This is a genomic window from Streptomyces sp. HPF1205 (genome assembly GCF_020400825.1).
Taxonomy (GTDB): domain Bacteria; phylum Actinomycetota; class Actinomycetes; order Streptomycetales; family Streptomycetaceae; genus Actinacidiphila.
Genome location: NZ_JAINVH010000035.1, coordinates 1 through 57,671 on the forward strand (window position 1 = coordinate 1; position 57,671 = coordinate 57,671).

Annotated in this window: 40 protein-coding genes (1 of these 40 running past the window's edge); 20 read left to right on the forward strand and 20 right to left on the reverse strand. The window is 72.0% G+C overall.

The genetic code is table 11. The features are described 5' to 3' along the window. From K7G61_RS29310 to K7G61_RS29320, 3 genes are all read left to right on the forward strand, one after another. A partial coding sequence (locus K7G61_RS29310; protein WP_225850058.1) for a cellulose binding domain-containing protein occupies positions 1–445 on the forward strand: 445 nt, incomplete at its 5' end. Positions 446–1,403: 958 nt separating this feature from the next. Further along, positions 1,404–3,872, forward strand: coding sequence for a cellulose binding domain-containing protein (locus K7G61_RS29315; protein WP_225850059.1), 2,469 nt, complete (start codon positions 1,404–1,406; stop codon positions 3,870–3,872). 238 nt (positions 3,873–4,110) lie between these two features. Then, on the forward strand, positions 4,111–5,913 hold the full coding sequence (locus K7G61_RS29320) for a VCBS repeat-containing protein (protein WP_225850060.1): 1,803 nt from the start codon (positions 4,111–4,113) through the stop codon (positions 5,911–5,913). 286 nt (positions 5,914–6,199) lie between these two features. Here the strand turns inward: K7G61_RS29320 and K7G61_RS29325 are convergent, their stop codons facing one another. Together K7G61_RS29325 and K7G61_RS29330 are read right to left on the reverse strand one after the other, a co-directional pair. Beyond that, positions 6,200–7,108, reverse strand: a complete 909-nt coding sequence (locus tag K7G61_RS29325) for an NADP-dependent oxidoreductase (RefSeq protein ID WP_225850061.1) — start codon at positions 7,106–7,108, stop codon at positions 6,200–6,202. 31 nt (positions 7,109–7,139) lie between these two features. Beyond that, a complete protein-coding gene (locus tag K7G61_RS29330) occupies positions 7,140–8,993 on the reverse strand; it encodes an MFS transporter (RefSeq protein ID WP_225850062.1) in 1,854 nt (617 codons plus the stop codon). Positions 8,994–9,233: 240 nt separating this feature from the next. Here K7G61_RS29330 and K7G61_RS29335 point away from each other — a divergent pair, with 240 nt between their 5' ends. Next, positions 9,234–10,013 (forward strand): TetR/AcrR family transcriptional regulator, encoded by a 780-nt coding sequence (locus K7G61_RS29335; RefSeq protein ID WP_225850063.1) that lies wholly within the window; start codon positions 9,234–9,236, stop codon positions 10,011–10,013. 86 nt (positions 10,014–10,099) lie between these two features. On the opposite strand, the gene K7G61_RS29340 is transcribed toward K7G61_RS29335, so the two are convergent. Continuing rightward, positions 10,100–11,380, reverse strand: coding sequence for an RNA polymerase sigma factor (locus K7G61_RS29340; protein ID WP_225850064.1), 1,281 nt, complete (start codon positions 11,378–11,380; stop codon positions 10,100–10,102). Beyond that, positions 11,377–11,712 (reverse strand): YciI family protein, encoded by a 336-nt coding sequence (locus K7G61_RS29345; RefSeq protein WP_225850065.1) that lies wholly within the window; start codon positions 11,710–11,712, stop codon positions 11,377–11,379. Before K7G61_RS29345 ends, K7G61_RS29340 begins: the two co-directional genes overlap by 4 nt. 284 nt (positions 11,713–11,996) lie before the next feature. Here K7G61_RS29345 and K7G61_RS29350 point away from each other — a divergent pair, with 284 nt between their 5' ends. Continuing rightward, a complete protein-coding gene (locus K7G61_RS29350) occupies positions 11,997–12,572 on the forward strand; it encodes a dihydrofolate reductase family protein (RefSeq protein WP_225850066.1) in 576 nt (191 codons plus the stop codon). 371 nt (positions 12,573–12,943) lie between these two features. Then, complete coding sequence (locus tag K7G61_RS29355) at positions 12,944–13,399, forward strand: hypothetical protein (protein WP_225850067.1); 456 nt, start codon at positions 12,944–12,946, stop codon at positions 13,397–13,399. 353 nt (positions 13,400–13,752) lie between these two features. On the opposite strand, the gene K7G61_RS29360 is transcribed toward K7G61_RS29355, so the two are convergent. Continuing rightward, complete coding sequence (locus K7G61_RS29360; RefSeq protein ID WP_225850068.1) at positions 13,753–14,721, reverse strand: hypothetical protein; 969 nt, start codon at positions 14,719–14,721, stop codon at positions 13,753–13,755. Between the two features lie 218 nt (positions 14,722–14,939). Between K7G61_RS29360 and K7G61_RS29365 the strand changes: the two genes are divergently transcribed. Then, positions 14,940–15,923, forward strand: coding sequence for a DUF1702 family protein (locus K7G61_RS29365; RefSeq protein ID WP_225850069.1), 984 nt, complete (start codon positions 14,940–14,942; stop codon positions 15,921–15,923). A gap of 221 nt (positions 15,924–16,144) precedes the next feature. Here the strand turns inward: K7G61_RS29365 and K7G61_RS29370 are convergent, their stop codons facing one another. The 4 genes from K7G61_RS29370 to K7G61_RS29385 are packed head-to-tail and all read right to left on the reverse strand — an operon-like array spanning position 16,145 to position 25,762. Then, positions 16,145–16,648, reverse strand: a complete 504-nt coding sequence (locus K7G61_RS29370) for a thioesterase family protein (RefSeq protein ID WP_225850136.1) — start codon at positions 16,646–16,648, stop codon at positions 16,145–16,147. A 2-nt stretch (positions 16,649–16,650) separates the two neighbouring features. Continuing rightward, the gene (locus K7G61_RS29375; protein WP_225850070.1) at positions 16,651–22,839 is read right to left on the reverse strand and encodes a type I polyketide synthase; all 6,189 of its coding nucleotides are present in this window, start codon (positions 22,837–22,839) and stop codon (positions 16,651–16,653) included. Further along, positions 22,836–23,813: an enediyne biosynthesis protein gene (locus K7G61_RS29380; RefSeq protein WP_225850071.1), complete on the reverse strand. Its 978-nt coding sequence runs from the start codon at positions 23,811–23,813 to the stop codon at positions 22,836–22,838. Before K7G61_RS29380 ends, K7G61_RS29375 begins: the two co-directional genes overlap by 4 nt. Beyond that, the gene (locus K7G61_RS29385; protein ID WP_225850137.1) at positions 23,810–25,762 is read right to left on the reverse strand and encodes a CRTAC1 family protein; all 1,953 of its coding nucleotides are present in this window, start codon (positions 25,760–25,762) and stop codon (positions 23,810–23,812) included. Before K7G61_RS29385 ends, K7G61_RS29380 begins: the two co-directional genes overlap by 4 nt. A gap of 574 nt (positions 25,763–26,336) precedes the next feature. Here K7G61_RS29385 and K7G61_RS29390 point away from each other — a divergent pair. Then, a complete protein-coding gene (locus K7G61_RS29390; RefSeq protein WP_225850072.1) occupies positions 26,337–27,224 on the forward strand; it encodes a helix-turn-helix transcriptional regulator in 888 nt (295 codons plus the stop codon). Positions 27,225–27,306: 82 nt separating this feature from the next. Here K7G61_RS29390 and K7G61_RS29395 read toward each other — a convergent pair whose 3' ends face one another. From K7G61_RS29395 to K7G61_RS29420, 6 genes are all read right to left on the reverse strand, one after another. Continuing rightward, positions 27,307–28,938: an MFS transporter gene (locus K7G61_RS29395; protein ID WP_225850073.1), complete on the reverse strand. Its 1,632-nt coding sequence runs from the start codon at positions 28,936–28,938 to the stop codon at positions 27,307–27,309. Positions 28,939–29,114: 176 nt separating this feature from the next. Beyond that, on the reverse strand, positions 29,115–29,759 hold the full coding sequence (locus tag K7G61_RS29400) for a winged helix-turn-helix transcriptional regulator (protein WP_225850074.1): 645 nt from the start codon (positions 29,757–29,759) through the stop codon (positions 29,115–29,117). Positions 29,760–29,968: 209 nt separating this feature from the next. Continuing rightward, positions 29,969–30,619: a DUF6073 family protein gene (locus K7G61_RS29405; RefSeq protein WP_225850075.1), complete on the reverse strand. Its 651-nt coding sequence runs from the start codon at positions 30,617–30,619 to the stop codon at positions 29,969–29,971. A 22-nt stretch (positions 30,620–30,641) separates the two neighbouring features. Continuing rightward, the gene (locus K7G61_RS29410) at positions 30,642–31,964 is read right to left on the reverse strand and encodes a HEAT repeat domain-containing protein (protein WP_225850076.1); all 1,323 of its coding nucleotides are present in this window, start codon (positions 31,962–31,964) and stop codon (positions 30,642–30,644) included. Between the two features lie 184 nt (positions 31,965–32,148). After that, positions 32,149–33,471, reverse strand: coding sequence for a KR domain-containing protein (locus K7G61_RS29415; protein WP_225850077.1), 1,323 nt, complete (start codon positions 33,469–33,471; stop codon positions 32,149–32,151). A gap of 46 nt (positions 33,472–33,517) precedes the next feature. Beyond that, positions 33,518–34,828 (reverse strand): AarF/ABC1/UbiB kinase family protein, encoded by a 1,311-nt coding sequence (locus K7G61_RS29420; protein ID WP_225850078.1) that lies wholly within the window; start codon positions 34,826–34,828, stop codon positions 33,518–33,520. A 107-nt stretch (positions 34,829–34,935) separates the two neighbouring features. Between K7G61_RS29420 and K7G61_RS29425 the strand changes: the two genes are divergently transcribed. From K7G61_RS29425 to K7G61_RS29470, 9 genes are all read left to right on the forward strand, one after another. Next, positions 34,936–35,805: an SRPBCC domain-containing protein gene (locus tag K7G61_RS29425; protein ID WP_225850079.1), complete on the forward strand. Its 870-nt coding sequence runs from the start codon at positions 34,936–34,938 to the stop codon at positions 35,803–35,805. Further along, positions 35,802–36,623 (forward strand): helix-turn-helix transcriptional regulator, encoded by an 822-nt coding sequence (locus tag K7G61_RS29430; protein WP_225850080.1) that lies wholly within the window; start codon positions 35,802–35,804, stop codon positions 36,621–36,623. Before K7G61_RS29425 ends, K7G61_RS29430 begins: the two co-directional genes overlap by 4 nt. Positions 36,624–36,764: 141 nt before the next feature. After that, entirely contained in the window at positions 36,765–37,235 is a 471-nt protein-coding gene (locus K7G61_RS36660) for a YdeI/OmpD-associated family protein (protein ID WP_263985017.1), read from the forward strand. Between the two features lie 238 nt (positions 37,236–37,473). Then, entirely contained in the window at positions 37,474–38,514 is a 1,041-nt protein-coding gene (locus K7G61_RS29445; protein WP_225850081.1) for an SRPBCC domain-containing protein, read from the forward strand. 38 nt (positions 38,515–38,552) lie between these two features. Next, positions 38,553–39,833 (forward strand): cytochrome P450, encoded by a 1,281-nt coding sequence (locus K7G61_RS29450; protein ID WP_225850082.1) that lies wholly within the window; start codon positions 38,553–38,555, stop codon positions 39,831–39,833. Positions 39,834–39,888: 55 nt separating this feature from the next. Beyond that, positions 39,889–40,920 (forward strand): ATP-binding cassette domain-containing protein, encoded by a 1,032-nt coding sequence (locus K7G61_RS29455; RefSeq protein ID WP_225850083.1) that lies wholly within the window; start codon positions 39,889–39,891, stop codon positions 40,918–40,920. Then, on the forward strand, positions 40,917–41,747 hold the full coding sequence (locus K7G61_RS29460) for an ABC transporter permease (RefSeq protein ID WP_225850085.1): 831 nt from the start codon (positions 40,917–40,919) through the stop codon (positions 41,745–41,747). Before K7G61_RS29455 ends, K7G61_RS29460 begins: the two co-directional genes overlap by 4 nt. A gap of 28 nt (positions 41,748–41,775) precedes the next feature. After that, the gene (locus K7G61_RS29465) at positions 41,776–42,504 is read left to right on the forward strand and encodes a sulfotransferase family protein (protein WP_225850087.1); all 729 of its coding nucleotides are present in this window, start codon (positions 41,776–41,778) and stop codon (positions 42,502–42,504) included. A gap of 17 nt (positions 42,505–42,521) precedes the next feature. Continuing rightward, complete coding sequence (locus tag K7G61_RS29470) at positions 42,522–43,835, forward strand: alkyl sulfatase dimerization domain-containing protein (protein WP_225850089.1); 1,314 nt, start codon at positions 42,522–42,524, stop codon at positions 43,833–43,835. Between the two features lie 90 nt (positions 43,836–43,925). On the opposite strand, the gene K7G61_RS29475 is transcribed toward K7G61_RS29470, so the two are convergent. Together K7G61_RS29475 and K7G61_RS29480 are read right to left on the reverse strand one after the other, a co-directional pair. Then, complete coding sequence (locus K7G61_RS29475) at positions 43,926–44,321, reverse strand: VOC family protein (RefSeq protein WP_225850091.1); 396 nt, start codon at positions 44,319–44,321, stop codon at positions 43,926–43,928. Positions 44,322–44,532: 211 nt separating this feature from the next. Next, positions 44,533–45,228, reverse strand: coding sequence for a hypothetical protein (locus K7G61_RS29480; protein WP_225850093.1), 696 nt, complete (start codon positions 45,226–45,228; stop codon positions 44,533–44,535). 194 nt (positions 45,229–45,422) lie between these two features. On the opposite strand from K7G61_RS29480, the gene K7G61_RS29485 reads away from it, so the two are divergent. The 3 genes from K7G61_RS29485 to K7G61_RS29495 all read left to right on the forward strand — a co-directional run bounded on the left by K7G61_RS29485 (position 45,423) and on the right by K7G61_RS29495 (position 48,406). Next, the gene (locus K7G61_RS29485; protein WP_225850095.1) at positions 45,423–46,319 is read left to right on the forward strand and encodes a class I SAM-dependent methyltransferase; all 897 of its coding nucleotides are present in this window, start codon (positions 45,423–45,425) and stop codon (positions 46,317–46,319) included. Between the two features lie 135 nt (positions 46,320–46,454). Continuing rightward, positions 46,455–47,786, forward strand: coding sequence for a cytochrome P450 (locus K7G61_RS29490; protein ID WP_225850097.1), 1,332 nt, complete (start codon positions 46,455–46,457; stop codon positions 47,784–47,786). 110 nt (positions 47,787–47,896) lie between these two features. Further along, positions 47,897–48,406, forward strand: a complete 510-nt coding sequence (locus tag K7G61_RS29495; protein ID WP_374204283.1) for a flavin reductase family protein — start codon at positions 47,897–47,899, stop codon at positions 48,404–48,406. A 476-nt stretch (positions 48,407–48,882) separates the two neighbouring features. Here K7G61_RS29495 and K7G61_RS29500 read toward each other — a convergent pair whose 3' ends face one another. The 3 genes in view from K7G61_RS29500 to K7G61_RS29510 are tightly spaced (at most 34 nt apart) and all read right to left on the reverse strand, a layout consistent with a single transcriptional unit that may run on beyond the window. After that, complete coding sequence (locus K7G61_RS29500; protein WP_225850101.1) at positions 48,883–50,166, reverse strand: Dyp-type peroxidase; 1,284 nt, start codon at positions 50,164–50,166, stop codon at positions 48,883–48,885. Next, positions 50,163–50,984, reverse strand: coding sequence for a hypothetical protein (locus K7G61_RS29505; RefSeq protein WP_225850103.1), 822 nt, complete (start codon positions 50,982–50,984; stop codon positions 50,163–50,165). Before K7G61_RS29505 ends, K7G61_RS29500 begins: the two co-directional genes overlap by 4 nt. A gap of 34 nt (positions 50,985–51,018) precedes the next feature. Continuing rightward, positions 51,019–57,671, reverse strand: partial view of an RHS repeat-associated core domain-containing protein gene (locus tag K7G61_RS29510; RefSeq protein WP_225850105.1) — the 3' portion only. 1,240 nt of this gene lie beyond the right edge of the window; the window shows 6,653 of its 7,893 coding nt (coding positions 1,241–7,893); the start codon falls outside the window, past its right edge — the gene reads right to left on this strand; its stop codon occupies positions 51,019–51,021.

The window sequence follows — 57,671 nt, forward strand, 5'->3', positions numbered from 1 at the left end:
CGTCGGCTACGGCTTGACCGGCGGCACCACCACGGGCGGCACGACCACCGGTGGGACCACCACCGGCGGCACCACCACTGGCGGCACCACCACCGGCGGCACCACGACCGGCGGTACGACGACGGGTGGTACGACGACTGGTGGCACCGGCAACGGCGCGTGCTCGGCCACGTACTCCACCACCAACTCCTGGTCCGGCGGCTTCCAGGGCCAGGTCACGGTGACGGCCGGCAGCGCCGCGATCAGCAGTTGGACCGTCAAGTGGACCCTGGCCAGCGGGCAGACGATCACCCAGGTGTGGAACGGCACGCTGACCACCAGCGGATCGACCGCGACGGTCACCAACGCCTCCTACAACGGCTCCCTGGCCGCAGGAGGCTCCACCACCTTCGGATTCCTCGCCAACGGCAGCCCGAGCACACCCACCCTCACCTGCACGGCGTGACCTGCGGACGGCCCACCCGGGCCGACCGCGTGTGACGGTACGGAGAAACCGGCGGCCGGCCGGCTCCCGTCCGAGGCGGGCACCATCAGGTGCACCACCGAGGACGGGGGCCGGCCGGCCTTTCGGTTGCCGCGTGGTCCGTGGCAACGGCGCCCGCCTGGCCGGGTCCGGTCGAGGGTCTGTTCTCCGCACCGGAACCGCCGGCGCCACCATCCCCCGGATCGTCCTGGATCTCCCGCAGCAACACCCGTACGAAGAGATCGGATGTATGACGGTGCGTACGGACAAGCCAGGCATGCCTATGTGCGCTGTGAAGAGAGACGGAGTCCTACTGTCACGAGCTGTCCAGCACCTGCGCACAGTGACGATGACCGCCATCCGCCGACGCGGTTCTTCGTCGGCCCCACAGCGGGGCCACGCCCATTCACCAGGGACATTTCCCATGGCCACTTGGACCGAGAGGTGGATCGACGCCAGCCGCGGAACACCGGACCGAGCGCTCGCCGAGCGCGCTGATCAGGCGCTGGAGGCATCCGGCCACGCGGGGAAGCGGCCGGGAGCCATGCGATGCGGCACAAATGATTCATACTGTTGCCCACCAAGCTCCGCGATGAGTCGGACTGTTGACGCCCATACATCGCAGCCCTAGCATCCTGACGAACCAGATTGCGTGAACCTGCTCCCCAGCAGCGCACGACCACAGGTCGCGGGACCGGGAGCGGGGCTCTGCCCAGCAGCACGAACTCCGCGATCGCTCTGCCTCACCTCACACACGCGTCGCCCGGCGTGACGCACGCACCGTCCCGGCCCCCCACGTCAGTCGAATAAGCCTTCGCAGTCACCCACGGCAGTGGTTGCGGGGGCGGTGCGGACGGTCGCCCGCACGCGCCCGAGCGCCGATACCAGCTCGGGGCCGCCTCGTCGTGGCACGCGCAACGTCAACCAGAAAGGAACGACCATGCTGTCGTACCCTCCCCCACGGGGCGGCCGCGGCCTACCGGTGAAATCGGCGCTGACCGCAGTGGCACTGGCGTTGGGCGGCATGGCCGCCGCGCCGGTCGTCTCGCACGCGGCGACCATGACGACTCTGTACGCCTCCCCGACCGGAAGCGGAACTGCCTGCTCTTCCTCCGCGCCCTGTTCACTGACGCAGGCGAAGTCCTCGGTCGAGGCGATCGACGGGAACATGAGCGGCGACATCGTGGTGCAGCTGGCCGGCGGCACCTACCGGCTGTCCGCGCCGCTGGTGTTCGGCAACTCGGACTCGGGCACCAACGGTCACAACATCATCTGGCAGGCAGCCTCCGGCGCGACGCCGGTGATCTCCGGCGGCCAGCAGGTGACCGGTTGGACGCTGCACGACGCGGGCAACAACGTCTACGCCGCCTCCGTGCCGACCGGCACGGACTCCCGGCAGCTCTACGTCGACGGCGCGCTGGCCCCGCGCGCCGCGGTCCAGATCAGCAAGAACGACGTGTCGTTCACGTCCAGCGGGATGACGATCAAGAACTCCTCGCTGAACTACCTGGCCTCGCTCCCGGAGCAGAACCGGATCGAACTGGAGACCCAGGACTCGTTCACCGACCGGTACGCGCCCGTGCAGAGCATCAGCGGCACGGCGATCACCATGCAGCAGCCGGCGTGGAACAACAACAACTGGGGCTACGACACCATGTCCGCGGCCTACCAGGTCTACCTGGAGAACTCCTACTCCTTCCTGAAGAACGCTGGACAGTGGTACCTGGACCCGCAGGCCGGGCAGCTGTACTACAAGGCGCCGGCCGGCTGGAACCCGGCGAGCCACGACGTCGAACTGCCCCGGCTGACCTCACTGGTACAGATCTCCGGCAGCAGCGTGGACACCCCGGCCCACAACATGGCCTTCCAGGGCCTGGCCTTCCAGCACTCGACCTGGCTGAAGCCGAGCACGAACGTCGGCTACGCGGACCAGCAGTCGGGTGCGTTCCTGCAGCAGACCTATCAGCAGCCCTCGAACTTCCTCACTTCCTGCCAGTCCGGCTGCACGCAGTTCGAGGCGACCCGGGAGAGTTGGTACCAGGTGCCCGCCGCGGTGCAGGTGTCGGCCGCGAGCACGATCAGCTTCACCGGCGACACCTTCGCCCACCTCGGCGAGGTGGGCCTGGGCATCGGGCAGGACAGCGACGCGGTCGCCTCCGGTGTAGGACTGGGCGCCTCCGGCATCACCGCGGACCACAACACGTTCACCGACGACTCCGGCGGGGGCATCCAGGTAGGCGGCGTGCAGACCAACGCCCACCACCCCTCCGACCCCGCGATGACCGACCAGGACATCACCTTGACCAACAACCTGGTCAGCGGGGTCGCCGAGGACTACAAGGACATGGCCGGGATCCTGTCGACCTACGTCACACACGCCGACATCGAGCACAACGAGGTGGCCAACCTGCCCTACGACGGCATCGACGTCGGGTGGGGCTGGGGGATGAACGACCCGGGCGGCAGCCCGGACTACGCCAACCGCGGGACCTACAACTACCAGCCGGTCTATTCGACGGCGACCACCTTGAAGAACACCGTGGTGTCGTACAACAAGATCCACGGCACCAAGAAGCTCTTCCACGACGGCGGCAGCCTCTACAACCTCTCCGCCAACCCGGGCGCCACGTTCAACGACAACTACATCTACGACAACCAGCACACTGTCGGCCTGTACCTCGACGAGGGCTCCCGCTACGTGACACTGACCAACAACGTGGTCCAGGACACCGGCGTCTGGGCGTTCACCAACGCCGGCAACAACCACACCAACGACAACGCCTTCAACTACAACTGGTACAACGGCGGTGCCACCAACGTCGCCACCGGTTCGCCGCACAACAACACCCTTACCGGCAACGTCCAGGTCAGCGGGAACAACTGGCCCTCCGCCGCCCAGCAGGTCATCTCGCAGACCGGAGTCGGCAGCAGCACGACCGGCGGCACGACATCCGGCTCCACCGGCGGCTCCACGTCCGGATCCACCGGCGGCACAACCGGCGGCTCCACGTCCGGATCCACCAGCGGCACAACCGGCGGCTCCACGTCCGGATCCACCAGCGGTTCCACGTCCGGATCCACCGGCGGCACCGGCTCCACCTGCCATGTGTCCTACACACGCGCCTCCGAGTGGCCCGGCGGGTTCACCGCCAACGTGGAGGTCGACAACACCGGCACCTCCGCCATCAGCGGTTGGACCCTGAAGTGGAGCTTCCCGGGTGACCAGAAGATCACGAACGCCTGGAGCGCCACCGTCACCCAGTCCGGCGCCACGGTCACCGCGGTGAACGTGGATTACAACGCCGCCATCGCCCCGGGCGCCAACACCACCTTCGGCTTCCAGGGCACCTTCACCAGCAACGACACCAGCCCGACCGCCTTCACTCTCAACGGCACCGCCTGCAACTGACCCCGCACGGGTCCCGCCGACCCTCGTTTCCGCCCTCCCGATCGGGCGGAAACGAGGGCTCCGGCGAACTCATGGACGCCAGGGCCTGCGAAGGGGTGTCCGCGGGTGGCGGCGGTTGGCGGTGCGGTCCCTCGTACGTCGTTGCCGGTTTCGTACAACCGAAGCGTGCGGCCGGTGGTCGGACTGGTAGGGGCAGGCAGGTGCCGTCCCAGCCCGTCACGCGCAGGAGGAGCCTTCCTTGCTTTCCTTTCACGCCGGCCGGCTCCGTCTCGGCGCCGCCATCGCCACTGTTCTCGCTGTCACACTCGGTTCGGGCGCGCTGACCGTCGCACCGGCGAACGCGACGGCCGCCGCCCCCGCGTCGCAGGGGCCGGGCAGCCTGCTCCCGATGGTGCCCGGCGCCACACTGGCGTCCGCGGGCGCCGACGGCTTCCTGACGCACGTCCCGCACGACGGCGAGGACGGCAAGCTCCGATGGACCCCGTACGGGGGCGGGGCGTCACGCGACATCGTCTACGTCTCGGTCGACGGCATAGCCGAAACCTCCGGGGACACCGTCGTCACCACCAGCGACACACGCGGAACCCAGTCGCTGGACTTGTCCACCGGCGTGTCGTTCACCATGAGCCCGGTCGACGACGGGCCGGACAGCCTGTACGGCGGCCTGGCGGGCAAGGCCGTCTTCGTCGACGGGGCGACGAAGCTGTGGATGGAGACCAAGGACGCCGCGCCCCGCCCCGTACAGGGCTTGCGGGACACGACCCACAGGGTGCGGCCCGGCGACGCCACCCACGGCCTGATCGACACGGACGTGGACGGCAGCAAGCGCATCGGCCTGATCGACCTGTCCGACGCCACCGTCAGCTACCCCTACCCGCAGCAGGCACGCAACCCCGTCGTCTCCGGCAATCGCCTGGCCTGGGTCGAGGACGACACCGCCACGGGCACGCTCCGCGTGGTCGTTCACGACCGGACCACCGGCGCCGAGAAGCGCGTCCCCGTGCCGGGAACCTCGGCCGGTGCGAGCCTGGCCATCGGCCTGCTCGGCGACTGGGTGACCTACGGGGCGACGGCCCTGCACATCACGGACGGCGAGACGGTCAGCCTCCTCGACTCCGCCGACCGCTCCTCCACCGCCCCCGACGGCTCGGCGCAAATCATCCAGGGCAGCAGCTCCGCACAGGGCGACGGCGTCTTCCGGGTCGCGCTCGACGCCGACGGCCGGCCGGCCGTACAGCTCCTCGCCCATGCCGGCACCCCCACCACCGCCCTGCACGACTTCGACAACGACGGCCTCGCCGACCTGCTGGGGCGCGACGCCTCGGGCGCGCTGTGGCGGGACAGCGCCTACGACGGGCGCCCGCGGGCGCTGGTCGGCGGCGGCTGGCAGATCTACGACAAGATCGAATCCGTCGGCGACGTCGTGGGGGCGGGCAGCCCCGGCTTCCTTCCCGAACTGGTCGCCCGTGACGCGGACGGTGTTCTCTGGCTCTACTCGGGCAGGGAGGCCGGCGGTTTCGACGCGCGCCGGCGGATCGGCGGCGGCTGGCAGGTCTACACGCACCTCACCGGCGGCAGCGACTTCACCGGCGACGGCCGGCCCGACCTTGTCGCCGTCGACGCGGCGGGGGTCCTCTGGCTCTACCGCAGCACCGGCGACGCGTCCCGTCCCTTCGACAACCGCCGGCGGATCGGTACCGGTTGGGACATCTACAACCAGCTCACGGCTGTGGGAAACCTCGCCGGAGCGGCAGCGGGCGACCTCGTCGCCCGCGACAGGGACGGCGTCACGTGGCTTTACCTCGGCAAGGGCGACGGCACCTTCACCCGGCGCACGAAGATCGGCGGCGGCTGGCAGGGCTACTCCGAGCTCGTCGGCGCAGGTGACGTCGACCACGACGGCAAGGCGGACCTCTTCGCCTACTACCCCGGCACGAGCACCGTCTACCTCTACACCGGCACCGGCGACCGTCTCGCTCCCTTCAACTCTCGCGTGATCTCCGACGCACAGACAGGCCACGCCTACGACCACGTGAGCTGAGCCGGTGTCGCGACCAGGCGCGGGTTGTCGCGTCCTTGCACCCGTCCGACATGGCGGGCCAGACCGTGGTGGTGATCGGCGGCAGCGCCGGGATGGGGCGCGCTGTGTTCCTTGCTGAGCACGTCTTCAGCGAGATGGGCAGCAGTCGGCGGCTGACCGCGACGGCGGCCAACCGCCAACCGGCGTTCGGGCTGTACGGGCGGGTGCCGGACGAGGCCGCGTTCCGGGCTTTCGCCATCGGCGTGCTCCGGGTCGACGGCGACACCGCCTGCGGGTGCGCCGTCCCTCACATGGTCAGCACGATCTTGCCGCGCAGGTGCTGTCCCTCGCTTTCCCGGTGGGCGGCGGCGGCCTCGGCGAGAGGGAACCGCTTCCAGATCATCACCCGCAGCTTGCCGTCCGCGTAGAGCTCGGTCAGCTCGCGCAGGCGGGCGGGCGACCGGCGTGTGCCGATCGCCCGCAGGCCCAGGCGGGCGGCGCCGGCCTGGTCGGCGATCGTGCCGATGCGCCGGCGTTCGCCGACGAGTTCCAGCGAGGCCTCCAGCGCGTCACCGCCCGCGCCGTCGAGCACGGCGTCCACACCATCCGGGGCCAGGGCCCTGACCCGCTCGGCAAGGCCCGGCCCGTAAGCCACCGGGACGGCGCCGAGCGAGCGGAGGAATTCGTGGTTGTGCGCGCCTGCCGTACCGATCACCAACGCGCCCCGCTGCCGGGCGAGTTGCACGGCCAGGTGGCCGACACCGCCCGCCGCGGCGTGAATGAGCAGCGTCTCACCGGACGCAACCTGGAGGTCGTCCAGCGCTGTCGAAGCGGTCTGTCCGGACGCCGACAGCGCGCCCGCTTCCGCCCATGGCATCGGTTCGGGCTTGTGCACGATCTGGTCCGCGGCGAACAGCACATGCTCGGCGTACGCGCCTGGCGCCGGGCCCAGCACCTCGTCGTCGACGGCGACCCCCCGCACACCGGCGCCGACGGCCTCGACGACTCCGGCGCCCTCGTTGCCCACCCGGGCGGGAAAGGTCACCGGCATCCAGGCGCGCCAGGCGCCGCTGCGCTGCCGTGTGTCGGCCGGCTGCACGCCGGCCGCCCGCATCCGCACCCTGACCTGGCCGGGTCCGGGTTCGGGAACGGGGACAGGAACGAGACGGAGCACGTCGGGGTCACCGTACTCGGTGTAGACGATTGCCTGGGACATGGCCAACTCCTCATCCAGTGGTGCGAACGTGTTACTTGGTGTGTTGCCCCGTGGCATCCGATGCCCCGGAGTACTGCCGTGGTCCGGCCCGGCCGGAGCGGGCCGGATCCACGCGTTCCGGGTCTGCGTGCGGCTCGCGGTCCGCGGCACCGTCGCCCCCGTCGGCACCGTCTCCACCGCCCGACCGATCCCAGTCCGTCCGGTCGCCCTGGGGCGCGGCCCTGCGCGGCAGGGTGAAGGTGAGGACGAAGGCCGCGGCGAGCAGCCCCATCACGGTCCAGATCGTCTCCTGAACCGATGTGCTGAACCCCTTCCCGGCGGCGTCGCTCGCGACCGAGCCCACCTCGGCGCCGACCGACGCGCCGTGCGCGGCTCCCGCTCGGACGACGGCACCGCGCAGGGCGGCGCAGGACGCGGGCACGCGGGACGGATCGCTCGCCGTCGACCTGTCCACCTCGCACCCGCGCAGGTCGGCGACGATGGCGTCGCGGTCCGCCGGAGCCACCCCGGCCGCCGACAGTCGGGCGCGCAACGCCGGTGCCTGATGGTCGACGGCCGCGCCGACATGTCCGCCGGCCAGCCCGAAGAACACCGTGCCGAGGATCGCGACTCCGACCGCGCCGGCGAACTGCTGGACCGCGTTGAGAGTTCCGGACGCCGAGCCGTACTCGTCCGGCTCCACGGCGGCGAGCACGATGTCGAAGAAGGGGGCGAGGAACATGCCCATCCCGGCGCCGGTGAACAGCAGCGAGGGCGCCAGATCCCACGGAGTCAGGGCGGTGCCCGCCGCGTGGAAGGCGAGGTACGTGCCGGCCACCCCGAGCCCCATGCACGCCAGGCCGAGGTGCAGGAGCCGCCGTCCCAGCTTGTCGGCGAGTCCCACGCCGGCCACGACGAAGCCGACGACACTGCCGATCGCCTGCGGCAACGCGGCCAGTCCCGCCTTGAGCGGTGAGTAACCCAGGCCGATCTGGACGAAGAGGGTGAGCACCAGGGAGAAGCCGACGAGCGCGGCGAAGAAGACGAGTCCGGTGGCCAGGCCGCCGCTGAAGGAACGCTTCCGGAAGACGGTGGGGACCACCAGCGGGTCACCGCCATTGCGGTGGATCCGCGTCTCGATGTATCCGAAGAGGCCGAACAGCACGAGTGAGCCGGCGGCCATCGCGATCGTCCAGGCCGGCCAGCCGAGTGACCGGCCCTGCACCACGGGGTAGACCACCATGAGGGCCGCGCCTGCGGCAATCACCGCGCCGGCCGGGTCGAGCCGCATCCCGGCGAGTAGCCGGCCGCCGGGCAGATACCTGAACCCGCCGTACAGCGCGACCAGGCCGAGCGGCAGATTGATCAGGAAGACCATCCGCCAGCCGGTGTGGAACAGGTCGGCGTCGATCAGGGTGCCGGCCAGCACCGGGCCCACCACGGTGGACAGGCCCATAGCGGGGCCGAAAGCACCGAAGGCCCTTGCGAGTTCCTGGGGCGGGAAGACGGCCTTGATCACGCCGAGGCCCTGCGGCAGCATCACCGCCCCGAACAGCCCCTGGGCGACGCGGAATCCGATCAGCTCGCCGGGCGAAGTGGCGCACGCGCACAGCACGGAGGCAAGGGTGAAGCCGGCCGCACCCGTCAGGAACACCGGCTTTCGCCCGTGGATGTCGCCGAGACGGCCGCCGACCATCAGCCCGGCCGCCATGGCCAGGGTGTAGCCGGCACCGAGCCACTGGATGAGCTCAGGACCGCCGCCGATGTCGGCGCGGATGGTGGGTCCGGCGATGTTGGTGACCAACGAATCGAGCAGGTCCATCACGGATGCCAGCAGTACGACGGCGAAAGCCGCCCAGCGGCGGGGGTCCGGGGGGTCGGCCACGGCCGCGTTGTTCCAGGTCATGAGGACGACCTCACAGTTGAGTCGGGAAGAAGAGGGGACCGGACCGGGAGCACTGGGACCGATCATTGATCGGTCATTAATCAGCGCTCGTCGAACGACCATCATTCGACTCACGATCGCCGATCGTGTCAAGTACGCTGGTCATCGTCGGTCCGGCTCACGGGCCAGGGCCGGCTGCCGCACCCGGGCGAACGGCAACAGCCGGAGCCGGGCACACTCCGCGCCCCAGAGGGGAGTCGCATGACCGCGAAGGACGACGTCGAACTGCCGGCTCCCCCGTGGCGGCCGGCGCGCGGCCCGCGCCGGCCGCCACGGAAGCGCGCGCCGCTGTCCAAGGACCTGATCGTGGAGACCGCACTGCGCGTGGTGGTCGCCGAAGGGCTGGACGCGGTCACGGTGCGGCGCGTCGCCGAGGAACTGGACACCGGTTCGGCCAGCCTCTACACGCACATCTCGGGCAAGGAGGAACTGCTCGAGCTGGTGCTCGACCTTGCCGCGGCGGAGGTGACGGTGCCCCGCGCGGACCCGGATCGCTGGATCGAGCAGGTGCGTGACGTGGCCCGGGAGTACTACCGGGTGCTGTGTGCGCACAACGATGTCGCCCGCGTCGCGCTGGGTGCCATCCCGACCGGACCGAACATGCTGCGCGTCACCGAGGGCCTGCTCGGCATCATGATCGGCGCCGGCATTCCGGTGCGGACGGCCGCCTGGTCGATCGACCGGTTGCTGCTGTACGTGGCCGGGGACGCCTACCAGGGCGCGCTGCTCCTGGCCCACCGCCCCCCGGAGCAGCCGGTCCACGAGTTCGCCACGCGGTTCCTCGGCGATCTCCGGGACTTCTACGCGTCACTGCCGGCCGACCGCTTCCCGCACACCAGCGGCAATGCCGGCACCCTGACGCAGGGCGGAGGCGACGAACGCTTCGAGTTCGGCCTGACCCTCCTGCTGGACGGCATCGCCCGCGCGGCCGCCGCGCAACGGACCGCGGATCCGGCCAAGGCCCGGCAGAATCGGCGGTGAAGCGGCGGTGAAGCGGCGGCGGGCACGGTCTTCCGCACACGCGGACCGGGCAGCCCGGCCGACGGGAGGCCCCAGGCGGTCCGGGGTCACCGCGTGGCCGTGGTCTCCGCCAGTCGCCGGGCGAGGAAGCGGCGCTCGGTGTCGGTGGCCGCCAGGTCCAGCGCCTCGCGGTAGGCATCGACGGCCTCGCCGACGCGACCGAGGCGGCGCAGCAGATCCGCGCGGGTGGCGGGCAGCAGGTAGTACCCGGCCAGGGCCCCGGACGCCTGGAGCGCATCGAGCAAGCCCATGGCCGCCGCCGGGCCGTCGGCCATGGCGACCGCGACCGCCCTGTTCAACTCGACCACCGGCGAAGGCACCTGTTCGGCAAGAAGACCGTACAGCGCGGCGATCTCCTCCCAGTCGGTGTCGGCAGCCGATCCGGCCGTGGCGTGGCACGCGACGATGGCCGCCTGGATCTGGTACGGGCCCGGCCGCCCCCGCCGCAGGGCAGCCTCCAGCACACCGACCCCCTCGGCGATCCGTCGGCCGTCCCATCGGGTCCGGTCCTGCTCCGCCAGGGTCACCAGATCGCCCGCGGCATCGAGGCGGGCGGCGTGCCGTGAGTCGTGCAGCAGCATCAGGGCCAGGAGTCCGGCGGCCTCGCAGTCCTCGGGCATCAGCCGGGCCAGCAGCCGGGCCAGGCGGATGGCCTCAGCGGTCAGCGACCGCCGTACGAGATCGGCGCCGGCGGTGGCCGCGTACCCCTCGTTGAACAGCAGGTAGAGGACGCCCAGGACCCCCTTCGTGCGCTCCGGCAGCACAGCAGCCGGCGGCACCCGGTACGGCACGCCGGCATTGCGGATCTTGCGCTTGGCCCGTACCAGACGCTGGGCCATGGTCGCCTCCGGGACAAGGAACGCCCTGGCGATCTCGGACGTGGTCATCCCCGCCAGAGTCCGCAGCGTGAGGGCGACCTGCGCCTCCAGCGCGAGCGCCGGATGGCAGCAGGTGAAGATCAGCCGCAGCCGGTCGTCCCGCACACCGCTGACGGCCGCTTCGTCGGCGGCGGGCTCCTCGGTGCCGGCGGGCTCGGTGACGCCCGCCTCAAGGCGTGACATCACCGCCAGCTTCCGCAGCTTCGCCGCGCCGACGGCTTCACGGCGCAGCCGGTCGGTGGCGCGGTTGCGCGCCGTGGTGGTCAGCCAGGCTCCCGGCCGGTCCGGGACACCGTCGCGGCGCCACTTCTCCAACGCCAGCGCGAAGGCGTCCTGTGCGCACTCCTCGGCGAGGTCCCAGTCGCCGGTCAGCCCGATCAAGGTCGCGACGACCTGCCCCCATTCCTGCCGGAACGCCTTGGCGACCGCCGTGTCGACCGCTTCGCTCACGGTTCCCAAACCGGCCGGATCTCGATCACCCCGTGCGCGGCGAACGGGTGCCTGGACGCGACGTCGACCGCCTCGTCGAGATCGGCGCACTCGATCAGCGCGAAACCGCCGATCTGCTCCTTCGTCTCCGCGAACGGTCCGTCGCTGATCAGCACCTCACCGTCACGCGCACGCACCGTGGTGGCGTCGGAGCTCGATCGAAGACGCGCGGCACGCAGCAGCACCACTCCGCGGCTCTCCATGTACTGCGTCCAGGCGATGTGGCCGCGCACGACCTCCTCCGGGCCCATCCGGCCGGACTCGTCGTCGCAGATCAGCAGCGTGTATTTCACAGGTACTCCCATGGGGCCGGATGCGCCGGTGGGTGCAAAGCCGCATACCCGGCCCGCCGTACGTACTTCAGAGAGTACGTGAGGGCGCCGCACCTCTCCTCCGCACGGTCCGGGGAAACGTACCGGCCGGCCCCGGCAGGTGAGTGGTCCCCCCGGAAATTCTCCTGGTCGGGGTGTCGATTTAGCCGCGCCCGTTCGTCGGTAGGGCGAACCTCCCCTCCCGGGCCGGTCCCCACCGTCGTGGAGCCGCCGCCCAGGAGGGCACGACACACCGAGAGGCAGACATGCGCAAACTCATAGCGGCGTTCAAGATTTCGGTCGACGGCAAGACCGAAGGACCCGAAGGCTACGCGGACTGGGTGCCGGCCTGGTCGGAGGACTACGGCCTGACCCCGCAGGTGGACGCCTGCGTCCTCGGGGGAGGCATGTACCCCGGCTACGAGCAGTACTGGACCGCGATCCGCAACGAACCGGGCAAGCCGCACTGGATCGGCGGCAACGTGCCCACGGCCGGCGAACGCGCATGGGCCGAGATCACGACACGGATGCCTCACTACGTCCTGTCGATCACCATGACCTCGGCGCAGTGGCCCAACACCCGTATCCTCCGCGGCACCGACGACATCGCCGCCCTCAAGGAACAGCACGGCAAGGACATTTATCTGATGGGAGGTGCCCCCACGGTCGCCGGTCTCCTCGACGCCGGGCTCGTCGACGAACTCCGCCTCATCGTCTACCCGCTGCTCGCGGGCGAGGGAGCCGCACTCTTCGCCACGGCGAAACGCCGGCAGGAACTCGACCTGCGCACGGTCGAGCAGCTCCCGGGCGGTCTGCTGAGCCTGACCTACGCCGTCGGATGACGAGCACGGCGGATGCGGCGGCGGACGAGGCTCGTGACGTCGACGCCGCGATGATCGAAGAGTTCCGCGCGAACGCGGGGCACGTCAGCGGTCCGCCGGCAGGCTGCACCCTGATGCTCGTCCACCACCTCGGCGCGCAGAGCAGGACCGCACGGCCCGCCCGGGCGGCACCGGATCGGGCACGCCGGGGCGGACGGATGGATTCTCGCCGCGGTGACCGGAGTTGACCGGGCTTCTTGCCCGGACTCACTCACTGTCCGGAACATTCGGGAGCGGGGCATCCGACGCGGCTCCAGGCCTGGCGGGCTTCCGCGCCATCCCGGGCACCGGCAGCGCCTCAACTTTCTCGTCTCTCATCCTGGAGGTCATCAATGCGCCGAACCGTTGCGCTGCTCTTCACGGCGTTTCTGGCCATTGTCGGAGGGCTCGTTCTGGCCCCCGCCGCGAGTGCGTCGGGTTACGGCTGTTCGGGTTCCGAGATCGGCTCGTATCCCGTCACCACCTCGGGTGGCACCAACTACGGCACGATCCATATCTATTACGACTCGTCGACGGGCAACAACTGCGCGGTGGCCGTGGGCAGTTCCGCGGTTTCCGGCAAGAGCGACATCTACATGTCGGTCACCGTCTTCAAGTGCGCGGAAACCAGCATCTCTCCGACGTGCACATACGTGAGTTCCGACATCGACCACGATTACTATTACTACTATGCGGGCCCGGTGACGATGTACGCTCCCAGCAATTGCATCCAGGTGGGTGCGACGATCAGAAACGACAACATCAACGTCGTGGGAGTCGGAAGCAGCGGCGGCGCCAAGTACTGCTAGCCCCGAACCACCGATGAGGGCCCGTCGGTTCGCCGGCGGGCGCCGACGGCACCGGCCAGGACCGCGGCGCCGGCCGCACCGGGGGCACCGGCCGCGATCAGCGCCCCCCATCGTCCGCCGCCGGATCGGCACGCGTGGCCGGCCGCCGGCGTCCGCGGGCCCGGCCGGGTGGAAGCTCGACCACACCGACTTCCGCCCGCGTGCGTCCCAGTGACGAGCGCAGTGCCAGCGACAGGTAGCCCCACGGCATCATCTGCCCCATCAGGACGACCCACTTCGACGGGTTGCCCCGCCGGCGCGGGCCGGGGGCCGTACGCCGCCGGCCCCCGGCCGTTCGCGGCCCGCTCATCGCGTCAATGGTTCCAGGGCGCGATCGGCCACCACAGGTAGCCGAGGCCGCCCAGGAGCCGGACGTCCCAGTAGAGCATCGTGAAGGCCCCGGCCACCAGGAACGCGGAGCCCGTGACGACGGCCGTACGGCCGGGTACGGCGGCCAGCCGGCGGCGCAGACGGCCGCCGATGCCGTAGGAGAGCAGCAGGAACAGCAGCGTCATCACCAGGATGTTGCCGAGCGACTGCAGGACGAAGGCGGCTGCTCCGTAGAACGGGTTGCGCGTGGTCGCCGCATGGCGGAACAGAGCCCGGAAAAGCGGGTACGGGCGGCCCACCAGAAATCCGCCGATGAGAATTCCCATCAGCACGAGGGGGGCCTGGGGATAGCGCCGGGAAATTCCGCTCATGGGGTCGGGAATGACGCCCGCGGCGGCCAGGCCGAGTACGATCATCACGAAACCGATCAGCCCGAAGGCGATCATCGACTGAATGGCGCGCGGCGACAGGCCGTGGCCCTTCGCCGTGGAGAACTGCGGCATGTGGGTTCCGGCCAGGCCCACCAGCGCCCCGTACGCGGCCGACACCGGGATCATGCCGGCGGTCAGCCAGCCGATCGGCCTGAGCGTGTGCAGCAGCCGGTCCCGGGCCGAGTGGCTCTGCCCGACCAGGGGACCGACCGCGCCGAAGACCGCGACGTTGCACGCGGTGAACGACCCGGCCATGCCCGTGACGAGCGCGAACAGCACGCCGGAGGCGATACCGCCGATCGGCTTGGTGCCGGCGTCGTCGCCGAGCACGGCGTGCGCGCTGTTCAGGCCGATGTCGTCGTCGACCAGCCGGGCGGACCAGGCGTAGGCGAGCAGGAGGCCCGCGAGCAGGCTCAGCACGATCACCAGTGCCCGCCGCCGGGGGAATTCGCCGGTGACGAAGAGGGACGTCCGCGGTGCGGTTGCCGCTGCCGGCGGCGGAACGGTATTCGTCTCGCTCACGGACGCACCTCCAGGGATCGGCAATTCCGGATCGCTTCATGATGGCGATCGCCGGGTGCGATGACTTCTTCTCCGTTGCCGGGAAAAGCGGGCACCTTGGAAGTAGTCCCGCCGTCCGGCCGCCGGGATGATTCCCCCGGAACGGCTGTACTCCGCGGCCGCACCCCGCGGCCGCACGCCACGGCCGCACTCCCGGCACACCGACAACGGAGGAGACGATGGCCGGCACCCTGCGCGCCCTGCGGCGCCGCCTGTTGACCCCCGACCTGTCCGAGGCGCGGTTCGCCACCCGCGGGTTCCACGAGAAGGACCCGGCCGCGCGCGAACTGCTGGAGACGATCGGCGAGATGTTCCTGACCGGCTACGGGTACGTCATGGAGGCGGCCGACCCCGCCGACGCCGATCAGCGTCTCGAGGCACTGCCGAGGCGGTTCCGCGGCTTCGCCTACGAGGGCGCCGCCATGGCCTGCGCGATGCTCGACGCCCTGTCCTTCGGCCGCCGGGCGCGGGTGGCCGCGCTGCTCGACCGGCGCGGCCGGGAGCACAGTTACATGATCCATGTGGGCGCCGGGTGGGCCATGGCCCGGCTGCCTGCGTTCCGCCGGTCCGCGATCGTGCCGCGGGACCCGCTGCTGCGCTGGCTCGCGCTCGACGGCTACGGCTTCCACCAGGCGTACTTCCACACGGCCAGGTACGTGCACGAGCGGTACCAGGACGCGGTGCCGCCTTGGACGACCGGCGGCGGACCGCAGGCGTACGCCGCGCGGGCGATCGACCAGGGCATCGGACGGGCCGTCTGGTTCGTCGGCGGCGCCGATCCCGCGCGGGTCGCCGACCTGGTGGACGGCTTCCCCGCCGAGCGCCGGGCGGACCTGTACAGCGGGGTCGGCCTCGCCGCCACCTACGCGGGCGGCGCGGACGACCGCGAACTGAAGGACCTCGCCGAGCGTGCCGCGCGCTACCGGCCGCAGGTCGCCCAGGGGTCCGCCTTCGGGGCCACCGCCCGGGTGGAGGCCGGGCTGGTGGTCGCCGAGACCGGGCGGGCCACCCGGCTGCTGTGCGGAAGCGATCCCGAGACGGCGGCAGCGGTCTGCGCCCGGACCCGGCCCGTACCCGTGGTCGACCACGGGCAGCCGGCCTACGAGACGTGGCGGACCCGGATCGCCGCGGAGCTGGCCGGCGGCGCGCTGGGCCTCGCCTGAGCCATCACGTCCGGTACGCGGCCAGCCCCGGCACGGGGACGGGGCGGCGGGGCCGCGGTGCCGGGCGAAGGCCGGGCCGCAGCGCGCCGCCCGGCGAACCGCCCGCGAACCGCCCGCGAACCGCCCGGCGACCGCAAGGCTCAGCCGGGGCGACACCCTGTTCACACCGCCCGGCTGACCCGCCGGCGCGAACCGCCGTCCCTCCCGGCGAACCGCCGAGCTCAGCCCGGTGACGCCCCGTTCGTGGCGCTCCGCGGGCTGAGGGCGCGCGGTCCGGCGGCGGCCTGAGGGGTGAGGTAGGGCAGCAGCGCCCGGTGCAGGGAGGCCGGCACCCGGGCCGGGCGGGTCTGCGTGTTCGGGCCGCGCATGCAGGCCACGTGCTGGCTGCCGCGGGCGACCAGCGTCTCGCCGCCGCCCGGCTCCAGCCGTACGTAGTCGAAGGCGAACGCGATCTGCGTCTGCGTCAGCTCGGCCAGCCGCATCCGGACCGACAGTTCGTCGAACGCGGTGGCCTCCGCCAGGAACTCGCAGTCCACCTTGATCGTGAACAGCTTGAGGTCGCGCTGGATCTCCGCCAGGACGTCGGGCGCCCGCTCGCGCAGGAACAGTTCGCGGCAGCGGCCCTGCCAGCGCAGGTAGTTGACGTAGTAGACGTTCCCCACCAGGTTGGTCTCCTCGAAACCGACCAGGTGGCGGTACTCGTAATAGGGCGCGGCAGCCGGCATCGTCACTGCGCTCCTTCCGTCGTCTGCGTCGTCTGCGTCGTCTCCGTCGTCTCCCTCGTCAGGGCGAACACCACGGGCCCGTCGGCGCCGGACAGGGTGGTGGCGAAGGTGGCGATCCGCGCGCCGCCGCTCCGGAAGACCGCCCAGCGGCCGTCCGCGGCGCCGGTGCCGTCGGCGAGCGTCAGGTCCACCCGGACCCGCCCCAGCTTGCGTACGCACTCGATCGCGCTCCACACCCGGGTGGCCGCGACGTCCGGGTCCTCCGCGAGGGCGGCCGCGACCGCGCGGACAAGGGCCGGCCCGTCCGCGCCGAGCAGCCCGCGCCACTCCTGGTCCGTACGCGGCAGGACCGGTTCCACGTCGCAGGCCACCTGGGCGGGCACCGCGGGCTCGCCCAGCACCGCGAGGGTGACGCCCGCGCCGTGCGAGGCCGACATCCGCCGGCCGTCGGCCGGTTCCGGCCGCCCGTCGGGGCGGTACCGCACGGTCACCGGCCTGTTCGCCGCCCAGGCCACGGCCGCCGCGGTCCGTTCCCTGCGGGCCCGCGTTCCTCGCGGCGCGCCGCCCTCGTCGGGCAGGACGACGCAGCGGACCTGGGCGCCGAGCGCCGGTTCCGCGTGGCGTTCCAGGTAAGCGCCGAGCAGCGCGGGCGGCCACGGGCCGCGGCCGTCGCTCTTGCGCACCGCCCGCAGGCACAGGCCCGTCCACCGCTCGACCAGGGTCCCCGTCGCGTCGCGGATGTCGAGGTCGTAGACGTAGGAGTCGCCGGACCTGGACCGTTCGGCGGCATGGACCGTCAGGGGGCCGCCGGCGGCCGGGCGAGTGCGCCCAGCGGTGTGGAGGCGTTCCAGGCTCACCGGGAGCAGGGTCGCGTCGGGGACGCAGACCTGCACGGCGTGCATCATCGCGTCGTGCGCGCCGGGATCGGACAGCACCAGGCCGGCCGGCAGATAGCCGGCGAACCAGGGCCGGCCGGCGGTCCCCGAGAGCTCCGCGACGCAACTGCGGGCGCTCAGGGCCCGGTAGCCCAGTAGCCGCTGGAAGCGCGTGCCCTGGAAGAGCAGCGTGCCGTAGAGCTCGGTGGCCGGATCCAGCGGCAGCCGCGGCGCGCCCGCCGCGGCCGTGTGGGGCTCGCCTACCGCGACCGGGTGAGGCGTATCGGCCCCGCCCCGGTGAGGCATGTCCGCCGCGACCGGGCGCGGTGGCCCGCCGTCCGGCGGCGCGAGGCCGTAGCGGGCGGTGGCGCGGAAGTGGTCGGCCAGGAAACCGGTCTCGCTGCTGCGGACGACCAGCCGTACGGTGCCGGGCGCGGTGACCAGGGCGGCCACCCTGATGGTGGTCCGCCCGTCCTCCGGGACGACGATCGGCCGCAGGAACTCCAGCTCCTCGAGGGCCGGAGCCTCGTCGCGGCCGGTCAGCGCCGCTGCGGCCTGGGACATCGCCTCCATGCCCATGACGGCGGGGAAGAGCAGATCCCCGTCCAGCCGGTGGTCGGCCAGGTAGGGGTCGCCGGTCACCGACAGCACCGATTCGGCCACGAGTTCGACACCGGGGTAGTGCACCGCGATCCGGTCGGTGAACCGCAGCAGCGGCGGTTCCGGCCCGTCGAAGGTGAGCGTCGGCAGCGCCCCCGTACGCCCCGCGACGACGACCGCGGCGGGGGTCGCCGGTTCGGCCAGCAGGTGGCGCAGCATCGCGACGCCCTCGTCGGTGGGGATCGGGTCGATGCCCTCGCGGACCAGCGACTCGACCACACCCAGGCGTTCGCCCATCCCGCTGCCCGACCACACCGACCACTCCAGGGCCAGGCAGCGGCAGCCGTACTCCTCGCCGACCCGCTCGGTGAGGTCGGTGAGCCAGTCGTTGGCCGTGGCGTAGTCGGCCTCGCCGGGCAGGCCCGCCCGCCCGATGATGCTGCCGAACGTGACCAACAGCCGCAGCGCCGACGCGTCGGTCGCGGCCAGCACCGTCTCCAGGCCGGTGACCTTGGTGGCGAGGGTATGCCGGAAGGACGACTCGTCGAGGCGGGTCAGCGGCTGCGGTACGTTGCGGCCCGCGCCGTGCAGCACGGCCGTCACCGGGCCGAGCGCGGTCTCGGCCTCGCCCACGGCGGCCTTCACCTGCTCAGGGGCGGTGAGGTCGGCGCGGAAGTAGCCGAAGGCCAGGCCCGCGGCGGCCATGCGTTCCAGGTTGGCGGCCAGTTCGGGGTCCCGCGCCGGGTCGGAGCGGCCGATCAGCGCGAGCGCGGCGCCGGTCTCGGTCCCCAGCATCAGGGCGCACTCGGCGGTGATGCCCTTGCCGCCGCCGGTCACGAGGACGACGTCGTCGCGGCCCAGCGGAAGTGCGGACCCGCCGCCGGACGCGCCGCTCGGTACGGCGCCGGTCGCGTCGCCGGTCGCGCTGCCGGATCCGCCGGTGGACGCGCCGCCGGACCCGCCGGTGGATCCCGCGGCAGGAGGCAGCGGCTTCAGCACGGGCGTGAGCCGCGTGCCGTCGCCGCCGTAGCGGACCTCGCTGAAGGTCTCCGTGGCCGCCACGTCGGCTACCAGGCGGGCGGTCAGTTCACGGGCCCGCGCGGGCGGCAGTTCGCGCGGCAGCGGCAGCGTGATCACCGTGGTGGCGAGGTGCGGGGCCTCCAGGCGCAGGGTCCTGGCGAGGCCGGCCGCGCCGCGCCGGCCGCCGACGGCCACGAAGCGTACGGGCGGCCCGCCGTCGGAGCCGGGGTGTTCGAGGGCCGCGCGGGCGGCGGCCAGCATGAGCGGTACGTGGCTCTCGTCGCATTCGGCCGGCAGGCACAGCAGCACGCCGTCGCCGAGGCGGGCCGCCCGCAGCGCCTCGGCCAGCGGGGCCGCCAGCGGATGCGGTTCCTCGGTGAACAGCCGCCATTCGCCGGGGGCGCAGGGGTGTACGGGGGGACCCGGCGCGGCCGGGACCAGGTCCACGGTGAACGCCCGCACCCAGGGCGCGACTCCGGGCGGGACCGGGGGCGCGGCCTGTTGCGGGGCGGCCGCCAGGTCGTCCAGCAGTTCGGCCAGTTCGGCGAGGGTGGCGGTGGCGAAGGCGGTGGTGACCTCGGGGACGCCCAGGTCCAGCTCCGCGCAGGCTTCGTTGACGATCCGGCCGACGGTGATGGAGCTGAGGTGGAGGTCGTCCAGCGGCCGGGCGTCGGGGGCGATGGCCGAGTGCGGGAGTTCCGCGTGGTCGGCGGCCAGGCGGAGCAGGACGCTGAGGCTGTCCTGCTCGGCGGGAGCGGTCCGCGTGCCGCCGTCCTGGTCCGGCCGCGCGGGGTCGCCCGGTGCACCGGCTGGCACGGCGTCCCGCCGCGTGTCCCCGGTGCCGGGGGCGGGTGTGCCCTGCCGGGCGCCGTCCGGCGCGGGCGTCGCGGCGGGGGCGGCGCCGGTCGCCGGGGAGTGCGCCGCGGGTCCCTGCGTGCCCGTCGCCGGCAGGCCCCCGGGCACGGACTCGCAAGGGTTCGCCAGGAAGCGGAACTCCTTGTCCAGGGGCAGAGGCCTGGTGAACCTGCCGCGGAACAGCTCCGCGTGCCGGAGGGGGGCACCGAGCACGTACGCGGCCGCCAGCGTGCGGAACAGCCCGGCGAGCGAAGGGCTTCCGGTCTCCATGGAGACGGCCGGCACGGAAGGCGCGATGTCAGCCGCGAGCCCGCTCAGGACGCGGCCGGGTCCCGTCTCGACGAACAGGTCCGTGTCCGCCGCCATCGTCCGTACCGCCTCGGTGAAGCGCACCGGCGCGAGCATCTGCCGGGAGAGCAGGCCGGGGACGTCGGTACGGGCGGGCAGTGTGCCGCCGGTGACGCTGGAGACCATCGGGCGGGCCAGGGGGGCGAACCGCTCGGTGGCCAGCCGGTCGGCGAAGGCCGCGGCGGCCGGCGCGACCGCGGGCGAATGGAAGGCGTGCGAGACCCGCAGCGGTGCCGCGTCCAGTCCGCGGGCCGCCGCGGCGGCGCGGACCCGGCGTACCGCGTCCACCGGTCCCGACACGACGGTCTGGCGCGGGCTGTTGTAGCCGGCGACGACCACGGGCTCGCCGTGCAGCAACGGCTCCACGTCCTGCGGGGCGGCCCCGATGCTGGCCATCGTCCCGTTCCCGGCGCCGCCGCGCTCCATGATCCGGCCGCGCTCGGTGGCGATGCGCAGCAGCGCGGCCTCGTCCATGGCGCCGGCCCAGTGCAGGGCGGTGATCTCGCCGAGGCTGTGCCCGGCCGCGACCGACGCCTCGATGCCGAAGGCGGCCAGCATCCGCAGCCCGGCCGCACTGTCCGCGACGATCCGGGGCTGGGCGCGCGAGGTGGCCACCGGGTCGGTTCCCGTGGCGGGGGCGAGGTCCCGGTACACGTCGGCCACTTGCGGGAAGCGGCGCCGCAGCGCGCCGCCGCCGTCGGAGTGGCCGGTGCCCTGGCCGGGGAAGAGCAGGCCGATCCGGGGCGCGCGGCCGTTCCCGCCGAGGAACACGCCTCCCGCGCCGTCCAGCGCCGACCTGGTCCCGCTGTCGAGGAGGGCGGCGAGCCGGTTCAGGCGCTGCTCGGACTGTTCCGGGGAGGCGGCCAGGACCGCGGCGCGTACGGGGCGGCCGGCCAGTTCGCGCTCCAAGGCGGCGGCCAGGTCGGCGACCTCGGCCTCGCAGAGCCGGGCGCTGAGGGCGGCGAGATCGGCGGCCCGCGCGCGCAGCTGCGCCGGGCTGTCCGCGTCGAGCAGCAGCAGTTCCACGTCCTGTCGGGAGGCGGCCAGGCCGCGGGTCGTGGGGCCGAGCGTGGTCCTGCGCGGGTTTCCGTCCGCGCCTTGCAGCACCACGTGCGCGTTGATGCCGCCGAAGCCGAGGGCGGACACGCCGGCCCGTACCGGCAGCCGCTCCGGCCACAGCTCGGGCCGGTCGGGCACCCGTAACGCGGGGTGTGCCGCGGTGAGTTCGGGGTGCGGCCTGGCGTGCCCGGTGGCGGGCGGGATCACCTGGTGGCGCACCGCGAGGACCGCCTTGATCAGCCCGGCGACGCCCGCGGCGGCCTTGGTGTGGCCGAGGTTGCCCTTCACGGTGCTGATCGCGGCGGGTGCCGCGTCGGGGTCGAACTCGTGGCGGATGTCGGCGATGACCCGCAGTTCCGTGGCGTCGCCCACGGCCGTGCCGGTGCCGTGGCCCTCGAAGTAGCCGACGGAGTCCGGGCCGAAGCCGGCCCGCGCGTACGCCCGCAGCAGCGCCAGCCGGTGGCCGCTCGCCCTGGGGCGGGTGATGCTGCCGGCTCCGTCGGAGGAGTAGCCCCAGCCGGCGATCTCGGCGTGGACGGTCCTGCCCTGCCGTACGGCGTCGGGCGTGCGCATCAGGACGACCATGCCGCAGCCCTCGCCTGGCCAGAAGCCGCTGGAGTCGCGGTCGTAGACGCGCATCTCGCCGGTGGCCAGGGCGCCGGTGCGGGCGAACCCGACCAGTTCGAAGGGGTCGAGGCTCAGGTCCACGCCGCCCGCGACCGCGACGTCCATCCGCCCGTCGGCCAGCGCGTCGCAGGCGGTGGCGACGGACAGCAGCGAGGAGGAGCACGCGCCGTCGACGGTGAAGCCGCCGCCCTGGAGGTCGAAGTGGTTGCAGATGCGCCCGGCGATGGTGTTGCTGAGGCCGCCCGCGAGGCTGTCCTCGTCCATCGGCGGGAACGGGGCCTTGTACCGCTCCTCCAGCTCGTCCAGGAAGAGCCCCAGTCGCGTGTCGTCCCAGCCGTGGCCGCGCAGCGCGGCGCCCACGGTGCGGCGGACGTAGGGCCAGCGCAGCCGCATCGTGCCCGCCCGGGTGAACTCCCCGGTCAGGGTGTTGCCGACGATGACGCCCGTGCTGGTGGCGGGCAGGCCGCGGCCGGCCGGGAATCCGGCGTCCTCGAGCGCGCGGGCGGCGGTGTCCAGGGCGAGCCAGTGGGTCATGTCGGTGGCCCGGAAGGTGCTGCCCGCGACGCGGTAGGCGACCCGGTCGAACTCGAAGCCCTCGAGGACGGCGGCTTTGGCGGCGTACGTGCGGTCGGTGGCGGAGGGGTCGGCGGACCAGTAGTCCTCCCTGCGCAGCCGCTCGTCGGGAAGGCGGCGGAAGGCACGGCGTCCGGCCAGGACGTTGCGCCACAGCTCCTGCGGCGAGTCGGCGTCGGGGTAGCGGCAGGCCAGGCCCACCACGGCGATCCGCTCGCCGGCCGGCGCGCTCACGCGGCCACCGCCTCGCTGCCGGGCCGTTCGCCCACCGGCGCGTCCGGGGCCCGGGAGCCGGCCCGGCGGGACTGCGCGCGCCGCACGAGGTGGATGCCCCACAGGCCGGCGCCGCGCAGCCCGCACACCACGACGGTGGCGAAGAACAGGGTGTAGACGACGTTGCAGAGCATCAGCACGCCGTAGGCCACGGCGACCGAGGAGCCGAACATGAACTGGTTGCGTGCCTTGACCGGCGTGGTGCCCGGGTCGGTGATCATGTAGTTCGTGTACAGCGCGAACGCGACGCCGGTCATCGGGCCGAGCGCGCCCATCAGCGCGACGTGCCAGATCCAGTGCCGCAGGAACGCCTGGATGACGAAGCCGCCCACCCAGCCGAGGATCAGCGGTATGCGCTTGGTCAGCACCCCGTTGATCACCGTGCCCGAGGTCACCAGGACCAAGGGGACGAAGACCCGGAACAGCGTGTTGGCGTTCTCGGTGAACTCGTACGGCGGGGCGATGCTGATCCACCGGCTGAAGCACAGCAGCGCGACGACGATGCCGAAGTTCGACGGGTTCATGTAGTGCCGCATGCGGCCGGCCACCGGCGCCTGCAGGACGTGTTTGCCCGCGACACCGACGAACACCGCGAACAGCATCGCCGAGACCTGGTTGTTGACGTAGAGCAGCATGTTCACCGCCAGTGCGGTGATGTGGCTGGGCAGCAGGAACACGATGAACCCGCGCGGGCCGGCGCCGAGGAAGCGGGCGCCGCGGCGCTGCGACCAGGCGCTGACGACCTCCAGGGCCAGTTCGGTGGCGTACCCGGTGAGCACCGCGAGGATCGGCCACAGCCACGGCTGCTCGAAGCCGAGCACCGCGTAGCCGAGGATGTTGAAGACCGAGATCGACACCGCGAAGTTGCGCAGGGCGAGGTAGCGCGGGTCGCGTACGGGGGCCTTCGCGGTCGCGGCGGTGTGGGCGGACGTCATCGGCTCGGAACCTCCTGTGCCTTCGCGGTGAGCATCAGCGAGTGCGTGCCGGGGGACAGTTGCTCGGTCTGCCGGTGCAGTCCGCCGTCGCTGTCCCGCCAGGTGAGCTGCGCGGTCACCGGCCCGTCGTAGCCGCCGAGGCCGAAGTGCACACCGAAGCTGCGGTAACCGCCGTGGCCGCCGCCTCCGTCGAGCTGGGAGACCTGTCGGCCGGCCGGGGTGGTGATGCGCACGGTGGCCCCGTAGGCGGGTGAGCCGGGCGCGGCCAGGTCGGGTGCGCCCCCGCCGGCGCCGGCGGGGCGGTAGAGCCGCAGGTCGAGGGAGTGGCCGAGGGCGGCGGACTTGTTGGCGTAGAAGGCCGGCGGCCCCCACTGCCGGGCCACGGCGAAGTCGAGGGCGCCGGTGCCCGTGGTGTCGCCGGTGGCGATGCCCCGGGTCGGGGTGGGCACGGCCAGGCCCAGCTGCTTGCTGACGTTGACGTACTTGCCGCCGGCGGTCCGGGCGTAGAAGGCGAGCGACTCGTGGCCGGCGATGTCGTCGCCGGGCTGGAAGTTCGGCCACATCGCCGGGTTGGACAGCAGGTTGTCGTTGGACATGGCCAGTTCCTGCAGCCAGGCCCAGCGGTCGATGCTGCCCTTGACGAAGCCGTCGGCCTGCAGCACGTCCTGGGTGCCGTCGTTGAGGAAGTCGCCCATCTTGGTGTCCCAGCACCATCCGGTCCAGGCCAGGCCCCGCTGCTCGGCCTGCTGGGTGAAGGGGGCGTCTCCGCTGTCGAGCCGCCGGCTCATGTCGGCCCCGTCCTTGGCCTGGTTCTTCCACAGGAAGTTGCTCTCCTGCAGCCCCCACTGGACGGTGATGTTGCTGACCATGATGTCGAACCTGCCGGTGCCGTCGACGTCCCCGAAGTCGACGCCCATGCCCTTGAAGGAGTCCTTCCCGAGCACGAACGACTTGGGGGTGTCGGGCGTGCGCGAGCCGGTGGCCTCGGTGAAGCGGATGTGTCCCGGGGTGGACCGGTTGTGCAGCAGGTGGTCGTGGCCGAAGTCGTTGGCGATGTAGACGTCCGGCAGGCCGTCACCGGTCAGGTCGGCGCCGGAGATGGCCAGGGTCCAGCCCGTCGAGGCCGTGAGGGGAAGGGCGTTCCTGTCCTCCACGAAGACGGCGTCGGGCCGCGCGCCGGAGGTGGCGCCGTACCAGCGCAGGACCCGGTCGCCGCCGGCGTTCTTCGCGCTGGACAGGGAGTCGTTCATCACCACGTTCTTCAGCCCGTGCGGGTCGAGGACGTCGGAATCGGGGAAGTAGTTGCCGATGATGACCGAGGGGTGGCCGCTGCCGTCCAGGTCGGCGACGTAGGCGGCGTCGGTGTTCCACCGCGGGCCGTGGTAGCGGCCGTCGGGGGACTGCTCGGGCACCAGTTCCCTGGGCAGGTACGCGGTGGGCGACAGCGTGGGGGCGGTGGACTTCGCCATGAAGAGCACGGGGGTGCGGCCCCAGTACGTGACGAGCAGGTCCATCCGGCCGTCGCCGTTGAAGTCGCCCGGTGTGCAGCCGGTGGGCGCCATGGCGTCGTCCATCGGCAGCGGGGCCGCGTCGAGGACGAAGGGTGTGAAGCGGTCCGCGGCCCGCGCGGTGGGGGTCCAGGTGACGACGACCTGGTTGGTGCGCGTGTCCACGATGCACATGCCGTCGGCCACGCCGTGGCCGGTGAGGTCGTTGATCGCGATGCTGGCGCCGACCGAGGAGATCCACGACCGGATCCTGCGGTAGGCGGGGTTCACTTCGCGGACCGAATTCATGTGCTGGGAGTCATAGCCGGGGGGCATCGTGATCGGCATCTGCCGGAACGTGTACCGGGCCGCCGCCCGGTCACCTCCGGCCACCGCGACCGAGGTCCTGACGGCGAAGAACACCGACACCGCTATGAGAATCGTCACCAGGCCGGGTACCATTTTGCGCACGCGATCCGAGTACGCCACAACATTCCTCTCTCTACACCGGTCCACGGCGGGGGAAGAAGCAGAGCGAGGTGCCGTCGGCAAAAGTACGGCACGCGACCGGCGCGAGGGCACGGCCCCGGGCAATGCTCAATTGCCGGGATTTGTCGAGTATGCAGCAGCCCGGGAGCCCCGGCTTCTCCCATGTTGCCCACCGCCCTATGAGCGCCGGTGTCCCGCGATCATCGCATTCGGGTTACCCGGCGGTCGGCGTACCGGCATTACGACAGGCAGGTCCGATTCCCGCTTTGCCGGTGCGCGGCCGCCGGCGCCCGCGGTGGCCTGCCCATACGGTCCACCCGGTCCGCCAAGCGGGGTGGCCGGCGGCCACGCTCGGCGCAGCACAGGGAGGATTGAGGGACCGTCAGCGGAGGTCCCGCGACATGATCGCCACCGTCCTCTTTCAGCCACCACGCAGCCGCCGCCCCAACCACTCGTGATCATTTCGGGATCCGGCCGCAGGTGTTGTGACCATGGCCACTCACTGTTAGGCTCGTGCAAAGTCGCAAATTCTGGGTATTTTCCGGCCATGATCCCCGCGCGACCGGACCCTCGATTCGGCATGCGAAACCAGTCCATTCTTGAGTTTGCCATGCCGATTCACCGCTCGTTTGCAATGCTGCTGCACCGGATGGGAGATCCTTTGCAGGCTGCCGTCGAACGTGCCGTTGAAACCATATGGGCTCGCTACAGCGAACCGCTGACACTCGATGATATCGCGGATACCGCGATCCTGAGCAAATTCTATTTCTCCCGGGTCTTCAGGAAACTGACCGGTACTTCTCCGGGCCGCTTCCTGTCAGTCGTCCGGCTCTACCAGGCGAAGCACCTGCTCCTGAAGACGTCGCTGAACGTCACGGAGATCTCCTACCTGGTCGGCTACAACAGCCTGGGTACCTTCACCAGCCGCTTCACCCGCAGCGTCGGGCTGTCCCCGACCCGCTTCCGCGCCCTGGCCCTGTCCGGCTACCCGGACCTGCCGCCGCCCGAGCCGCCGCCGCTGCCCCACCCGCAGTTCGGCGCCGTACAGGGCTCGGTCAGCGTCCCCACGCCCGAACTGCCGAGCCGCATCTACGTGGCGGCGTTCAAGGACCCGATCGTGGAGGGGTGGCCGATCGCCTGCGACGTGCTCGACACGTCGGGCGAGTACCTGCTGCACTCCCTGCCCGAGGGCACCTGGCATCTGCGGATGGTCGCGGTGGCGCTGCGGGACATCGATCCCCGGCCGTGGCGCCGCCGCCCGCTGTGCGTGGGCGAGGGTCAGCCCGTGACGGTGCGCAAGGGGCAGGTCCTCGACGTCGAGCTGACCGCCCGCGAGCCGGGGTGCTTCGACCTGCCCATCCTGCTGGCGCTGCCGGAACTCGACAGCTGGCGGGTGCCGCAGCCGGCGTTGACCGCGCCGACCGCCGGCCGCTGAGCCGGTCCCGCCCCGGGACGCGCGGTCCGCCCGGCTCCGGTCGCGGTCCGCATCGGGCGACCGGAGCCGGACGGGTCGCCCGTCACGGTGCGGACAGCACCTCCCTGGTAATGTCCTCCAGTTCACGGCCGCCGGTCTCGGGCCCGACCCACACGAAGACCACCGCGGCCAGCAGCAGCGGCACGGCGCCGATGACCGCCGTCGCGGTGATGGACGGCACGGTGGCCGCGGCGACGGTCAGCGCCAGGATCAGCACCCCGCCGGCCTTGGTCATGCCCGCGGCCAGGCCGGTGCCCCGGGAGCGCACGAGGGTCGGGTACACCTCGGCCGCGTAGCCGGCCACGACCGCGACGACCGAGCTGACGCCGGACAGCGGCACCACCAGCAGCAGCGACAGCACGGTGTGGTGGTGGGCCAGCGAGCCGCCGGTTCCCACGAAGCCGAGCAGGCTCAGCCCGGTCAGCCCGCTGACCGTGACGATGGTCCTGCGGCTGCCCCACACCCCGTACATCCACGCGGTCAGCACCGTCAGCGGCAGGCCGAGCAGGGCCGCGTTGCGCACCACGTAGTCGGAGCCGACCGCCGAGTAGCCCAGCGCGCGGAGGTTTGTGGGCACCCACAGCTGGAAGCCGTAGGTCACCAGCCCGGCGCCCAGGCCCAGTACGGTGATCGCCGCGGTCGGGGCCACCAGCGGCCGGCGCAGCAGCGTGAGGTAGCCGCCCCGTTCGTAGGCCCGCTCCACCTCCACCTCGGCCGGATCCTGCCGCCGCGCGGCGGCGCCGTACCGCGCCATCACCGCCGCGGCCTCCTCCCCGCGGCCGCGGGCCAGCAGGAAGCGGGGGGACTCGGGGATCCAGTGGTTGAGCGCGATCAGCAGCAGCCCGGTCGGCAGGCCGAGCAGCCACAGGATGCGCCAGCTGTAGGTGGGCACCAGCCATCCGGACAGCCAGCTGGTGATCACGTAGGCCCCGGCGACGTCGCCGCCGATGAGCACCATCAGCCAGCCGCGGTGCCGGGCCGGGATCGTCTCGGCCAGCAGCGCGAAGGTGATGGGCAGCATCCCGCCCACACCGACGCCCATCGCGAAGCACATCACGAGGTTCCAGGTGAAGCCGGGCATCGCCCCGCAGACGGAGGTGGTCACGAACAGCATCCCCGCGAGGAGGATGGAGGCCCTGCGTCCGATGCGGTCGCCCAGCGAGCCCCACACCCACGAGCCGATGACCGTCCCGGCGATGCCGACCAGCGGGAGCCAGGACACCGGGATGTGGCCGTGCGGATGGGCCGGGGACTTCAGCCCGTACTCGGCGGCGACACCGGGGGCGACGAAGGCCAGCGTCGTCGGCTTCATCACGTCGATGGTCACCGCGATCGCCATCGCGACCAGCAGCGCCACGTGCTGGCCCCTGAGCGGGGTGTCGTCCAAGGCGCGCACCCGGATACGGCCGGCGGTGCGGCTGATCTCGCCGCTGCCCCGGGGCACCAGGCCGTACAGGCACAGCGCCAGGCCCACGGCGATCGCCACCATTCCCGTGATCATCGGCGCGTCCGGTGTCGTGCCGTTGAGCCGGTAACCCATGTGCCGCGCGCCGATGTACATCGGCAGGTGGAGGACGACGCCGGCGGTGCAGGCGACCGCCCCCGTCCAGAAGACCACCGGGTGTTCGAACCCTTGCGTGCGGGCGCCCTTGGCGCCGGCTGCTGACCTGGGCATGGGCATCCTCGTGTTCGTCGGTCCATCAGGTGCCCGGCGATCGGGTCCTGGGCGGTCCGGCGCCGGCCCGCGCACCACGGTGCGGTGCCTCGGAGTCGCCGAGCGTAGTCAGAAGCGGCCGGCCGGCACTTCTCCCAACGTGCGCTCCACCGCCCCCATCCGCCGCGGACCGGACGTCACAGCAGCCCGAGCAGACGGCTGCAGCGCAGCACGGCGTCCGGATCGCCCTCCAGCACCAGGCGCCCTGTGGCCACCGCCTCGAACGGGGTGACCAGCCCGCCGCCGATGGTCACGAAGGTGCGGGAGTCCGTGGTGGCGACCATCGAGGGAGCCTCCGCGGCGCCACGGTGCAACGTGGCGGCGCCGTCCGCCACCCGTACGTGGAAGACCAGGTCGTCGATGCGGAACTCGTACGCCTCCGCGGGCCCCTCGACCGGGCGCCCGCGCATCATCGCCTCGACCGCGATCAGACCCCAGTGAGCGCGGGCCTCGACGAACCGGTCGGGTTCCAGCCGGGCCATCCCCCACCGGCCGAGCTGCAGCAGCGGGTCGCGCAGTTCCTCCCCGAGTGGGGTCAACCGGTAACGGCGGCCCCGCTTGTCGTCGGTGAGCGGCTCGGACTCCACCACCCCGTCCGCGGTGAGCGCCTGCAGGCGCTCCGACAGCAGGTTCGGCCCGACCCCCGGCAGGTTGGCCAGCAGCTCGCCGAACCGCTGCGGCCCGGTGAGGAGTTCACGGACCAGCAGCAGCGTCCAGCGCTCCCCCAGCAGGTCCAGGGCGGAGGCGATGCCGCAGAGCTGTCCGTACGTCCTTCGTGCCATCCGCGATCCGCCTCCGCTGGTCCTCTCGGTCGTTCAAGTATCCGATAGCGGTCCGAGTCGCGGTACGGCCGTCCGGCTGGGCAACGGCTGCGGGCGGCTGTACTCGTCGGGGTACGGCTGCGGACGGCCGGGCACGGCGAACGGCCGCCCGGCAGCGCCCGCGCGGCACGGCGGGCACTTCCGGGCGGCCGGGGCCGTTCGGCCGGGAATCACACGGCGGCCATCTTCTCCGGGGAGATGTAGCCGCCCATGGTGAAGCGCAGGCTGGTCACGTAGGCCACCGGCGCGTCCTCCAGCCGGCGGCTGTCGTGCAGCGGCAGCATCCGGTAGATCTGGCCCTTGCCGGGCGAGCCGGCCGGCGGGATCTGGCGCACGTCGTCGATCGTCAGGATGATCGGCTCCTTGTTGATCAGCTTCATGCCGAGCTTCGGCATGTCGAAGATCGCGCCGACCGCCATCCGGCAGGCCTTGGCCGCGGGGCCCTCACCGGCGTACGGGTCGAACGGGGTGCGGATCTGGCCCGCGGACAGGCAGGAGGGGTTGAGCGTGACCGTGATCCTGCCCAGCTCCTCGCACTCCCCCACCATCTTCATCTCGATCAGGTTGGTGTAGACCTCGGCGTTGGACCACTCCTGCGAGGTCGGCTCCGAGCGCACCACCCGGACGAAGCCGTCGAACGGCACGGTGTACTCGCCGACCCCGGGGACGGCGAAGGTGTCGACGGAGGAGATGCCCAGGTTGTCGATGCCGGGGACCGGCGGCTGCCAGGGGGTGACGGTGCTGCCCGCGTACAGGTTGGGCACGCCGTCGGTGGTCACCGGCCGACCGTAGACCGTGGTCGGTGTCGTCGAACTGCTCATCGGTTTCCTCTCCGATACGGGGTCAGGAGTGCTGGTGGGTCGTCCAGTCGCAGCAGGTGAGGCCGGGCTGGTCCGGGATGCCGTCCTGGTCGGAGTCGATCTCGCCCTCGGCCGTCGAGTAGACGTCGCGCGAGTTGAGGTCGATGACCCCGTCGCCGTCCCAGTCGTTGAGCTTGCCCTTGAAGGTGCCCAGGATGAACGCGTTCGTCATGGGCCCGACCTCGGGGTCGTGCAGGGTGGACAGCACTCCGTTGCCGGGCACCAGGATCTCCTCCAGCGACCGGCCGGCGATGCGCTGCAGGTTGACGTGGCCCCAGCCCTGGAACCGGCCCCGCACGTAGCGGATGGCGGGCTCCTCGTGCACCTCGAACTTCGGCTCCAGGTGCCAGGTGCCGTACCGGGCGAAGCCGATGTCCGCCTGCCGGACGCCCTTGGACGGGTCGTCGGCCTGCCCCGACTTGAAGAAGGGCCGCGGCACCAGCGACTCGAAGAAGAAGTTGCCGCGGTCCCGGCGGGTGCGGTCGGTGAAGCCGCGGAAGAGGTAGTTGTCGACGTGCGGCGAACCGTCGGGGTGCAGGCCGGAGATGGTCTTGGCGATCACCAGCTGCCGCTCGCGGGTGGCCACGTTGGGGCAGGCGTGCGCCTGGCCGTAGATGCGGGCCAGTCCCTGCGGGGCGAGGGAGATCTTGCCCCAGTGCTGGTTGGAGTCGTCCAGCCGCACGTACAGGTCGCAGTGGATGAGCAGGAAGATGGTCTCGTCGAAGGTCCGGCCCGGGGTGTACTTGCCCGGCCGGTCGTCGAACGCCGGGTCGCCTGTCTGCAGTTCGCTGATGAACAGCTTCGCCCACTCGGCGATCTCCGGGTCGGGGTCGGTCAGGAACTGCTGCAGCGCCAGGATCGCCTGCGGCCCGCCGAGCTTCTCGATCGCCCACAGGGAGTCCCAGCGGACCTGGCGGTCGGAGTCCTGGCGGATGGCCTGCGTCAGCAGCTCGATCGCGTCCTCGTGGTCACGGTCGGCGTACTCGAAAAGGGCCTGCTCCCGCATGGCGGGGTCCGGGTGCTCCAGCGCCGCGCGGCGGAGCTGCTCGTTGCTGCGGTTGTCGAGCCGGATCGCGACCCGGTCGAGCGCGTAACCGAAGTCGCTCGCCCACGCGGCCGGGTCGCCGGCCACGAAGCGCGGGTCGACATGGCTGAGAGTCGTACGGTAGGCGAAGTTCAAGGCCTCGCGCTGCTCCGTGCCGAGGTCTTCCAGCAGCACCGCGTCGTCGGGGACCGCGTCGGTCCACGCGGGCGCCGCGCCATCCGCGAGAGCCGCCGGTGACTTCCGGCACAAGTCGATGGCCATACCAGTCCTTCCTGTCCTGTCGTCGGCTGGTAGCTATAGATAAATTAAGCAACCGCGAGGACCGGGGTCTTCTCCGAGATTGGCAGGGACGGCGCCTCACGACCCCGCTTCGCCACCGCGCCCCGCCACCGAGCAGCACCGATCACCGCCACACCGCCCCGCCCCACCACCGCCCCGCCCCACCTCACCGCCCCGGTGCCGCGGCGCCCGGTTCGGGGAAGCCGCGGTCCCCCGCACCCGTCACCACCAGGGCGGCGGCGTGCTCGGGACCGGCCGGCCGGCGCAGCATCCGCAGCAGCGCGTCCATCCCCGGGCGCAGCGGCACGGCCGGCATCCCCTGCCGGGCCGCGTCCTTGACCACGCCCATCCGGTGGGCCTCGCCCGCGCCGCTCCACAGCGACCACTCCGCGACCACCACGGCGCAGCCGGGCAGTCCGCCGGCCACGCGCAGCGCGGTGCGCCGCAGCACCTCGTTGGCCAGCGCGTATCCGCCCATGCCCGGGTGAACGCGGCGGGAGGTCACCGAGCCGAAGGCGACCAGGCACCGCAGCGCCCCGCGGTCGAGGTGCGCCAGGACGGTACGCAGGCCCTGCGACTTGGCCGCCCGCAGCCGCGCCAGGTCCTCCGGCCGCGCGTCGGCCACCAGGCCCCCCGCGACCGAGCCCGCGCAGTGCACGAGCACGGACGGTGCCGTGCCCCCGGCCCGGTCCAGCGCCCGGGCGACCGCCCGCGGGTCGGTGACGTCGGCGGTGAGGACGTCGGCACCAGCCCGGGCGCCGGCCCGCAGCCGGGAGAGCAGGCGCTGCTCCCCCGCGGTCAGTTCGCCGGGCCCGCGCGAGTCCAGCAGCAGTACGCGCACGCCGGCCGCGGCGGCCACCGCCGCGGCCGCCCGCAGCCCGAGTCCGCCGAGCCCGCCGGTGACCAGCACGGGAGCGGCCGCGCGCCCCGCGGTGGACGGCGGGGTCGAAGCGGGCAGTTCCACCGGTCGCCACTGCCCGGTGAGGGTGCGGCCCCGGGCGTCGACCAGCACCTCGCGGCGCTGCCCGGGTCCGCCGAGAGCCGCCGACTCCAGCGAGGCGGCGGCCGCGGCGGGAGCCGCGGAAAGTGCCCGCGGGGTACGAGCGGCCACCTCGACCGAGCCGAAGCGCAGGCCGCGGACCTCCAGCGCGGCGGCCCGCAGCAGGCTCACGCCTCCCGCCCCCTCGTGCAGCAGGGCGACCGGCAGACCGCAGGACCGCGCGCGGGCCACGGCGTCCAGCAGCGCTGCGTCGGCGGCGGGTTCGTAGTCCCGGCCCAGCACCACGGCGAGGGCCGGCGGCGAGGCCGGGACCGAGGCCCCGCGGACCGCCTCGGCCAGCGGCGAGCCGACCTCCCCCGACACCTCCCAGGCGTACGCGCCCCCGCTCGGCAGAACGGTGGTGACAAGGTGCTCGCCATGGACGTCGAGCCGGCGGCTCGCGAAAGAAGCACGGGTGCTCCCGGACTGGGTGCTGATCGGCTGTGTCACGGTGGCCTCCGGGCCGGTCGGCGGCGGGGGTCCCGCCGCGCGGGCGTCAATAGCGGTTGAGCGCCACCAGAAGGGTGGGGATCGCCTCGCCCTGGAAGTCCACGTCCACATCGAAGTCGTTGATCATGCCTTCCAGGACCAGCAGGGACATCAGCGGGAAGACGAACTCGGGTGCCGCCGCCACCCCTGACCTGCGCTGGATGTCGAACAGCCGGGCGGCGAAGGGCGCGAGCCTGAACTGCCCCGCCGTCTTTCCCGTGGACTCGTCGACCAGCCGCTCGATGTCCGCCCGGAAGCCGGCCAGGTCGCAGTCCAGGGGTACGTGCTCCGCGCTGCTGAGCACGACCTCCGCGCACTCGGCCGCCCGCCCCAGCGAGAGGTTCATGAAGAACCGGGCGAACAGCAGCCGCACCTTGGGTTCGAGCTGGACGACGAAGCCGGCGTCCAGCAGCACCACCGAGCCGTCCCGGTCCAGGTACAGGTTCCCCGGGTGCATGTCGCAGTGCACCAGGCCGTCGATGAACAGCATCCGGTAAACGCACTGGAGCACGTTGCGGACGATCTGCCTGCGCGGCTCGCGCCGGAAGTCACCCGGCACGAAGCGCACCAGGGGCTCGAGGAACTCCATGGCCAGCGCGCCTTCGCCGGACACGGCCGGCAGCGGGTCCGGGATCCGGACGAAGTCCAGGTCCGCGAGGTTCGTCCGCAGCCGGGCCAGCGCGTCGGCCTCAAGCGCCAGGTCGAGCTGGCGCAGCAGCGCCGCGCCGAGCTGGTCGACCACCCGCGCGGCCGGCACCTTGCGCATCGCCGGTACCCGCTGCACCCATCGGGCGCCGGTCCTCAGCAGCGCGAAGTCGGCCCGCATCAGAGCCTCGATGCCCGGGCGCCTCAGCTTGACGGCGACGGCCGAGCCGTCGTGCAGGGTGGCCCGGTAGACGCAGGCGATGCTGCCGCTGGCGGCCGGTTCGCGGTCGAACGCGGCGAACGGGAAGGGCCGGGACGAGGGGTAGGCCAGTGCCAGGGCGAGGTCGAGCTGCCGGTCCGTCATGGGCGCCACCCGGTCGTGCAGCCGGCCGAGCGCGCGGCACCAGCGCTCTGGCAGCAGGTCCTTGCGGGTGCTGAGCAGTTGCGCTCCCTTGACGTAGGTGGGCCCGAGGTCGGAGACCAGCCGCGACCAGCGCGGCTCTGCGGGGCCCGCGGCGCGCCGGCGGACGCCCGGCAGCGCGTCCACGGCCGCCCCCGCGGTGTGCCGGGCGACGGTGCGTGCCACGGACAGCAGCCGGCCGGCCCGGTGCCGCAGGCGCACCGGCGCAACCGGAACGAAGGTCGGGGATTCCAGATGCCGCGTTGCTGTCATCGACACTCCCGAATACGTCGGCGTAGCGTTGACACAGGAACTCTCACTATACGAATCTGTAGTGAAATAGCACCGGTTGGAATCCCGTCGCGCAGCATGGAGTCGCTGTGGTGGATGCTGGAGTGCCGAGGCCGCTGGAATCCGTCCCGAGCGCGGACATCCCCGTACCACCGGAAGAGGTGTGGGCGGCGCTCACCGATCCCGTTCTCGTGGAGCAGTGGTTCGGTGCCCTTCGCGGCCCGCTGCGCCCGGGCCGGGACAACGTGCTCGATTTCGGCGACGGCGACTTCTTCGCGCTGCGCCCGCTGCGGGTGGAGGAACCGGTCGCGCTCTCCTGGACCTGGCGCTTCCTCGGCATCGAGGACCCCGCGCTGATCGAGTGGACGCTCGCCCCCACCCCGGGCGGCACCCGGGTCCGGGTCCGGCACCTGGAGGAGGACGGCATCCAGACCACGCGGCGCGAACTGCTCGAGGGCTGGCAGGACTTCCTGTCCCGACTCAACCGCTACCTGCGCACCGGACGCAGCAGCAGATACGCCCTGCGCGACAGCATCGACGGCAGCGTGACCCTGCCGTCCGCGGACTTCCGGCCGCTGCGCGAGCCGGACCTGTACCGGTGGCTGCCGGTGGCGACCGACGGCTTCGGACCGCGCTGGTTCTTCATCGTGGACACCGACGGGCCGCGGCGCTTCCCGCTCACCGACTGGGTCCTGCTGCCCGACGTGCGGCTGTCCTGCCGGATCCGCATCCCCGGCGCGGACCGGCCGACGCGGTGCTCGGTGGAGGTACGCGACGGCTTCGGGGGCCCGCGGCTGGAGTTCGTGCACGACGGCTGGACCGGGCTCGGGCTGCCGGACCTGGGCGGCATGGTGCTGCGCCGCCGTTTCGCGGCGACCTGGATCGCCTCCTTGCGGACGGCGTCCGAGCTCGCCGCGGGGACCGCGGGCAGCGGCGGCGCCCCGGACGGTGCGGCGTGACCGCCACACAGGCGGAGGCCGCGGCGGCCTCCCAACTGGCCGCGGTGGAGCGGGCGGTGGCCCGGATGCAGGACAACCTCGCCGACCAGCAGTGCCTGACCGACCACGCCGAGGCCGGGCTGTTCAGCCCGTACCACTTCCACCGGGTCTTCCGCAGCGTCACCTCGGTGACGCCCGCCCGGTTCCTGGCCGCGCTGCGCATGGCCGAGGCCCAGCGGCTCATCATCCGCGAGTCGCCCAGGATCATCGACGTGTGCGCGGCCGTCGGCTATTCCAGCCTGGGCACCTTCACCACCCAGTTCACCCAGCTCGTCGGCCTGTCGCCGCGCCGCTACCAGGCACTGGTCCGGCGCTACGGGCAGTGCCGGATGGGCGACCTGCTGCCGGAGGGGACGGCCGGGCCGGCCGTCGCCGAGGGGCAGGGGCTGGCCGGCCACGTGAGCGGACCGTACGAGCACGGGATCTGCCTGACCGGGCTGTTCCCGCACGGCGTTCCGCAGCGGGCCCCGGCCGGCTGCGCGGTCTCCCACCGGCTCGGCAGGGTGGTGCTCCCGGTGCCGCCGCCCGCCCCCCGGCAGCCGGACCTGTGGCAGATACTCGCCGTCTGGTTCCCGGCCGGGCTGCGGGTGGTGGACGTCCTGGACGACAGCACCGGCGCCAACCGCCGGGTGGGCGGCACCACCATCCCGCTCCGCCACGGCGCCGGGCCGGACACCCCCTTCCAGGTGACGCTGCGCCGCCCGGCGCCGAGCGATCCCCCGCTGGTGTACGCCCTGCCGCTGGTGCTGGCCGAGAGGCGGCCGCGCCTGAAGGGCTGAAGGGTTGAAGGGCACGCCCGCCTCTGGCCGGCTTGCGGCGCGCTCTCGCCGGGTGACGCGGTGCCCGGGCAGCGGGCGCGGCTGCGAGTAGGCTCCGGAAGGTGCGATCACTCGCTCTTTCCGAAGCGAACGGAGGACCCGATGAGCGACGAGGAGTTCCAGGGCACCCTGGTCTGCGAGGGCGTCGGCGCCTGGACGTACGTGCCGGTTCCCGCCGAGGTCGCCGAACGGCTCGGCGGCAAGGCCCGTATCCCGGTGGCGGCCGAGATCAAGGGCGTCTCCTTCACCGGCTCGGTGATGACCGGTCCGCAGGGCAGCCGCTACCTGGTGGTGAACCAGGCGGTTCGGGACCGGGCCGGCGTGACGGCGGGTGACACGGTGAACGTCGTGGTGCGCCAGGACACCGCTCCCCGTGTCGTCGAGCTCCCCGAGGACCTGGCCGGCGCGCTGGCCGCGGCGCCCGAGGCGCAGGCGGCCTTCGACGGTTTCTCCTACTCCCGCCGCAAGGAGTACGTCACCTGGATCGAGTCCGCCAAGCGGCCGGAGACCAGGACCCGGCGGGTGGAGAAGGCCGTGGAGATGCTCGCGGAGGGCCGCGCCCTCAAGGGCTGACCCGGTCGCGGCCGGCTGTCCGCGGAACCGGCCCGCTCCCCCGCGCGAAGCGGCCCGCTCTGCGCGGGACCGGGTGGGGCGCCTTTGCCCGGACCGGGTGGGACGGCCCTCTCCGGACACCGGGGCGGGTCGATGCGGCAACCTGCGAGAAGCCCCCTTTTCCGGCCGCGCCGTAGCGTCATTGACGCACCCGCCGAGGCGTGAAGCCGGGTGTTTCCACTTTCGAGGGGGTTGTTTCGTGACCGCAGAGACCGAAAGCCCCGGTGTCCTCCCCCAGGCCGACGCCTGGCCCGACTTCTCCGACCTCGAGCCGGCCCGCGCCCGTCAGCTCTTCCCGACGCTCAACAGCTCGCCCGCACGGTCCGTCGTGCAGGACCGCTGGGAGCGCATCGTCGCCACCGCCGAGCTGCCCGAGCCGCCGCAGCGGGTGTGGGAGGCGCTCACCTCCCCCGACGCGCTGCGGCACTGGCTGGCGGTCTGCCGCGGCCCGGTGGCGCGCAAGGGCGAGGACTTCCTGCTGGACTTCGAGGACGGCGAGTTCTTCCAGTGCCGTACCGAGGAGGTCGTGCCGCCGGCCGGCACCGGCCGCGCCCTGTTCCGCCACCTGTGGCGGTGGGCCGGGGTCGGCCCGGCCACCCGGGTGTACTGGGAGCTGGCGGCCGTGGACGGCGGCACGCGGATCACCGCCACCGAGGAGGCGTTCAACCCGCCTTCGGACTGGCGCTCCTGGAACGGCAACGGCTGGCCCGGCATCCTCGACCAGCTGGCCGGCTACCTGAGGACCGGCACCACCTGGCGCTGGCCGTGGCGCCGCATGGGCCCCTACGTCCAGATCGAGCTGGCCGCAGCCCCGTACGACGCCTGGGACGCCCTCAGCAAGCCGGAGGCGCTGCGGTACTGGCTGCAGCGGCGGTACGGCGACTTCACCACCGGCAGCAAGCTGACCCTCGTCATGGGCGACGCCAGCGGCCTGGTGGAAATGAACGTGCACCGCCACGTGGAACCCAACCAGGAGTTCCCCTCGTATCTTCCGTGGCTGGAATTCGGGCTGCGGCGGGCGAGTTGGCCGGTGGAACTCGGCGGAAAGCTCTATATCGAGCCCGCGGGACTCGACCGCAGCCTGTTCCAGATATTCGTGGACAACTGGGAGAACATTCCCGCGGACGTCCAGCGCGAAGAGCGGCGGATCATCGCGGGGTTCTTCCGCGACTCGATGGTCAGGGCACAGAACCTCGTCGGTCCCCTGCCGACGTCCTCCCACCCGCACGGCTGGTCCTGACCGCCGGGCCGCATCCCGAATACGAAAGCGGAGGCCCCATGCCCCTGCACAACGAAGGCGGCCCTGCCGCGGCGCCGGCGGCGCCGGACCCGGCCGCGGAACCGGACGTGCTCGAACAGCTGATGTTCCCCCCGGCCTCCCTCGACCCGTACCCGCTCTACGAACGGCTGCGGGCGGAGCACCCGGTGTACCGCAGCCGCTTCGGCGCCTACCTGGTCAGCCGCTACGACGACGTGGCCCATGTGCTCAAGCACCACGAGCTCTTCCCCGGCGTGCCCGAGGAGGAGATGGCCAGGATGTTCCCGCAGGGCGTCGGCCACCAGGCGTACGAGGTGCTGGTGACGTCTCTGGTGGGCAGCAACCCGCCCAAGCACACGCGGCTGCGCGGCCTGGTGGGCAGCGAGTTCACCGCCCGCCGGGTGGGCGGGCTGCGCGGCGGCATCGAGGAACTCGCCGACCGGCTGGTCGACGGTCTCGCCGAGCGCCTGCGCTCGGGCGAGACGGTGGACCTGCACCGCGCGGTGTCGGTTCCGATGCCGCTGCACGTGATGTCCGACCTGCTCGGGGTGCCGCACGCCGAACGCGAGCGGCTGGCGGTCCTGGTGCCCGCCATGATGAACGTGGTGGACCCCGCGGCCCGTCCTGAGGCCGTCGCGGCCGCGGACGCCGCTTTCCATGAACTCGGCGCGTTCTTCGACGAGTTGGTCGCCCAGCGGCGCCGTGCGCCCGCCGACGACCTGATCTCGGCCCTGGTGTCCGTGCACGACGGCGACGCCGACCGGCTGGGTCCGGGCGAACTGCGCACCCTGCTGTTCACGCTGTGGTCCGCCGGGTTCGAGACCACCGCGACCGGCATCGACAACGCCGTGGTGGCCCTCACCCGCGAGCCCGGGCACCGGCGGTGGCTGGCGGCCGGCGAGAAGGAGGCCCTGGCGTTCGTCGACGAGACCCTGCGCCACGACCCCTCGGTGCAGGTCGCCCCCGGTATCCGGGTGGCCGCCGAGGACGTGGAGCTGAGCGGGACGAAGATCCCCGCGGGCTCCCATGTGCGGCTGATGCTGGGCGCCGCCTCGCGCGACCCGGAGGTGTACCCGGAGCCGGACCGTTTCGACCCCGCGCGCACCGGCACGGTCCCGCTCAGCTTCGGTTCCGGCATCCACTACTGCCTGGGCGCGGGACTGAGCAGGCTGGAGATGTCGGTGCTGCTGCCCAGGCTGCACCGCGCGCTGCCGGGGCTGGTGGCGGCGGGCCCGCCCGGACGCCGCCGCTCGGTGCCGCTGCGGGACTTCGAGTCGCTGATGGTACGGCTGGAGAAGTGACGGGGTTTCAACTCTGTCACTACAGATTCCGATAGGAACTGCTAGGTTACCGACTGTGGCTGCATCGATACTCGTCCAGGGGCTGGTCAAGCGCCTGGGCAAGAAGCTGGTTCTCGACGGTCTTTCGATGTCCGCCGAGGCGGGCACCGTCGTCGCCCTCCTCGGTCCCAACGGGGCGGGCAAGACGACCACGGTCCGCGTCCTGTCCACGCTGCTGCGACCGGACGCCGGGCGCGTCGAGGTGTGCGGGATCGACGTCGGCGCCGAACCCCGCAGGGTCCGCTCGATGATCGGGCTGACCGGGCAGTTCGCCGCCGTGGACGGCATCCTGACCGGCCGGGAGAATCTCGAACTGGTCGGGCGGCTGTACCGGATCGGCCGTGCGGACGCCCGCCGGCGGGCGGACGACCTGCTGGAGCGCCTGGGCCTGAGCGAGGCGGCGGGTCAGCTCGTCAAGACCTACTCGGGCGGCATGCGCCGCCGGCTCGACCTGGCGGCCAGCCTGCTGATCAGACCCAGGGTGCTCTTCCTCGACGAACCGACGACAGGCCTCGACCTGCGGTCCAGGATCGACCTGTGGTCGGAGATCGACCTGCTGGTCCGCGACGGCACCACCTTGCTGCTCACCACCCAGTACCTGGAGGAGGCCGACCGGCTGGCCGACTCGGTGACGGTGATCGACCGGGGCACGATGGTGGCCCAGGGCACGCCCGCCGAGCTCAAGGAGCAGGTCGGCGGCGACCGGGTCACCTTCACCCTGGCGGACCCGGCGGACCTGGACCGCGCGGCGGACGCCCTGGCCGGGCACGGCGGCAAGGAGCCGTTCCGCGACCGGACCAGGGCCGAGCTGACGCTGCGGCTGGAAGGCGGTCTCGACACGGTCGCCACGATGACCCGAGAGCTGAACGAGGCGGGCATCGACGACGTGGTGCACACGGTGCGCCGCCCCACGCTCGACGACGTCTTCCTCGAACTGACCGGGGCGACCGCCGCAGAGGCGGCCGACGAGGCGAACGAGCGCGGGACCAGAGCCCGGGGCCGGCGGGGCAAGCCGTCCGTCCCCGACCGGAACGGAGCCGGCCGATGACCACGACCACGACGTCCCTCCCCCAGCATGACCACCCCGCGCCCCGTCCGCGGTACGGCCTGCGCTGGAGCGTGTCCGACGCCTGGCTTCTCGCGCTGCGCAACGTCCGGCACATCCAGCGCCGCCCCGACCAGCTGATGGCGGCGATCCTGCAGCCGATCATGTTCTTCGTCCTGTTCGCCTACGTGTTCGGCGGGGCGATCAAGGTCCCCGGCGGCAGCTACAAGCAGTTCCTGCTGCCGGGCGTGTTCGGGCAGGTCATCGTGTTCGGCGGCATGGCGGGCATGTGCGTGGGCATCGCCGAGGACATGCGCAACGGCATGATGGACCGGTTCCGTTCGCTGCCCATGAGCAACGCGTCGGTCCTGGTCGGCAGGACCCTCTCCGAGGTGCTGCGCAACATCATCGCCCTGGTCGTGACCGGCGCGGTCGGCTGCGCGTTCGGCTTCCGCTTCCACGGAGGGGTGGGCGACGCGCTGGCCGGGGCGGGCGTGCTGCTGCTGTTCGGCTTCGCGCTGTCGTGGGTGCTGGCCTGCATCGGCATCACGGCCAGCAGCGCCGAGGCGGCGCAGACCACGTCCATGCCCTGGCTGTTCCTGCTGGGCTTCGTCAGTTCCGCGTTCGTGCCGACACCCGCGATGCCGGGCTGGCTGCGGGTGTTCGCCGACCACACCCCGGTGACCCTCACCATCGATGCCGCCCGCGCCTGGTTCAACGGCGGCTCACCCGGCTCGTCGGCCTGGGAGTCGGTCGTGTGGTCCGCCGGACTGCTCGTGGTGTTCGTGCCCGTGGCCACCCGCTTGTTCCGGCGGGCCGTGGCCGCATAGCCATCGACCGGGAGGAGACCGCGCCGCCGTGGAGGTCATCGGAGCGGGGCTGGGCCGTACCGGCACCACCTCGCTGAAAAAGGCACTGGAGATCCTCGGATTCGGACCCACCTACCACACCAGGGAGATCTTCCGCGAGCCCGAGCGGCTCGCGGACTGGGAAGCCGCGGTGGAAGGGCGCGTCGACGACTGGGACCGCGTGTTCAAGGGCTACCGGTCGACCGTCGACTGGCCGGCCGCCGCATTCTGGCGCGAACTCGTCGAGCGATATCCGGAGGCCCGGGTCATACTCACCACCCGTGACCCGCAGGAGTGGTACACGAGCTGCGCGAGAACCATATTCATCTCCTACCGCCCCGGCCCGCACTGGACGGTTCTGCGCGCGCTCATGCGCATTCCGCTGATGGCCGCCGACAAAAGGCTGCGCAATTTCCGGCAGGTCTTCGACGGTGTTTTCCGGCGGCATTTCGGGGACCGGCCCATCAGCGACCGGGCGGTCGCCGTCGAGGTGTTCGAGGAGCACCTGGGGCAGGTGCGATCCGGCGTCCCGGACGCGCGGCTGCTGGAGTACCGGGTGTCCCAGGGCTGGGAGCCGCTGTGCGCCTTCCTCGGCGTACCCGTACCCGACCAGCCGTTCCCGTACGAGAACGACCGCAGGACCTGGCAGCGCTACACCCGTGCCCAGGTGTTCCGCGGGGTGCGCAGGCTGGTCCTGCGGCCGTTCGCGGGCGCCGGCTCCCCGCCGCCGCGGGGCTGACACGACAGGAGCACGCCATGAGCGAGCTGATGAGCTACGCGGAACGGGTGTGGACAGGGCAGGACGACCTGCGGGCCTACTTCTCCGGCGCCTTCAGGGCGGACGGGCTCCAGCCGGTCGCCGAGGACGTGTGGATGTGGCCGGCCACCGGCAACGTGTACGTCTTCCGCACCGGCTCCGGCCTGCTGCTCTTCGACAGCGGCGACCGGCACACGGCGGGCGCGCTGCGCGAGGCGGTACGGGCGGTCGGCGACGAACCGGTGGACACCGTGGTCTTCTCGCACGGCCACGTCGACCACGTCCTCGGCGTCGACCCCTTCGACCGCGAGGCCGCCGAGCGCGGCCGGCCACGGCCGCGGGTGATCGCCCACCAGGACGTCACCCGCCGCTTCGACCGCTACGTCCTGACCGCCGGCTACAACGCCACCGTCAACAGCAGGCAGTTCCGCGCCCCCGGCCTGAAGTGGCCCACCGTCTACCGCCGGCCGGACGTCACCTACGAGCGGACGTACGACCTGCGGCACGCGGACACCCCCGTGCACCTGCGGCACGGCAGGGGCGAGACCGACGACGCGACCATGGCCTGGCTGCCCGAACGGGGCATCCTGTGCTGCGGCGACTTCTACGCCTGGAACGCGCCGAACGCCGGCAACCCGCAGAAGGTCCAGCGCTACGTAGCCGAATGGGCCGAGGCGCTGCGCTGGATGGCGGGGCTCGGCGCGGAACTGCTGCTGCCCGGCCACGGTGTGCCCATCGCCGGGCCCGACCGGATCAGGGAGACCCTGCTGGCCTCGGCGCGGCTGCTGCAGCACCTGCACGACGCCGTGCTGGCGATGATGAACGAGGGGGCGACCCTCGACGAGGTGCTGCACGGCGTGCGCGCCCCGGCCGAGCTGCTCGCGAAGCCGTACCTGCGCCCGACGTACGACGAACCGGAGTTCATCGTGCGCAACGTGTGGCGGCACTACGGCGGCTGGTACGACGGCGACCCCTCGGCGCTGCGTCCCGCGCCCCGGGCCGACCTCGCCGCCGAGCTCGCGGGGCTGGCCGGCGGCCCGAAGGTCCTGGCCGAACGGGCCCTGGCGCTGGCCGAGAACGGCGACGTCCGGCTGGCCGGGCACCTGGCGGAGCTGGCCGCCCTGGCCGCGGCGCCGGACTCCGCCGAGTACCCGGACGTGCACGGGATACGGGCGCGGGTCTTCCGGGCGCTGGAGGAGCGGGCCGGCTCCTTCATGGCCAAGTCCCTCTACGGGTGGACGGCGGAGCAGTCCCTCGCGGCGTCCAGGGGCGAGCGCGACGGTGCCGGGCAGCCGAGCGGATGGGCGCCCTGAGGGCGGCAACGGCAAGGCGGGCGGGCGGCGGCCGGCTGCCTGAGGGCCGTACCGCCGCCCGCCCGCTGTCCTGGACCCGCGGGCCGCGGGTCAGTCGGTGCCGGGCTCCTGGACGACGAGGATGTGGTTGCCGTCCGGGTCGTTGACCGAGAAGAAGTGGCCCCACGGCGCTTCCATGAGGGGCCCATTGGACTCCACGCCCTTGGCGGCCAGCGCCTCGTGCGTGCCCTTCACGTCCTGCGCCGCGATGGAGAACTGCTGGGTGCCGGGCTTCAGTCCGCCCACGTCCCAGGTCACCAGGACGATGGAGCAGCCCTCTTCCGGAGTGGCCAGCTGGAGCCAGCGCAGACCGGGCTCGGGCGGCATTTCCTCGGGGGTCATCTCATGGTCGTTGATGACCTTGAAGCCCAGTTTCTCGTAAAAGCTCTTCGCCGCCTCCTGATCGGTAACGGGAACCGAAAGGAGGGTGATATGCGTGATGGCCATGTCGCGGCGTCACCTCATCATTCGATCGCTTGACTGCCGGTTGCCCACGATATCCCACCGCAAATAGCGGCAAGCGTATTCGGCCGGATTCCGGTGGCCGATGTCCCGAAATCCGCCGATGACGCGGTGAATGGCCGCGCCCGGTCGCGGAAGTCCGGTGCCGGCGCCTGATCGGGGCGTCGGCACCGGCCGGACGGCGGGTGCCCGCCTGTCAGGACGCGTACCCGGCCGACTGTGCCTCCGAGGCGCTCAGGTCGCACACCCGCACCAGGGTGTCGTACGCCACCAGGGCGCCGCGTACGACCTCGTTGTAGAGGTCCTGGGCGGCCAGCGCCAGATCGCGCATGGGCTGCATGAAGAGCATGAAGAACGTGCCGAACTCGTAGCGGCCCAGGGTCTCGCGGCCGTAGGTCTCCATGTTCTGGATCAGCTGCACCCGGACCCGCAGCTTGCGCAGCCGGGCGATGCGCGCCTGCGCCATGCCCGTGAAGCCGCCTTCACCGAGCTGGCGCAGCGTGTTCTCGTAGCACTCGTCGCGGCCCTTGGCCAGCGCGGCCGCCGCATAGGCCTGCAGGCTCGTGTACTGGCCCACGGCGGTGTCGATGAGGCTCACCGTCTCGTCCAGTGCCCGGAAGGCGGCGCTGTAGGTCGCGTCGACGTTCTTCATCTTGTCCGTCACGGCGTCGACGTCCACCGCTCCGTCGGGGCCGACGGCCGTACCGGACGCCTCGACGACGTACCTGACGGTGTCGTCGAGCGCGGCCAGTGACTCCATGGCGTCACGCACGGAGCGCAGCGTCGCCGCCGTGGCCACCGCATCCGCGACCAGCCCCTCGGAGATCTCCGCGGCCTCCGCTGTCGCGTAGTTGTTGGGGGGGCATTCGTTGTGCAGACCCAGTACGCCCACTACCTTCTCCTCTGTCGCCCGATTGGTCGAGGTTGACTCGACCATAGGCAAGGCCGAGCAGGCCCTTCTACTTCGAGCTTGCGTCCCTGCGGGCGCCGCGGGACCGCGGCGGGGCAACCTCCGAGAAGGCCGCGGGCGGGCCGGTCGGCGAGGATGTCAGGCGCCCCCAAGCCTGCCGTTAGGACGCCTCGGCCATGGATTCGGACCACGCAGCACGGAGCCCCGGCACACGCGGGCCCGCACCCTCCTCGCGCGTCGCCGACGCCTTCGAACGGGCCGCCGACACCTACGACCTGACGGGAGTGCGGTTCTACGGCCCTCTCGGCCGCCGGCTCGTGGCGGCGGCCGGCCTGACCCCGGGCATGCGCGTCCTGGACGTGGGCTGCGGCCGGGGCGCCTGCACCTTCCCGGCCGCCGAGGCGGTGGGCGAGGACGGCTCGGTGACCGCCGTGGACGCGGCCGAGGCGATGGTCGAGGCGACCCGGCGGACCGCCGCCGAGCAGGGCGCGTCCCACGTCACCGTGCTGACCGGCGACGCGGGCCGCCCGGACTTCCCCGACGGGTCGTTCGACGCCGTCCTGGCCGGCCTCGTCGTCTTCCTGCTGCCCGATCCGGCGGCGGCGCTGCGGGCCCACCACCGCCTGCTGCGGCCCGGCGGCCGTTTCGCGATGAGCAGCTTCGGATCGGTCGATGCGCGCTTCTTCCAGGTCACCGACGTGCTGCCGCAGTTCCTCGACGAACCGCTCGGGCCCGTCCCCGGGCGGAGCGACAACGCCTTCGCCACCAAGGAGTCCGTTGCCGCGCTGGTGTCGGGTGCGGGTTTCACCCGGATCGGCGTGGCCGACTCGGACCTGGACATCGAGTTCGCCGATCCCGGCCAGTGGTGGGACTGGCTGTGGCAGACCGCCGGCCGGATGATCCTGGAACGCATACCGTCCGAACGCCTGCCGCAGGCGCGTGCCGCGGCCTGCCGCCGGATGGACGAGGTCAGGGACGCGGACGGCAGGCTCTCGCTGCACTGGAACGTCTGGCTCACCACGGCGGTACGCGGGCCCGCCGCCACGGACGCGCCGGACGGCGGCCGGACGTGAGCGGGTGCGGGCGGGCGTGAACAGATGTGAGCCTCCGCGGGACCCCGGACAGGAGCCGGAGGACGGCCGGGCGGGCACCGGGTGTCCCGGCCGCCGGGCGGCGCGGTGGCCCCGACCGGGAAAGGACGGCCCGACATGGCTTCGGAACTTCCACCGCCGGCCCCTGCCGCACTGCCGGTGCTGGGGCACGCGCCGGCCTTCGTCCGCGATCCGCTGAGCGTGGTGCGGGCCGGGCAGCGGGCGCACGGCACGGTCTTCTCGCTCAACCTCGGCCCGAAGCGGGCGGCCGTGGTGGTCGGCGCCGAGGAGAGCCGCACCGCGCTCGCCGCGCCCGAGCGCACGCTGGCGGTGGCCCCCGTGTACCAGTGGCTGCGGCCGATGTTCGGCGCGGTGATGCAGGCGGCCGACCACGCGGACTACCTGGTCCAGCGGGCCGCGCTGCTCCCCGTCTTCCGCGGCCGGCAGGTCACCGACCACACCGCCGCGGTGACCGACGACGTCCAGGCGTGGATCGCCGGCCTGGGCGCCACCGGCCGCTTCGACGCCTACCGCGACCTGGAGCGGCTGACCCTGGACATCGCGATCCGCCTGGTGTTCGGCAAGGACTTCCGCGCCCGCGAGGGCGTGGCCTTCCGTAGGTACTTCCAGGACGTGGCCGCCGGCATGGAGTTCGTCCTGCCCGCCTGGTTCCCCGCGCCCCGGCTGCTGCGCCGCAACCGGGCCAGGACACGGCTGTTCGCGCTCCTGTCCCCCTACGTGCGGCAGGCCCGGTCCCGGCCCGACCCAGCGGCCCAGGGCTTCCTCGCGCACCTGGCCGCGAGTGCCGACGAGGCCGGAACCCCCTTCGACGAGGAACTGGTGACGGGGCTCGCGCTGGTGCTGGTCTACGCCGCCTACGAGACGACGGCCGCCCAACTGGCCTGGGCGCTCATCCTGTTGCTGCAGCACCCGGAACACCTGACCGCGGTCACCGCGGAGGTCGGCACCGAACTCGCGGACGGCGAGCCGACTCCCGGCACGCTGCGCCGGCTGACCCGGCTCGGCCGGTGCCTCCAGGAGACCCAGCGGCTGAGGCCGGTCACCACGATGCTGACGCGCTTCGTCGCCGAGCCCTACGAGGTCGCCGGATACACCGTGCCCCGGGGCTGGAACACCCTGTTCTGCCCCCCGGTCACCCACCGGCTCGCCGACCTCTACCCCGACCCGGACGCCTACGACCCCGAGCGGTTCTCCCCGCTGCGCGACCCGGACGGCCGGGCGGCGAACGGACTGCTCAACCTGGGCGCGGGGGCGCACGCCTGCCTCGGCGCCCGGCTCGCCGACATCGAGATGCGGCTGATCATCGCGTCCCTGCTGCGCGACCGGGAACTGCGCCTGGACGGCCCCCCGCCGCAGCCGGTGCGCAAGCCCGGTATCGCGCGTCCCGCCGGTCCCTGCCCGGTGTCGTACGACAGCGTCCGACACTGACGGCGAGGTGGTCCGTGAGTGCCTTCCGAGGGCGTCCGTCCCAGCCGCCGGCCGCCCTCGGGTCCCCGGCGGGATCCGCAGGCCCGGGCCGGGAGGCGCCGGCCGTCGGCGTGCGCGGGCGGCAGGCCGCCGGCGCCGCGGCTCCCGGCGGCATCGCGCCCGAGCGCTTCAAGGAGGTGTTCCGCCGTCATCCGGCCGGCGTGGTCGTCGTCACCGCCGACAGCGGCCGCGGTCCGGCCGGCTTCACCGCCACCTCGCTGGTCTCGGTGTCGCTGGCGCCGCCGCTGGTCTCCTTCGGCGTCGCCGTCACCGCCTCGTCCTGGCCGCACCTCGAACGCGCGGCCTCGGCCGTGGTCAACTTCCTGGGCGCCGACCAGGAGGACGTGGCCAGGCGCTTCGCCGTCAGGGGCATCGACCGCTTCGCCGCGCCCACCCGCTGGCGCCGTCTCGAGCACGGCGAACCGGTACTGGACGGAGTGTCCGGCTGGCTGCGGGTCGCGGTCGTGCAGACCGTTCCCGCCGGCGACCACCGCATCGTCGTCTGCCGCGTGGAGGAGTCCTGGCTCGACCCGGGCCGCCGCCCGCTGCTCTTCCACAACGGCGCCTACCACCCGCTCTGACCGCCGGGTCCGCCGAGGGGCAGCTGCGGCGTACGAGGGGGACGGGAGTGCCGTGCCGAGCGGCGGGGTCGGCCAGTCGGACGTGGGCGTCAGCGGGGTTGCGGCCGAGCGGGACGGCGGTGAAGTCGGGGGCGGGCGCCGGCGGCGCAGGCCGTCGAGCCAGGTGCCGCAGGTGCGGCGGCCGATGCTCCGGTCCCGGTCGGCCCGCCCGGAAATCGCCCGTACCGCCCACACCGCACATAACGCACACCAGCAAACCCGCAGGTCAGGCGCCCTTCCCCGCCCGCTTCAGCACCGCGACGCACTCCACGTGGTGCGTGACGGGAAAGACGTCACAGGAAGCGCTGGGCGGAGAACCCGCAGTTCAGGGCCGCTTTCGTGACTCCGAAGAGGATCTTGTACGCGCCCGGAGCGTCAAACGAGCGTCACGGTGGACACGCATCGGCCCCCGTAAGCGGGCGCCGGCGCCCCGGTGTTCAGGCGAAGAGCTGGTCCAGCCAGGAGGGGTCCGGGCGCGGAGTGAACCAGTAGCCGCCGCCGGTGGTCAGGAGGTAGTCGGCCAGGGCTTCGCCTGCCAGCCGGTGCTGGACCGCGGTGAAGCCGTTGGCGAGGCTGCGCTGGTAGCAGACGAAGACCAGTCCGTGGCCGTCCGAGGGGTCCGCCGAGGAGTAGCTGCGGCGAACGAGGGGCGCTGGCGTACCGTGCTCGGCGGCCGGGTTGGCCAGTCGGACATGGGCGTCCAGCGGGGTGGTGCGGCCCAGTGGGTCGGCGGTGAAGTCCGGGCGGCTGTCGGCGGGGCGGCCGTCGAGCCAGGTGCCGTCGGGCCGACGGCCGATGATCCGGTCGCGGTCGGTCTGCCGGTGGTCGTTCCAGCGTTCGGTGGCCAGCCGGATCCGCCGCACCACTTGGTAGCTGCCGCCCACGGCCCAGTCCGGCTCCCCGTCGCCGGGAGCGACCAGCGCGGCATCGGCGAGTTGCGCGGAGGTGGCGGGGTTGCCGAGGCCCTCAGCGTAGCCCAAACCGTTGCGGCTGATCGGGCGGCCATAAGCCATGTGATTGTCGTCCCGCCGCATCAAGACGCGCCAGCGTGGTGCCCAATCCGGCACGACCGCTCTCAGCGCGCGCTCACCCGCTTCCGCCTGGCCGGCGGTGGGCGCCGCCACGTAGAGCAGGACGTCGCCATGCGTCGTCGCGGGATCCAGCAGATCACCGGGGAAGTCCGGCATGACGGTCAGCGACCGGGGGCGCCGCCCAGCCAGTTCCACCGCGTCGAAGAAAGACGCGCCGAGCCCCAGGCTGAATTCTGTGAGCCCATCAAGGCTGGAAGCTGCCGTGTACAGCCCGCGCAGCCCCGCCACCGTCCGAGCCCGGTCACCATGTGCGCCCAGGGCGATCAGCACACCGCGATCGGGCGGCAGCGAACCGAGCCTTCCCAGCACGTGGGCTTCGGCCCCGCCGCTTGCGCCGGAGCGGCCGCGGCCGACGGTACCGACCAGAGCCGCGGCAACGGCCGCACCGGCGGCGCCGGCGCCGAGCAGCGCCGCGATCGTCCGCCGCCGGATCAACACGCGCCGCCGGCCGTCGGCGGCAGCGGCCCCGGTTCCGTCCAACTCCTCGCCGGGAATCTGCTCGTCCGATCCAGCGCCCGCATGCACCTCAAGCTCGGCTGCCGGCCCAGCGGGCGCCTCTCGTCCGGCGCGATCATCCGAAAGCCGTGTATCGCCTGGCTCCCCGGGGCCGCCGCGGTGCTCAGCCGTCATCGTCCCATCTCCTTGGCGCTGTGAAGGGCCGCCAAGTCGTCGGCGAACTGTGTCCGTCCGACCGCCCGTGCCAGGGTGCGCCGGAGCCCGAGGGACTCCGCTTGCTGCAGTATCCAGTCCTGCCCGGTCGAGGCGGAGAGGCGCCAAGTGTCTCGCAGGCCCTCGCGTACGAGGATCGCACCCAGTAGGGGCGGGATGCGGTGGGCGTAGGCCAGATGGTGACCGGCGTCTGCGATCTCGTACACCCGCCTCCTGGCCTGCTCGTCGGTTGACAGCGAGAGCGTCCGTACCACCTCACGCATGCCCCGCAGCCACAGAGCCTCGCTGAGACAAGCCGTGCCCGGGCGGTACGCGACCAGGTCGTCCTGGGGCCCGGCTACGGCGGCCAGGCTCCTGTCGGCCAGAGCGTTCAGCGTGCTCTCCTGTGCGGTACCGCGTAGTTCACCGATCCGGCGCTGGATCTCGTCCACAGCCGTGTACATGTGGAAGAAGTCCTCGGCGCATTCTCGGATCCACCAGCGGCCGAAGCGGTCCGAGGTGTGCCACGCCCAGGCCACGATCTCCCGGTCTCCGATGCCCCGCACCGCCCCTTTCGGCCACCGTGCCGCCCACAGTGCATAGCGCACGAAATGCCCTGTCTTGGCAAGACCGATCGCGAAGGGAACGGCATCGGCAAGGCCGGGCTCGCAGCCGACCTCTTCGGCTTCCACGGGATCGACGCCGTGCCCGACAGCCGAGCGCACCTTGATGAACGTCCAGGGCATCATGTGGCGCACGATGACCGACCAGTTCGGCGAGTTCCCCGGCGGCTCAGACATCGTGTCCTGCCCTCCCCTCGTCACGAACCGTCCCTCATTGCCGCGACTCCAGTCCCCCTACGAACACCCGTGTGCCCCATGGGATATACCCGCCTTCAGCGAGTTCGAGCAGCACATAGATGCGGTGATTGCCCTCGTCCACCGATTGGCCGGACTTTTTGAGGCGAGCGTGCACTCCGTCCTTCGGCTTGTTCAGGGCCTTCACCAGATTGTCCGGTCCAAGGCTGCGTGCGTCCCGCAATTTCTTCCTGCTCAGGGGGGAACCGTCGACATCCGGTGTATCAACGCCTCGCAGGTCCGCAACCGTGCCGTTCGGCTCCGGGTACTTGCGCAGGAAGCGCGGCAGCCAACTGGGGTACGTCGGATATTCGGCGCAGTTGTGGACGAGGACCGAAGCGCCGCCGGCGAGGACGTAGTAGGTGTGCGGCCCGTCGACTGTGAGGTTGTAGACCGTCGCACGCGCGGTGCGATGGCGGATCGCGGTGATCTGGACCCAGGTGCCGTTGCTGGTGCGCAGCCACTGGCCGGGGGTGAGGTTGCCGGCGTCGATCCAGGCGCCGATGTCGGGGGCCCAGAAGGGGTGTCCGTCGGTGGCAGTGATCGTGTGGCCGCCGATGGTGATGTCGGTGAGTTGTTTGTCGCCGGTTCCCTGGATGAGGGCAGTGACCGGGCGGCTTTCGCGGTCGGCGGTGGCCGGGTCCGTGGCAGCGACCTTATCGCCGACTTCGACGTCCTCGATGCGTTTGCGGGTGCCGTCGGCCATCAGGACCTCGGTACCGGCGGGGAAGCTGTTGGCGGTGCAGCCCCCGGGGAAGCCGCCTTCGTCGCCGGGTAGGAGCATGGAGGTCAGGCAGCCGGTGAGGGCCGATGTGCCGACCTCGCCCCAGTTGACCTTGCGGCCCGACAAGCGCTGCATGAAGTAGTCCAGGCCGCCGTTGACCAATCCGCCCACGGCACAGGAGGCCAGCAGCGGGTTGTCGCCGCTGGCGTCGGTGTAAGTGGTGGGCGAATCGAGGGCGTACTCGTACAGATTCGAGCCGCCGGCCTGGCCGGTGGGGTCCTCGGAGATGAAGCTGCCGGCGCTGGGGTCGTAGTAGCGGTCGCGGTAGAAGTCCAGGCCCGTGCCGTCGTTCTCGCGGCCGGTGAAGCCGAAGGGGTTGTCGCTGGCGGCACCGGATGCTGTCGTGGCCCCGGAGGGTTCGTAGGCGTAGCTGGTTGCGACGGTGCCGTCGGGGTTGCCGAGGCCGACGACACTGCCCATGGCGTCGGTCAGGTAGACCTGGGTGGTGCCGTTCTCGGTGCGGGTGAGCAGGTCGTCCAGGCCGCCGGTGGTCTCCTGGGTGACCGGGTTGCCGTTCGCGTCGAGTTCGGCGAGCGGGTTGGAGCCGTCGGTGAGGTACTTGGTGGTGCTGCCGCCCACGGTCCTCGTGATCCGGGTGCCGGCTGCGTCATAGCCGAAGGACGCCGTGGTGCCGGACCCGCTTACTCCGGTGAGCTGCTGGCGGTCGTTCCAGGTGTAGTGGGTCTGGCCGCTGGCGGTCAGGTTTCCGTCGGCGTCGTAGGTGCGGGTCCGGCCGTCCAGGGCCGAGGGGCGGTTGGCGGCGTCGTAGCTGCCGGCGCTCTGGGCGGCGGGGAGGGCGATGCGGGCCAGGGTGCCGCTCAACCCGGTCTGCAGCCCGCGCACGTCCCGGTCGTAGGACAGGGTGCCGGTGGTGGTGCCGTTGTGGGTGTAGGTGATGGCCTTGATCTGGCCGGTGGTGTCGGTGTCGTAGCTACGCGCCCATCCGCCGGGGAAGGTGGCGGCTTTCTCGCGGCCGACGGGGTCGAGGGTGAAAGTTGTGGTGTCGGTCCCGTCGGTGAGGGAGGTCAGGATGCTCGACTTGTCCCAGGTGTAGGTCTGGGTGCGGCCGGCCGCGGTCATGGTGTGGAGGCGGTCGGCGTCGTCGTAGGTGTAGCTCACCGTTCCGGTGGGGCCTGTGGCGGCCGCGAGGCGGTCGTGGACGTCGTAGCTGTAGGAGGTGGTGCCGGCCTGGGAGTCGGTGATCGTCCTGATCTGGTCGTTGGTGCTGTCCCAGTAGGCGTAGTCGGCGGTGGAGCTGGGGGTCAGCTGTCCGGTGTCGGTGTATTCGACGTGTTTGGGACGGCCGAGGTCGTCGAAGGTCTCTGTGGCCTTGCGGCCGGCGCGGGTGGTGGTCGAGGTGACCCGGCCGGAGGTGTCGTAGCCGAAGGAGGCGACCGCGCCGAGCGGGTCGGTGACCCGGTACGGCTCGTCGGAGTCGTTGTAGTCCCAGGCCCAGGTGTTGTCGCGGGCGTCGGTGAGGGTTTTGAGGTTGCCGTTCTCGTCGTAGCCGTACGACGTGGAGTGGCCGAGCGGGTCGGTGACCTTTTTGAGGTTGTTCAGCGCGTCGTACTGGTAGGTGGTGGTGGCTCCGGTGGCGTCGGTGGTCGCGACGGGGCGGCCGGTGGCGTCGCTGAACTGCCGGTCGACGGCACCGTTGGCGTCCTGGACGCTGGTCGGGTCGCCGTGGTCGTAGCGCAAGGTGGTGACCGCGTGGGCCGGGTCGGTGACCGTTTTGACCTGGCCGTCGCTCTGGTACGTGTAGTCGGTTTCGCGGTTTTCGGGGTCGATGACCGCGGAGAGGTTGCCGTCGCTGTCGTAGTGGTACGTGGTGGTGTTGCCCAGGGCGTCGGTGCTGGACTGCGGCTGGTCCCAGGGGCCGCCCCAACTGACGGTGCCGCTGTCGCGGGCGTCTGTGGTGCCTGCCAGTTCAGTGCTGCCGGTGTAGCGCCCGGCGCTGTCGTAGTGCAGATCGGTACGGCGCTGCCAGGGGTCGGTCACCGAGGCGAGCCTGTGACCGGTGTCGCGGGTGAAGGTGACGGTGCGGGCCAGGGAAGTCCCGGCCGCCTCGGTATCGGAAGAGGTGTATCCGGCGCTGTCGAAGGCGACGTGGCGGACGGTGCCGTCGGGCTGGGTGACGTCGGTGGCGCTGACGTTGCCGGAGGCATCGGTGGTGTAGGAGAAGCCGTAAGTGGTGCCGTCGGTCAGTTGCTGGTGGCTGACGCGGCCGCCGATGTACGTGTTGGTCAGGTAGGTGATGCCGCGGGCGTCGGTGACGGTGGCCAGGCGGTTGCTGGTGCCGTCGTAGCCGTACTTCGTGGTGTGGTCGGCGGCGTCGGTGAAGGAGTCCAGGCGGCCGGCGCTGTCGTAGTGGTAGGAGGTGGAGCGCCCTGCGTTGTCCCTGGCCAGGGTGACCCGGTTGCTCGTGTCGTACGTCAGGCTGATCCAGCGCCCGTTGGGCGTGGTGATCCGGGTGACGTTGCCGTAGTTGCCGTCGTCGCGAGTGAGCAGGACGGTGTTGCCGTGCCGGTCACGTATCTGGTTCAGCGGCGCGTACTCGGGGAACACCCAGGTGGTTCCGTCGGCGAAGACGAGGTTCCAGCCGGCGTTGTTGTTCCACCTGATGACCGCGCCGGTGAAGTCGGTGTCCGCGGTGGCGGGGGTGAAGACCGCGTCGCTCCAGCCGGTGCCGGGAGAGCTTCGGGTGAAGTGGACCTTGCGTCCGCCCGGAAGGTAGAGGTCGACCTGCTGGTATTGCTGTTCGGAGTGCAGGAAGGCGTTGTAGATCAGGTCCTGGCCGATGCCGAAGGCACGCGAGTGGGTGTCGCCCTGCCAGTAGCTGCGGGTGAGTTCGGCGCTGAGGACGTCGGAGACGGCCAGGTCGGTCTGGGAGTTGGTCATCATGCCGGTGGCGAGGTTGACCGGGTCGCCGCTGAGCCAGTCCGTGAAGTCGCCCAGCCAGGAGAAGTCGAACGGCGGCAGCAGGCCGGTGTTGAACATGGCGCCGTCGAAGGACCAGACGTTGGTGCCCTTGTCGGGCACCACCTGCCGGCCGTCGGGGCTGACCTTGCCGTGGCCGTAGGTGTGCCAGCCCGCGCCCTTGGGGTCGTAGGACAGGAAGTCCATGACGCTGCCGGGCGGCGCGTGCGTGTAGTTGGGGTAGACGATGGTGGCGCCGCCGGGGAAGACCGTGCTGCCGCCGGGCTGGACGGTGAAGAAGACCGGCACGATGCCGTTGGTGGGAAGCGGGAACGGGGACCGGTCGATGGGGATCGGCGTGATGCCCAAGTGGGTGACGACGTGCCCTGCGGTGTCGCGGATCACCGAGCCCTTGGGGATGTGCACTTCCAGGCCGGGGATCTTGGGCGTGGTCAGGACCACTTCCCGATCGGTGGGCACCGGGAGGTGGACCACGTCCGCGGTGTCCAGCGGGCTCATCCACACCGGGAAACCAAGCGAGGTGGTGCGGCCGGCGGCCGGATGGACCCGTATCCGGTACAGGCCGTACGACCGGTCGCGGGTGTTCGCGGTGGATCCGTCGACGGTCACCGTCGTGGTGGACGGCGCGATGCCGCGCAGCAGGAAACGGCCGAGGCGGTCGGTGGCGGCCGACACTGCCGCCGTACCGGAACCACCGGTGACGCGGCTGCCGACGGTGATCGTGACGTGCGGCAGCGGAGTGCCGTCGAGCTTGAGCACCCGGCCGGACAGGGCCGTCACGCCCGGAGGGGCGGTGAGTGCCGGAGGCGCGGCCGGAGCGGGACCGCGGCGGGTGATCCAGTCGTGGCCCGCCAGGTTCTCCTTACCGGGCCTCCACACATCGGGCCCGACCGGATCGGGAACGCCCGCAGACGTCGGTCGGGTGGTGGGCGTCGCGGGGTGCGCTGGAGTCCGTACGGCCGCAGTTCGTGTCGGCGGCACGGTGGTGATCGGGTTGGTGTTCAGTGACGTCGGCGCGCCGACGCCCAGGGTGATCGCGCCAGTCGCCCGCGAGGCGGGATCCACGCTGATCAGAAAGGTGCCGGTGGCGGACAGTTTCGGTACGGAGTAGGTGACGGCGGTCTTGCTGACCGACTGGTGGTTGACCAGACGGGAGCCGTCCGGGTTCACGACGGTGACGTACCAGTTGTACGCGGCCGACCCGATGGTCAGCGACACCGTCTGCCCGGCGGTCCCGGCGAACGCGAAGTGGGCGTTCTGCCCCGCCGAGACCACGGTCGCGGTCTTCTGCGCGCCGCCCGGAGTGAGGGTGCCGCCGTCGATGTCCTTGTACGGGGCCGCCGTCAGCGTGCCGGTGGCCGGATACTGCGGCCGGGCCAGCACCTGGTACGTGCCCGCCGCCAGCGGCGGAAAGAGGTCGGCGGTGCCGGCCGTGCTGCTGTAGACGGTGCCCAGGCCCTTGGTGAGCGTACCGTCGGGAGCGACGACGGCCAGGTCGGCAGCCTGGGTCAGCGAGGTTCCGGTGAAGGTCACCGCCGCCCCCGACCCGGCCGTGGCGGTCAGCGGGACGCGCACCTGCTGGCCCGGCCTCGTCAGCGCCGCCGTGCCGTTGGAGCCGCCCGGCGTAAGGGTGGCGGTGCTGACCGGGGACGACAGCCACCACGTCTGCGAGCCGGTGGAGCCGGCGCTCACCGAATCGACCAGGAGCTGATAGGTGCCGTCGGCCGGCAGAGGCGCGAGATAGACGCAGCCCGTCGACGAGGACGACACGTACCCGACGCTGGTGTCCTGGCTGCCGTCCGGCCGGATCAGCGTCAGCTTGGCATCACTGGCAAGGCTGTTGGCCGACACCCCGAAGCCCAGCAGGTCGCCCTTGTGACCGGTGAAGACCACCCTGCCGCGCTGCCCCGGGCGCGAAAGGTTCAGCGCCGCGGAAGAGCCGTCCACGGTGGGCGCGATCCGTGCGTCGGCGGACAAGGTCAGGCCGAAGGTCCCGGTGGCCGCGTCGGCGGGGTTGATCAGCAGGTGGTACGTACCCGCCTCGGGGACGCCCGGCATGGTCAGCACAGTGTTGCTGCCGACGGACACGTAGCTCTTGTTCAGCACCAGGGCGCCGCTGGGCGCGGTCACGGTCAGGTAGGCGTTGGACGTCAGGGTCGTCTTGGTGACGGCAAGCGAGAGGTTGTCGCCCGTGGTGGCGGTGAACGTGCCGGTGACGTCCTGCCCGGGGCGGGTCACGCTGACCTGGGTGGTGGCAGCCGTCGTGGTCAGGGCACCGGCCGGCAGTTGGTCGCTGAGGGTGAGGGTGGCCGAGCCGGTCTGTCCTTGGTACGGCTCGATGCGTACGGTGTACGTCCCCGTCTGCGGCAGCGACGCGCTGTCCCACTGCTGCGCCGAACTGCCGCTGCCTGCCGACAGGTACGTCACCTGCGTGCCGTCCGGAGCCAGGATCCGCACGTTCGCCGACTGGGTGAAGGTGACACCGGTAACCGCCAGGCTGGCGGGCGTGCCCGCGTCGCCGTGGAAGGTCGCCACCGCCCACTGGCCGAACCGGGTGATCTGCGCGGTGCTGCCGGCTGCGGTGCGGCTGAGGGTGCCGACCTGGAGGAAGGGCGAGCCGGTCAGCGACACCGTTCCGGTGGCGGCGTTGGACGGATCGAAGACGACGGTGTAGCGGCCGGTGTCGGGAAGCGACGGGTAGCCGTAGGACGCCTTGGCCTTGGCCGACACCGACTGCTGGTCCAGGCGGGTTCCGTCGGGCCGGTACACGCTCAGCGTCCCCGACACGGTCATGCCCGATGCGTCGAGCCCGAGGCTCAGGCTGTTGCCCGCGGTCTCGTCGACGCTCCAGCGCGCGTCCTGCCCGGGGCGGGTGATCTGCGCGGCCGGGGTCGTCCCGGTCAGGTCCA

Coding starts and splice junctions, on each gene's coding strand:
- K7G61_RS29330 (WP_225850062.1), bottom strand. CDS start 8,993: ATGACCTGGAACAACGCGGCCGTGGCCGACCCCCCGGACCCCCGCCGC.
- K7G61_RS29350 (WP_225850066.1), top strand. CDS start 11,997: ATGCGCAAACTCATAGCGGCGTTCAAGATTTCGGTCGACGGCAAGACC.
- K7G61_RS29420 (WP_225850078.1), bottom strand. CDS start 34,828: ATGACAGCAACGCGGCATCTGGAATCCCCGACCTTCGTTCCGGTTGCG.
- K7G61_RS29490 (WP_225850097.1), top strand. CDS start 46,455: ATGGCTTCGGAACTTCCACCGCCGGCCCCTGCCGCACTGCCGGTGCTG.
- K7G61_RS29315 (WP_225850059.1), top strand. CDS start 1,404: ATGCTGTCGTACCCTCCCCCACGGGGCGGCCGCGGCCTACCGGTGAAA.
- K7G61_RS29410 (WP_225850076.1), bottom strand. CDS start 31,964: ATGGCCATCGACTTGTGCCGGAAGTCACCGGCGGCTCTCGCGGATGGC.
- K7G61_RS29395 (WP_225850073.1), bottom strand. CDS start 28,938: ATGCCCAGGTCAGCAGCCGGCGCCAAGGGCGCCCGCACGCAAGGGTTC.
- K7G61_RS29450 (WP_225850082.1), top strand. CDS start 38,553: ATGCCCCTGCACAACGAAGGCGGCCCTGCCGCGGCGCCGGCGGCGCCG.
- K7G61_RS29355 (WP_225850067.1), top strand. CDS start 12,944: ATGCGCCGAACCGTTGCGCTGCTCTTCACGGCGTTTCTGGCCATTGTC.
- K7G61_RS29370 (WP_225850136.1), bottom strand. CDS start 16,648: ATGCCGGCTGCCGCGCCCTATTACGAGTACCGCCACCTGGTCGGTTTC.
- K7G61_RS29385 (WP_225850137.1), bottom strand. CDS start 25,762: ATGGTACCCGGCCTGGTGACGATTCTCATAGCGGTGTCGGTGTTCTTC.
- K7G61_RS29470 (WP_225850089.1), top strand. CDS start 42,522: ATGAGCGAGCTGATGAGCTACGCGGAACGGGTGTGGACAGGGCAGGAC.
- K7G61_RS29405 (WP_225850075.1), bottom strand. CDS start 30,619: ATGAGCAGTTCGACGACACCGACCACGGTCTACGGTCGGCCGGTGACC.
- K7G61_RS29400 (WP_225850074.1), bottom strand. CDS start 29,759: ATGGCACGAAGGACGTACGGACAGCTCTGCGGCATCGCCTCCGCCCTG.
- K7G61_RS29460 (WP_225850085.1), top strand. CDS start 40,917: ATGACCACGACCACGACGTCCCTCCCCCAGCATGACCACCCCGCGCCC.
- K7G61_RS29335 (WP_225850063.1), top strand. CDS start 9,234: ATGACCGCGAAGGACGACGTCGAACTGCCGGCTCCCCCGTGGCGGCCG.
- K7G61_RS29365 (WP_225850069.1), top strand. CDS start 14,940: ATGGCCGGCACCCTGCGCGCCCTGCGGCGCCGCCTGTTGACCCCCGAC.
- K7G61_RS36660 (WP_263985017.1), top strand. CDS start 36,765: ATGAGCGACGAGGAGTTCCAGGGCACCCTGGTCTGCGAGGGCGTCGGC.
- K7G61_RS29485 (WP_225850095.1), top strand. CDS start 45,423: ATGGATTCGGACCACGCAGCACGGAGCCCCGGCACACGCGGGCCCGCA.
- K7G61_RS29500 (WP_225850101.1), bottom strand. CDS start 50,166: ATGACGGCTGAGCACCGCGGCGGCCCCGGGGAGCCAGGCGATACACGG.
- K7G61_RS29380 (WP_225850071.1), bottom strand. CDS start 23,813: ATGACGTCCGCCCACACCGCCGCGACCGCGAAGGCCCCCGTACGCGAC.
- K7G61_RS29325 (WP_225850061.1), bottom strand. CDS start 7,108: ATGTCCCAGGCAATCGTCTACACCGAGTACGGTGACCCCGACGTGCTC.
- K7G61_RS29475 (WP_225850091.1), bottom strand. CDS start 44,321: ATGGCCATCACGCATATCACCCTCCTTTCGGTTCCCGTTACCGATCAG.
- K7G61_RS29390 (WP_225850072.1), top strand. CDS start 26,337: ATGATCCCCGCGCGACCGGACCCTCGATTCGGCATGCGAAACCAGTCC.
- K7G61_RS29505 (WP_225850103.1), bottom strand. CDS start 50,984: ATGTCTGAGCCGCCGGGGAACTCGCCGAACTGGTCGGTCATCGTGCGC.